Raw genomic sequence first — 57,671 nt, forward strand, 5'->3', positions numbered from 1 at the left:
GTGGTCTGGGTCGGAGAGCGGAAAGGCGCGCGCCACGGTTACCCTCAGGTAGCAGCGGTCGCCTGCCAGCACCAGCCGAGTCTCTCCGGCAAGGCGCAGCAGTTGCACTTCCTGTGGCTGCAGTATCCGCAGATCGATCGCTGACGTGTCTTCATCCTGGTTGTCAAGCGGTCCCACGGCGGCGGACGTTGGTTGCGTTTCCATCACTTGAGGTCCTCTATGCGTATGGACGCACCGATACTCTCAACGCCATTCATGAGCTCGATCGTAGCCAGTGCGCTGCGCACGGCGCCCCATGGCGCCAGATGCGTGAGCCAAACGACTTCGTTATATCCGAAGCTTACCTCCTCCGGTTGCAGCGATAGTACCGATTGGATTGAAATCTGGTGCTCACCCAAAACGCCTGCAACCTCGGCCAGTGTCCGAGGGCGGTCGCGTAGCGTCATTCGGAGATAATGGCGCGTTACGGCCTGGTCTGGGTGCACCTGCTGCAAGGGGAGTGCACACGTGCACGGCACGCGACCCGTCGCGCCGTGCCGGATGTTACGGAAGACATCCATCAGGTCCCCCACTACGGCGCTGGCGGTTGGTCCGGCGCCGGCGCCTCTACCGTAAAACATCACCTCGCCCACGGGTTCGCCGCGGAGCAAGACGGCGTTGTTGACGCCATGCGTAGCGGCCAGCGGGTGATCGGTGCGCACGAGGGCTGGATTGACGCGCACTTCCACGTCGGTATTCGTGACACGGCGAGCCACGCCGAGCAGCTTGATTGCGAAGCCGAGGTCGCGCGCATACTTGATATCGCGCGGGGTTATGTGCGATATGCCCTCTACAGGCACGGCGGCCACGTTGATCCGGCCGGTAAACGCGATTGAGGCCAAAATGGCGATTTTGAACCGGGCGTCGTGCCCTTCAATGTCGCTTTCCGGGTTTGCTTCCGCGTAACCCAGGTCCTGGGCGGAGCGCAGGGCCGTCTCAAAATCGCCGTGCCCGGCCTCCATTTCACTCAGAATGTAGTTGGTGGTGCCATTGATGATGCCCGCAACCAGCCGGATCTCGTTGGCAGCCAACGCGTTCTTCATTGGCTGGATGAGCGGAATGCCGCCGCATACACTGGCTTCAAACTGAAAATCGAGCGCGCCGGCTTCGGCTTCTTCCATCAGGCTGTGCCCGGCGCAGGCCAGCAACTGCTTGTTCGCCGTGACCACATGCTTTCCGGCCGCCAGGGCGCGATGCAGGTAGGTCGCAGCCGGCTCAATGCCGCCGATCAACTCGCAAACCACGTGGATTGCCGGGTCGTCGATCACCTCTTCGACGTTGGCAGTAACAATGTTTTGCGGAACGATGGCGGCGCGCCGCTTGTCCGGGTTGCTCACGGCAATACGGGCAATCTCAAACTGGACGCCGCTCTTGCGCTGGATCGTCTCCCTCTGCTTGAGCAGCAGCTCCACAACGCCGGTACCAACCACGCCCATGCCGAGAAAGCCGATGCGGATCGGCCCGCAGTGCTCAGGTGGCGCGGCTCTGTTGGCTGGATCGGTGCGTTCGGTCACTCGCCATCGTCCGGCAGTATCTCAACCAGCGGCGCGCCGGCCTGAACCAGCGCGCCATCTTCAGCCGGAATCGCCAGGACGGTGCCGCCGCGTTCGGCCGGCACATCCGAAAAGATCTTCATCGCCTCTATGACGCCGATGGATTGGCCGGCCGCGATGTGATGCCCGACCTCGATAAAAGGCGGCGCTCCCGGTTTATCGGCTCTGTAGAAGATGCCGACCATGGGAGATGTGAGCATTACGCCGGCGGAGGATACTTCCGGCTCGTCGTCGGGCACCGTGGGCGCCGCGATCTGCCGCAGAGCGGCGTTGGCCGGAATGGTGGCGGCATGCTCCGGCGGCGCAGTGGTGCCTGCCGCCCTGGGAGCCTTGATACGGATCGATCGATGTCCGTCGCAGTATCGGATTTCCGCCAGGTGCTCGTCTCGGGCAAGCTCCAACAGGCGGCGAATCTCTTCCAGTTCGAATCCAAGGAGGGGCATGGCGGCTGGGTTTCGGCGCGCTGTGGCCGCGGTGCAGAGCAGCACCGCAAAGGGAACAAGAGCCGCCTGAGGCGGCTTCGACACACTCGGCAGTATACCCATGAGGCGGTTCACCGTCAAGCGCGTCCGTTGGGGGCAACGCTACCGGCGGAGGCAGGGACTGGTAAACTACAAGGACCCGTGCAGGTCTCCGGCTGCGACCACGGGCGTTCTGTAATCCCACGCGGAGGTCACTTCATTGTCCTCGTTTGATGTGTTCGGCATGTGCAATCCCTTGTTCGACGTGCAGGCGGAAGTCTCGGACGCACTGCTTGCCGACATCGGACTGCAAAAGGGCACGATGTCGCTTCTTGAAGAAGCCGAGGGGCACACGCTGCTTGCCCGCGTTGCGGAGCATATTGTCAATGCCGAGCCGGGTGGCTCAGGTGCGAACACGATGATCGGAGTTGCGATGCTTGGCGGCTCGGCATGCTATACCGGCAAGCTGGCGGATGACGAGCGCGGTCGCCTTTATATGCAGGGCATGGAAGATCGCGGCGTCACCTTCGCGGCTCCGGTCGGGGCCGGTGCCACGGGGACCTGTGTGGTGCTGTTGACGCCGGATGCGGAGCGCACAATGGGCACGTTCCTGGGAAGCTGCCGCTCGCTCGCGCCGCCGGACGTGGACGTGGAGCGGCTGAAGTCCAGCAGATACCTGTACGCCACCGCTTATCTTTGGGATACGGCGTCGCAGCGCGAAGCGGTTACAAAAGCCATGCTCGAGGCGCGTGCCGGCGGAACCCGGGTGGCCTTCAGCCTTTCCGACACGTTTTGCGTTACGCGGAACAAACCGGAGATTCTCGCGCTCATGAAGGAGCACGTAAACATTGTCATCGGCAACGAGCAAGAGGCCTGCACGCTTACCGGCGAGCACGACGCGCGCCGTGCGGCTGCCCGCCTGGCCGAGCACGCCGATATCGCGGTGGTGACGCAGGGCGCCAACGGATCGGTGATCATTGAGGACGGACACGCTGTAACCGTACCGGCATATCCCGCCACGCCCGTTGATACCACCGGCGCGGGCGACGTATACGCAGCAGGCATCCTTCACGCTGTCACGCACGACCTCGGACTTCAGTGTGGGGCACACATCGGCGGATTGCTGGCTTCGCGTGTGGTCAGTAAGCTGGGCGCGCGCCTCGACGAGATTCCGTGGTCGGATGTAGACCGTATCGTGGAGCGGTACGCGGCCTGACCGAGCCTGGGGCCAATGGATGACGCATCCAGCCGTTATAACACTCACCACCGATTTTGGGCTTGCCGATCCGTTCGTTGGTGTGATGAAGGGCGCCATCCTCAGATGCGCCACAGCGGCACGGATCGTAGACATCACGCACGCGATTCCGCCGCAGGATGTCATGGCTGCCAGCTGGTTGCTCTCCAGCTCCGTCGGCTGGTTTCCTCATGGCACGGTGCATGTGGCTGTTGTCGATCCGGGGGTTGGATCGGCCCGGCACGCACTGGCGATCCGGTGCGGCACGTTCTTCCTCGTCGGTCCCGACAATGGCATCTTCACCGAGACTCTTCTGCAATATCCGCAGCTTGAAGCAGTGGTCATCGAGCCCGAAGCAATACCTGTACCGGCGATGAGCGCCACCTTCCATGGCCGCGATCTGTTTGCTCTCGCCGCGGCGGAGATCGCTCTGGGCCGACCGATTCGGGAGCTGGGGCTATCGGTATCGGCCGCCGATCTGGTTCGGCTGGCGCTGCCACAACGGCATGCCACGGAAAACGCCGTGGCCGGTTTCATCCGATGGATAGACCGGTTCGGCAACCTGATTTCCGATATCGTGCCTGAGTTGCTGGATGCCGCGCTCAGCAGGTCCGGCTCCGGCCCGCTGCCCGCGCCACGCGGCCCCTGGCTGGTCACAGTCGGGTCGTGTACGGTGCGCGGCATTCGGCGTACATACACCGATGTCGACACTCTTGAGCCGATTGCCCTGTTCGGCAGCAGCGGCACGCTGGAGGTCGCCGTGCGAAACGGCTCTGCCGCCGAACTTGCGGGAATCGGAATCGGCGAACCGATCCGGCTGTGTCGCAACCTGGTTTGATTTCACGCCGCGCATGTGATAAACTCAATAGGTAACGCGGCCCGCTGGAACAGCCTTGGCACCAGCACAGGCTACGCGTAGGATCAGGTTGTGGTGCCGGGACGTCGAATCCATGCCCTGCGAACGCACTTTCATCGAGGATCGCGACAAGCCCGCAGCGGGTGTAGCGCATTCGACCGACCCAGCGATATTTCAGGCTCTGTGGGACCGACACTGGCCGGCACAGTATCGCTTCTTCCGGCGCCGTGGCTTGCGGGCTGAAGAGGCGGAGGATCTGGCCGGCGAAACTCTTCTTGCGGCGTTTGCCAACCTGCATCAGTTTGAGGGGCGCGGCCGCGGCCAGTTTGAGGGGCGCTCGTGCTCCGTGGAAACCTGGCTGGGCTCCATTGCACGTCGAAAACTGGCGGCGTACCTCGCCGGGAGATCCCGGCTGGTGACGATCGACTCGGTCGATGGCGCCGGAGTAATCGACGCCGGCCATCGCGGTTCAGGCGCGGGCGACCATGATCGATTGCCGGGGGATTCGGCCAATGAGCCGATCCGCGCGCTGCTCAAGCGCGAGCTGGCGGAAGAGACGTGCGACGCGTTAATATCGGTTGGGATGCGCTCCGAAACGCAATTCGCTGCGCTATTGCTGCACTATTGCTGCGACCTTTCGCACAAGGATATTGCTGAGTTGTGGCACGTAGACAGCAAAACCGTGAACTCACGCCTGCAGGAAGGTCGCAAGAGTTTGAAGCGGGCGATCGCTGCGCCGCTTGATGGATGAACGTGGAAATCGCCACTGGCGACGGATTGGCCATTTTGTGACGCGAGGAGACTCTGCTTGAGGCATCGAGCGCCGACAGCCTGGAGGAGCGACGATAAGAGTGGAGCAGAGGTCACGAATCACGCCACGGGACCCGAAGCCTCTCTGCTCTTCTATACCGGTCTTGTGCGCGCTCCACTGTGGTTGGGTGTGCCTCATGTGGAGGGGATTTCACGCTACAGGTTTTCCATCGACGCGCCGCCGGGCGCCGGTCTGCTGGCGCCGCAGCAGTTGATGCGCACCGACCTGAGAACCAGTTCTGTTCCCGTACGGCATCTCGACCTGCAGCCCGGCGGTTTTTACCAGTGGTGTGTGGAAGGAAGTCGCCGGACGAGTTCGCCGTGGTCTCAACTGGCGTCCGGCCTCTTCTGGATGCTGGATTCCGACGGGCTCGTAGCGTACGACGGTATCCGAACTGCGCTCACGCGGGCGCCGGATCTTGAGTTTGCGGCGCTTGCCGGCAGTATGCTGCTTTCGCGCATTGGATTGTACAACGACTCCGTAGCGCTGATCTGCCGCCGTACCGGCGAACCGGTTCAAGCCGGGCGCGAGCGGTTGCGACATATGGCGCTGGCGTTGGTCTACAAGAACATGACCGCGAACCTGCAAGCCCTGTGCGCCTCGGGAGACCATTCCAGGGTGATACCGCCGGAGTTCGTCGCGTGGAGTATGGCGCGTGCGGACCGCCATAGGGCTCTGGCTGGTGGCGCCACGACGGACTTATGCACCGTTTCTGTACCCGGTGAAAGCGAAATACCGGAGCGCACGATGAGCTCATGATGAAGAATGCTCACCTTGAAAACGGCAGCCGTCCGCAGAGTCCGCAGCGACGCGCGCGCATGGGCGAGCGCATCAAGATGGCCTCAACACATGCCGGGCTCAGCCTGAAAGACCTGGCGAACAGGCTGGGCGTTAAGCCCGACACCGTGTACCAGTATGTGCGAGGCATTACAACAACGCCGGTTCGCACTCTGGAACAGATCGCCAGCATCACCGGTCTGCCGGCCAGCTACTTCGACCCGGATGTTCCGGTTACCGAGGTAGGTACGCCGGATCCGGCGCCCGCGCCCGGCGGCGGAGCGCGAAGTGGGCCGGCGATTGCACTGCCCGATCGCATCCAATTGGAAATGGGGCACCTCCAGAGCCTCGCGCAGGCTCAGAACTTCCCCAAGCGTGACCGTGCGGCCTATATGTCGTCGTTGGAGCAGTTGTTGGCGTTGGCCCGCGCGATTCAGAACAAGGATCAGGAGGCATGGAGCCTCTGGATGCTCGGATGCGCGCAAATGGAAGATAACAACCTGGAGAAGGCGCGGGAGCTGACCGACCATGCCGTCCAGTTGTTCGAGGAAGCCGGCTTATCCAACTACCGCGACCTTGCGTCACTCGACCTGTCGCTGATACTCGTTCATGCCGGTGAACTGGAAATTGCGAAAGAGGTGCTCGGTCCAGCTCGCCAAAACGAGATGGCGAACGTAAGGTGGCGTGCCGAGTGTACGTTGGGCAGCATCTGGTTTCGGGAACAAAACCACGGCGAGGCCATTCGATGCTATGGGCGGGCTGCACAGATCAGCAGCGAACTTGATCCCGAAGTCCGGCAGCGCGATTGCATTCCGCAGCTGATGTCTCACGTTGCGGACGTGGTTCGCGCCACCGGACACGACGATCAAGCGCTGATGCTCTGGGCGCAGTGCCTGCAGCAGGCAGCCGGATCTCGAAATGCCGGTTTGTTCCTCGAGGCTCTGATGGAGGCTGCCCAGTGTTCGTTCAACGTGGGCAATCTGGGCGAAGCAAAACAGCGGCTGGAGATGGCTGTGGTGCTTGCCAGCTTCCTGTTTGAGGACGAGGCGCGGCTAAGCATAGCGCGGTCACTGCTGGCGCAGGTGCAGGTGGCGATTGGAGCGGTGCCTGAGGCGGCCGAAAGCGCGCGCCAGGCTGTACGCGTGGCTTCCCGGACGCGAAACACGCGGAGCGTGATAATTGCCACGATGATGGAGGCTGAGGCCAGCCTGGCGGGTGGCGACTGGCGAGGAGCCATTGTGCGGTCGACGGACGCGCTGGAAACGGCCGCCAGTAGTGGGAGAACGCGAGAGGTCTCAAACATTCGCGAACTGCGGGCGCGAGCGTGGCTGTGCGCGCACGAGGCAGCAGTTGCCTCCGGCGATCGTGCGGCCGCCGTTGAGGCGCGGGCGAGCGCGCTATCCGAAGCCCAGCAGGCGCTGGCTGTTGCCGACAGCACCGACACGGTTCGCGAGGCGGTTGCGGCACACGTCACGCTGGCGCGGATCTATGGGGCGTCCGGAGACTCAGCGATGGCAGAGGAGCATGCGCGTGCGGCGATCGAAACCTCGAATGCCGGCGCAGTTGGACTCCAGCGACTGCTGGGACAGGACGTGGACGAGACGACGCGTCTGCTGCGCCTGGCTGGCATGGAAGCGCCGGAGCTGTTTCGTGGCCGTAAGGTGTCACTGCCGATGTTGGAGTGGCAGGCGCACTATATCGCGGGCGAATCCAGAGCGGCGCAATTGGGTCCCGGTGAAGCGTTTGAGGATATGCGCGCGGCAGCCGAAGCCATCGACCTGATTACATCCAGCCTGACACGGCGGGAGGCACACAAATTCCAGGCCGCGCATCAGGACGCCAGGCAGGTTTTTCAAAAGCTGGCCGCGTTCGCGATTACCGATGGCGAGCAGAAAGAGGCGGCACGCCTCCTCCGCAGGGCGCACTGGGCAAGCGATGACGGCGGGCCGAAAGCAATATCAGGGTCCAGCTGATTGCCGTGGCGGTTCTTCGGACGGACAACCCGACGAGAAAGCAGCCGGCGGAAGGAGAACCTTCAGCCGGCTGCACAGCATATATGCCCAGCCCGGAGTACGCTTCGGCATCGGTCCGCAGCGCGTTCATACCGCTAGGCCATACGCTCGAGGCTCGAGCCCGTCGCGATTCCTAGAGCGGCGGTGGCGGTGCGCCTCCGCTGCCAACGCCACCACCCTCAACCATTGCTGCGAGTTTGGGCGGTGGAGCGCCTCCGCTACCAACGCCGCCACCCTCAACCATTGCCGAGAGCTTGGGCGGTGGAGCGCCTCCGCTGCCAACGCCGCCGCCCTCTGCTTTGGCCGAAGCCGCGCCGCAGAGCAGCATGGCTGCGAAGGCCGCGGCGGCCAAAAGGCAGTTGAGGCGGAGAACAAAACTCTTCATCCTGACTTCCTCCTTCGAGAACGAGCGGCACACCGTGCCGCCCAGCCGAAAGACATGCCATCCGCGGTTGCCTCGACAGGCGCCGACCGGACATGCCATAGTCCCGCCCCGCAGCGCAAAGTCGGCTAGCCGAACTCGCGAGGCCAATGGGCAGAGACATTTGCTGCAATTCTATTAGAGCGAGTACGTGGAGGAATCTAGGGTAGTCTGCGAAAAAGTTTGTGCCGGCGCGCCGAGCAGCGCATGTATTGCATTGGCAAATTGGCCACCAAAAGGCGGTTGAACCATGCTAGAGGAGCAGACCGAGTCCGGGAACAGGCGCGCTGAGCATCTGATCGAACCGGCAGAACTGGCGGAGCGCATCCGCGCAGGCAGTGCCGGCCTACGAATTGCGGACATGCGTGGTGAGGTTCGCCTTACAGAAACTCCGTCCGGCGATCAGAAGGCCGAGTATCTGGGAAACCGGGATGCCTGGCTCAACGGCCACATTCCCGGCGCAATCTACCTGGACTGGACGCGCGATATAGCGGACGAAAACGATCCGATCCCAGCACAGGTCGCATCGCCGGCGAAGCTTCAGGCCGTGTTCGGCGCAGCCGGCGTGGATGACAGCACCGAGGTCGTGGCATACGATGCGCACCCGGCATCCCAGTTCGCCACACGGTTGTGGTGGGTGCTTCGGTACTGCGGCCACAGCCGTGTGCGCGTGCTAAACGGCGGCTGGAATCGCTGGGTCGCCGAGGGGTATCCGGTTGAGCGGTCCATTCCGGCGCCGGACCCGAGGGTTTTTCCGGTTCACCTGCACCCGGAGTGGCGAAGCACGGCGGACGATGTGCGAGCTTCACTGGGCCAAACCGGCGTGGTTCTGGTGGATGCTCGCGACAGCGGCCAGTACGCCGGTACGATCCGCCGCGATGGTCGGGCCGGCCACATCCCCGGCGCCCGGAGCTTGCCGCGTGAAAGGCTTACCGATGATCGTGGTTGTTTCCGATCTGAGGCCGAACTGCGGGAGGCGGTGCGGCATGCCGGCATTGATACGCAGCACCGCATTATCGCGTATTGCAATGGAGGTATCGCGGCAACCGCGGCCCTATTTGCCCTTTCTATGCTCGGCGCCCACAACCTCTCCGACTACGACGGATCCTGGAACGAGTGGGGCGCTCGCGAAGAGTTGCCGGTGGAGGGGCCAGGCTAGCTGCGACTGTAGGACGGAGCGCCTGCCCACAGCCGGAATCAGTCTTCGAGCCACCATTGCCGTTCAGATGCGTGTGCCATAATCGTTGCGGCAGGTTCCGGGCGCGCACCACAGGCCGGGGCGCCGCCAGCCTGCCGGAAAAGTCTTACGCTGGAGCGAAAAACGCTGATGACGCTTGTTATTGATGACGTTTCTGCCCGTGAAATCCTCGATTCTCGCGGAAACCCCACCATTGAGGTGGATGTGTATCTTGAAGACGGAACCATGGGTCGGGCGTCGGTACCCAGTGGCGCATCGACGGGCGCGCACGAAGCCATCGAACTCCGCGACGGCGATACGTCGCGTTATGGCGGCAAGGGGGTGTTAACGGCAGTTGAGATTGTAAATGAGAAGCTGGGACCCGAAATCGTGGATATGTCGGCGATGAACCAGCGTCGCATCGACCAGCGCCTTTTGGATCTGGACGGAACCGACAGTAAGTCGGCGATGGGTGCAAACGCCCTGCTCGGAATATCACTTGCCGTAGCGCGGGCGGCCGCGGCCGCTCTGGGGATGCCGCTGTTCAAGTACCTGGGCGGCGTCAACAGCTGCGCGCTGCCGGTGCCCCTGATGAACATCCTGAACGGTGGCCGACATGCATCCAGCAACGTGGATCTTCAGGAGTTTATGATCGCGCCGGCCGGCGCCGCGAGCTTCTCGGAAGCGCTTCGGATGGGATCTGAGGTGTTCCACGCACTTCGCAAAGTGCTATCTCATCGCGGCCTGTCGACCGGGTATGGCGATGAGGGTGGATTTGCCCCAAACCTCGAGAGCAATGAGGAGGCGCTGCAGTTGATCAGCCAGGCCATAACCGACGCCGGCTACAAAGCAGGCGGCGATATCTACATCGCATTGGATCCGGCCGCCACGGAATTCTACGATGCGGCTGACCAGACGTATCACCTGAAGGGTGAGGGCAAAACGTATACGAGCGCCGAGTTGGTGGACCAGTATGCGCGCTGGATTGACCACTATCCGATCCTGTCGCTGGAGGACGGTCTGGCTGAGGACGACTGGGAGGGCTGGCATCTCCTCACGGAACGGCTTGGCAGCCACGTACAACTGGTTGGTGACGATCTGTTTGTTACAAACCGCACGCGGCTCGCGCGCGGCATCGCAGAACATACGGCCAACAGCATCCTGATCAAAGTCAACCAGATCGGCACTCTCACAGAGACGCTGGACACGATGGAGATGGCGAAGCGGGCGGGCTATACTGCCGTGATCTCACATCGTTCCGGCGAGACAGAGGACACGACAATCGCGGACATCGCCGTCGCGACGAACGCCGGGCAGATCAAGACCGGGGCGCCAAATCGCACCGACCGGGTGGCGAAATACAACCAGCTTCTACGGATTGAAGAGGCATTGGGTGAAACCGCCGAGTATCCGGGTCGATCGGCGTTCTACAGCCTCCGGTAATCAGACGGTGATGGATGCATCGTACGACGACGAGTATCGGCTATACCTCGACGGCTGTCGCCGGTTGGGCGAAAAAGCGATGGATGCGGCGGAATTCGCGCAACAGTGGGAGGAATGGCGCCGCCACGCGGAGAAACTGACGGAGATGGCTGACTCTGCACCCGGCCAGGCGGTTTCAATCGAGCAGCGCGCTGCCATGCTGCGGCGATTCCGCAGTGACCGGTTGGTACGTGTTGTTCTGGCAGGCATGGCAACCGATGACGCAACTGACAGCCGGTAAGCCCGGCGACTACAAAACGGAAATACGACGCGCTATTGGCGCCGTGCTCACCGTGGCGTTTTGCGCGTCGTTCGGAGTGTGGGCCAGAGAGCCGTACCTGGGTTCCGGCTTGCGGCGCCAACAGAACGCGCAAATCGAGCGCCAAGTGTACGCTGTGCAGGCCAAGATTCAAGCCGCAACGCGTCTCATCGACGAAGAGAAATCTGCCCACGGCGCGGCGATCATGCTGCGCATGCAGCATTTCGTGAAACCGGGTGAGCACCTGCTGGTAATATCGCAACATTAGCCACCGCAAGGTTTGGATCGAATGTCTCGCTGCGCGAGACGGTGTGACCCGTTAGCGCCTCCGGCCAACGCCCCCCAACCGTCCAGGTCCGCCCCCGGCATACGCTGCGGACTGTGTGGAAAGGAAGATTGATGCGAGGCCGTTATTTAGCTGGCAGTGCCCTTCTTCTGTTGGGTCTGGCGGCGGTCATGACTTTTTGCGAAGGCTGCGGCGGCGCACTTTCGAAGACCGCAGCCGCGACCAGTGCACGCGTCAAAATCACTCTCAACTGGTCGGCCCGCAGCCGCGCGGTCACCGCGCCGTCCTCCGCACTCTCCGCCAATGTGACGCTGAAGAAGGCGAATTTCGACGGCAGCGACTTCTTCTTCATTATCAATCGCGATGCCAGCCCCTCTGCGTTTACCCGGCTGTACACGTCCGCCAACGAAGCTCAAACCGGCAAGTGGAGACTGGTGGTTACGTTTTATGCGCAGGCGAATGGCACTGGGAGCGTGGTGGGTATCGCCACGGCGGTGGTAACCATCGCCGGAGATGGCAGCGGCATCGGCACCGTTTCGACCCAGAATACAGTCACGGCATGTTCGATCAACACAACACCACCGCCGGTGATTCAGGCGACTCAAGAGGGTGACTTGACGGTGACGGCCTATGACGCCGCCAAAAACATCGTCGCCGTTACACCAGGCTCGATTTTCTATACGGTGACGTCCGGCGCATCGAACCTCGCGGTGGACCCCACCACCGGTAAACTTCACGGCATTGCACCCGGCGCAGCGTCGGTTACCGCCAGCGTAGACGGCGTGACGTCGGCGCCTGTGACGGTAACCGTTGTACCCACCATTGCCATCAACATTTCTCCGACCACGGTTACTGTTCTTCAAAGCGGTACACAGCAGTTCATGTCTACGGTTACGGGCACGAGTAATGCAGCCGTTCAGTGGAGCGTGGAGCAGTCAACCGGCGGCACAATAACGCCGACCGGGTTCTATACCGCGCCTGCAAGCGCCGGCATGTTCACGGTTGTCGCGACTTCGGCCGCAGATCCAACCAAGCATGCCACGGCGCAAGTGACGGTACCGGCCGTTCAGGCCAGTTCAATCTTCGTTGCCGACAACATTCGTGACGACATCACGCGAACTGTGGATATGGCGGGTGACGCAGCGCAGGTATATGGCAGTACCAGCGGCGCCGCGTCCCTTCCGGGCGCGTCGAGTGTTGCTCTGGACGCCAGTGGGCGGATCTACATCACGGAGTCAACCAGTAACGGCTCCGACGGTAACCACATCGTGAGGATCGATAGTATCACCGGTGGTGAGCGCCTTGAGTTTGGCGCTAGCCACGGCAGCGGTGTGGGTCAGTTCGAGGGTCCGACATGTGTCGCCATTGGTCCCATCGATGGCCGGGTATATGTGGCCGATAAGGGTAACAACCGCATCGTGTCGTTTGACCCGACATTCGACAATATCACGGGATGGCAGTCGATCTCCGGGCCGCCGGCCGGCGTCTCTGGGCCAGGCTTTAGCAACCCAACCGGCGTGTACGTAGACAGCCAGGGCAAGATCTGGGTTGCAGATAGCGGCAACAATCGCATCGTTCGGATGGACGACATCACCGGCACGAACTGGGTGGCATACGGCAAGCTCGGTGATCTGAATTCAACCGGGTTCCATAATCCAACCGGCGTGTGCGCGATTGGGGGATTCGTGTATGTGGCCGACCAGGAAAACTCACGAGTGTGCCGAATGGCGGATGACGCAACCTTGTCGGGAGCGGGCTTTACGTGGTATACTGGGTCGGGTTCGCTTCTGCTGGCCGGGCCCTCCGGCGTTTGGTCCACGTCGGACGGTTACATCTACATCGCCGATACCGGCAATCAGCGGATCGAGCGAATACGCGATATCCAGGGTGATAACGCATCGGTCTACGGTACCAACGGCGCCCAGCTGCCGGGTGAGTTCAAGTCGCCGGTGTTTGTTCTGGCCCGGTAGTGAGGATCAGGTCCGCCAGCCACTCTCAACATCGTGATTCATTTTGTTTGAATGGATCGCGTCGGCAGCACGCAGGAAGCGAACTCGCACCGAACGACCTGTTCTCGTTCTGTCAGATTGGCCGCCGGCGACGGTGGCTCCGACGAATTGGCGCAGTAACCAGCATCTCCCGCAGCGGATTGGATTGAACGCTCAGGTGAGGAGTTACGATGATGCATAAGTCGCAATGCACCGCAGCCAGAATTGCCTTAGCCTGCGCATTTCTGGCAGCTGGGCTTGCGGGATGTGGTGGAGGTGGTAGTTCCGCCGGCCCCGCGATAAACCCCAGCATTCCAAGAAGCAGCAACGTGGTGGTGCTGCCCGCAGGAACAGTAGTGACGCCGTCCGGCAATGGTGGGCTCAACAATGTTGGGCTCGCCGGCGGTAACCTGCCGACACTGGCCGCCGGCGTTGTCGTAGCTTCAGGACCGCTCGCCGGCGCGCCGAACGGTATGCTTCGGCAGGTCGATTCAGTGAGTGGCTCCTCCTTCACCTCACACCCGGTTTCGCTTGAGGACGTGTTTTTGCGGGCGCAGCTCCAGGTTCATCAGCAGTTGGACAGCAGTAATCTCACGTCCCGCAGCGTTCGACCCGGCGTGCGCGTGGCCGTTGGCGCAAATTCACGTGGCGGCGGCGGGCCCGTGGTAGTCTCACTCGATACGGTACTTTCCGGCACCGGCGCCACCGCGGTTACGCTCAGTGGCACCGCCAGCATCACCGCCTCGATGGACGTGAGCATCAACATCGACGCGAACGGCGTGGCAAGCCTCAGTGTGGTACCTACGGTCACGTCACAGGTGCAGGCGAAGCTCAACAGCACAGAGTCTGCAAGCGGCCTCAATGCCAGTGTGCTTATCGCGCAGCTTACAACCATCAAGCCAATTGTTGAGTACCTTGGCCCGGTTCCCGTGGTGTTTACACCAATCATTGATGTGTACGCCAAGCTGAACGGCGCGGCGAAACCGGGGCTCGCGTTTACTTACAGCGGCAATTCCAGCGTTGGAGCCGGTGTGCAGTACGTACGTGGTGGCGGCTGGACAGCAGTACCCTCCTTCTCGCACTCCGCGGACAAGCTCGTACAGACCAACAATCCGTACGCTGCGTTTACCGGTTCTGCAACACCGTACCAGCCGGATATGACGATAGAGTTGTATGGCGTTCCGATCGCTACGGCAAACTACAGCGCCGCGGCGCTCAACTATACGTTCACTCGTCCAACGCCCCCGCCCGGCACCAACCTGGTGGTCGATGCGGCTTTTATGGGGTCTATCGCTGCCACGGGGTCGCCAATTGGTGTCGAGGTACCGGCGATCTCGTTCAACAGCACGATCAACACCAGCTTCCACCTGTTCAACCAATTCTTGCCGGACAACGGTCAGGTGCTGGTCGGAATCCAGTAGAGGAGCCGAACCATGAAGAAAATCTCTCTCTGCCTCCTTTTGCTTGCCGTTGTTGTGCTGATGGCCGCTTCAGGCTGCGGTGGTGGCTCAAGCGCCGTCTCGCGCAGCGCGCGGCGCTCGGTGGTGATTACCATCCACTGGCCGGCAAACACGCGCGTTATACCGGCCGCGGCGCAGAGCATCACCGTCGCCATATCGCAGACCGGGCAGCAAACGCAAACCAAGACTGCCATCCGGCCCACCGGCAGCAACTCATCGTCGTTGAGCTTTAACAATCTGGCGGTCGGCGCGGCTACGATCACTGCCACGGCCTATCCCAATTCCAACGGAACCGGGGTGGCGCAGGGCGTTGGTACCGGCATCGTGCAGGTGCAGCCAAACACCTCCGTCACCGCGTCGCTCACCATGGCCAGCACAATCACGCAGTTGAAGCTGGTAGGCGCCGCGCCAAGTGGATCGGTGGGTTTGCCGATCGCGCTCGCCGTGTCGGCGCTGGATGCCTCGAACAACGTGGTTATCACGGGCCTTAGCGACTGGAAGTGGCAGGCGCCCGCCACGGGAGCGCTCACACCCACCGGCAGCACCGCACAGTTTGAGGCTTTTGCCGGCGGAAACGTCAGCATAACCGCTACAGAGACCGATTCGGGCAAGAGTGTTTTGATTCCGGTAACCGTTTCGCCGGGCACTCCCGCCCTTGCGGCCACGGGTTGGCCGAAGTTCCACGGCGACGTGCTCAATTCGGGCCGATCCGCCGGCGTAGGTGGCTCGGGATCGGTATCGTGGCAGTTCCACGCGGGCGGATCCATTCAATCTCCGCCGGCCGTAAGTTTCAATGGTGACATAGTCTTCGCGTGCGAAGACGGCTACTTCTACGACCTGAACCGGGATGGCACGCTTCACTGGAAGACGCTGCTTGGTGGCGTGAGCCAGAGTGGGCCTGCTGTCGCCGGTACCGGGGTGGTATACGTTGGCGCCAACGATGGCAAACTCTATGCTCTCAACGCCTTCACCGGCGCGATCCGGTGGACGTTCCAGGCGAACGACAAGATCATCGGCCCGGTGAACGTTGGTCCGGATGGCACGATCTACTTCGGCGCCGGCACGGCAGACAGGCACCTGTACGCGCTTACACCGGCGGGCGTCAAGAAGTGGGCGGCGCCTGTGGGCAATAGCGTTCGCGGTGGCGCTCTCATCGACGCAAACGGGAATCTCTACTTTGGAAGTGATGATGGCTCGCTCTACGCTCTGAACTCCTCTGGGGTGCAGTTGTGGGCATTCAAGACCGGTGGCGCCGTAGAGGATACACCGGCCTGGAACAGCACCACGGGCGACGTGGTATTTGGCAGCGATGACGGCTTCCTGTATTCGGTGACGCCGGGCGGCACGCTGGCATGGAAGTTCCAGACGGGCGACGCCAACTCGGCAAGCCCGGCAATAGGCCCGCATGGCGATGTGTATGCCGGCTCAGCCGATCACAATATCTACGCGGTTTCTGCCACGGGCGCTTCCGAGTGGCAAACGCTCACCGGAGATGTGGTCACCTGCTCACCGGCCGTCGATGGCGCCGGCAACATCTACGTTGCCAGTGACGACCACATTCTCTACGCTCTCAATCCCTCGGGCGTGGTGATGTGGAAGGTGGTCTGCGGCGATCTGGATACCTCATCGCCGGCGATCGGCGCGGACGGCACCGTCTACGTTGGCACCGATTCGCCCGACCTGGGTGAGCCCAATACCACCGGCGTATCGAATACGCTGTTCGCCATCCACTGAACTTGCAAAGTGGCGGCGCTGCAGCGCGGCCCAAATCGCGACCTCCGGCTGCGCGTCAGACGGGGGTCGCTTCTGTGTTCGGCTGCGCATGACACCCCTCGACTATCTGCTGCTATTTGCCGCCGCATTCGCGGGCGGAGCGGTCAACGCCGTCGCGGGTGGCGGAACGCTGCTTACGTTTCCGTCACTGTTATGGGCCGGTCTGCCTGCCCGAGTGGCCAATGCAGTGAGCACGGCCGCGTTGTGGCCGGGTCAGCTAAGTTCGCTGTGGGGCTACCGAAAGCAGCTTCGGGGCGCCGGGCTGGCCGTCGCGGTGATGTTTCTGCCCTCCATGATCGGTGGGGCGGCCGGCGCGCTGCTGCTCATCAAGACATCAAATGGCGCGTTCGAGCGGATTGTGCCGTGGTTGATCTTGCTGGCAACATGTCTGTTCCTGGCGCAGGAGCCGATAAGCCGGGCCGTATTGCGACGGCGCGCTACCAACGCTGCCGACGGTTCTGAACCATCGGATGCGCCGCGCCCGTCAGTGCGGTGGCTGATGGTCGCGGTTTTTCAGGTGTTTGTAGCAACCTATGGCGGCTATTTCGGCGCCGGCATCGGCATCGTGATGCTGGCGGTTCTGGCGCTCATGGGGCTTCAGAATATTCATCAGATGAACGGCGTCAAGGCCGTGAACGCGCTAACGATCAACGCCGTGGCAACGTGCCTGTTTATCAGTCAGGGCCTGATTAACTGGAGGCTGGCGGCCTGGATGGCGGTGGGCAGCATACTTGGCGGCTATCTGGGCGCTGGGCTGGCGCAGCGCGCCGGGCAGCGAGCTGTACGGCGCACAATTATCGTCATTGGGTTAGGTTTGGCGGTGGCGCTTTTTGTACAGAGCGCTTATAATGGTGCCCATGGCGTCGACAGAAAGCAGCACACGTCAAAACCGTCCGGTCGGGGCTGACTTCTCGCCGGCGACAGAGGGTCAAATCGCCTCGTCGGCACGCCAGGATGGGTTTCGCGACTACGCGGCTGAGGCGCGTGCCTCAGTCCGTGAGTTCTACCGTGCCAATCACCAGTTCCAAACGCTGGAGTTTGTGCTCCGGAAGAAGGCGGCGTTTTTGCCACCACGCCGCAGACGAATGAGCGTTTGGGAGGCGATGGAGTTTTTAGATACGCTGGTGGACGACAGCGATCCCGACACCGAACTGAGTCAGATCGCCCACCTGATGCAGACGGCCGAGGCAATACGCAATGACGGGCATCCGCGCTGGTTTGTGCTCACCGGTCTGATTCACGACCTCGGCAAGGTTTTGTGCCTGTTTGGTGAGCCGCAGTGGGCGGTGGTTGGCGATACATTTCCTGTCGGCTGCGCATTCTCGCCCGCGGTGATCTACCACGAGTTCTTCGCAGATAATCCCGACGCGACGGATGAGCGGTACAACACGGAACTCGGCATCTACCAGGCTGGATGCGGTCTGGATCAGGTCCATCTGTCGTGGGGTCACGACGAGTACCTCTATCAGGTGGTCAAGGGTCACCTACCGGAGCCTGCGCTGGCAATGATCCGGTACCACTCCTTCTACGCGGCCCATAAAGAGGGAGCCTACACAGCTTTGATGTCGCCGCACGATTTGCGAAACATGGACTGCGTACGGGCCTTCAACAGCTATGACCTGTACAGCAAAAGCGCCGAGCCTCCGGACGTGGAGCGGCTGCGACCGTGGTACCAGCAGTTGATCGCAGAGTACTTTCCGGAGCCGATCGATTGGTAGAGGCGGGCGCGCGAGGCGTTGGCGCAACGCCGTTTGAACAGTTGGTGGATTGGTATCGCGGCGCGTTCATCAGCAGCCTGCGCGCGGTGGAGCGAAGCGTGCTGCGCGATGAATACCGCAAGGAGCTGGCATCCACGCCGGCGGTTGCGCTGAACGCGGTATGGATCGCCCTCGACGGCGGCACGACGGCCGAGCAGATGGCCGCGCGCGATGCTGTGATGGTTCTATGCAAATGCCACGCCTACGCCGCACTTCTGCGAGGCCTGCAGGAATGTCGGACACATGAGGCGCGCATGCACCTGATGCGCCTTCTTCCCCAGACGGGCGCCGCGAACGCTCTCCGTGCCCTGGCGGTGCTTGAGCAGCGATTCGCCATTGAGGATTGGGAGCTGGCCCGTGAGACGCGGCGTGCACGTCTGGTGATTGAACGGCTCAGCCGCGCATCCGACAGCCGTACACTGCCTCGCGCCGTCACCACCATAGGCGACGAGGACCTGGTCCGTTTTACAGAGAGTGCAGATCGGGACCGGCTGGAATCGCTGCGAGCCGTTTAGCAGTTAAACGCCTGGCCCGGTCCGAGGCGGCGACGGTAACCCAGCCTACTCCAGCATCCGAAACCGTTCGGCAATCCCGTCATCCGCCGTATCTTCCATAAACCGCTCTGCAAACTGCAGGCGCTTTGCTGCTTCGGCGTTCCCGGGGTCCGCCGCCAATACCTTTTTGAACTGAAACACCGCTTGCGGGTATTCGCGGGCATCATAGGCTTGCATTCCGGCGGCAAGCTCGCGGGCAATGACGGCTCGAAGCAGCCGTTGCGCGCGACCCTCCGTATACACCACGCTCTGTGCCCGGTTCAGCGCGTCCACCTCAGCGGCGTGGTCGCCGGACGCCGTGGCCGCATCGGCCTCGGCTTCGGCTGCATCCGCAGCCTCCTGGCGTACTGTGGCGAGGCGGATGCGCCACTCCGGATTGAGCGGCTCTGCCGATACAGCCAGCAGCAGCAGGGCATCGGCAGTCGCAGGGCTTACGGCGGCACACTCGGCAAGGCGCAGAGCCAGCTCCTTCCGAAGTTGCGCGATCTGCTCAGACAGCGCGGTCGGGGCGAGAGCCTCGCGCTCCAGCACCGCCAGCTTACCTACGCAGAGCTGGAGAGCATCGGGCTCGGTTGCAGCACGGCACTCTGCCCGCACCGAATCCAGCCAACGCTCCTGCACATCCTCAATCTGACGGCATAGCGGCGCCTGGGTGGGGTGCTGACCCAGGGCTGCCGATAGAATCGCGAGAGCCCCACGATAGTCCTGTTTTGCCGCGGCCGATCGCGCGCTTTCGGCGGCCTCTTGCGGCGAGGTGGCGCCGGCAGGGGTTCCCGCGGCAGACTGGATGCGCAGAAGGGAGACCGCGCTGCTGCGCAGCGAGAAGGCTGCCCATCCACCGCCTGGAGCCAGCGAGATACCCGTCACAGCAGAATCCACGGGATGATCCCACAGGGAACGGCCGGAGGAATCGAGACACACAAGCCGATGCGCTCCGTCGGAAGAAACGCATGCGGCAAGGCACATGCCGCCGTCATCGGTCAGACACAATGCTACCGGCTGTGCAGAGAGCTCCGCGGTCCATCGGCGTGATCCCTCGCCATCGATGAGGCCAAGTGATCCCGTGAGCGTCATGTAGGCTGTAAATGCCCCGCCTGCAGCTACGGCCAGCGCTCCAACCGGCAGTGCGCACTCGAAGCGCCAAATCTCGTCGCGAGAAGCCGTGTAGAGGTTCACACAGCCCGACTCCGCGCCGGATGCGGCGTGGCTGCCGTCGGGTGAAATGGCGACCGCGGTCAGGTGCTCCTCCACGTCGTCTACCCACATCGGCTCGGCGTCGGACCCGGCCATTGCCGTGGCGTAGCTGGCGCCGGAGAAGTCGGAGAAACAGACGACAAGCTGCCCACCCTCGCGCGCGAGCGCCATATCTCTGAATTCGGCTCGTCGGTCCGGCAGAAAACGCTGCTTCACGCCGCTGCGCACGGTATAGAGGTCGGTAGCGGTCATGCCGGCCACGACCTGGGCGTTGGCGGAGATCTCCACTTTAACCAGTGTCTGGCTGGAAAACGACCCGTTCACCGTCACGCCGCCGTCGCACGTCAACAACGCCTGGTTCCACGTTCGCGCCTGCAGTGGCTTGGGAATGGCGGCGGCAAGGGACCCGTCGTCGGAGAGTGCGAATCGCGAAACGGGATACGCGCCCCGGAACTTCTGCTGCCATATCAGTGTGGTCTGGAGCATCGGTGGTGGTCCGCGATGCGCCCGCAGGCCAAAGGCATCGCAAGCGCCAGTTTACCGCAATCGTTCGCCGTGCGACTGCGGCTCCGGCTTGGCGCAATCCGCCCGCCTTCCGCTCCGCAATCAACGCCACGCCGTTCTCATTTACAACACGAAGCCAGGCTTAGGTTCCGGCTCCGGCATAAGCCTCATTGGCCGCATTTCAGCAAGCGCCCCACAGTGGGGTACGCGCTAACCAGATGGGACCAATGCGACATATAGTTTCAAACACCCGCTTTCGGCCCCGGCTAAAATGTGAACCTGTGTGCGGTCGAATTCCGACAAAGTTGCTGTACCTTTTTTGTCCAATAGCCTCCACTGCATGCAAAAGGCGTTGTAAAATGATTAACGTCATCAGGGCTAACAGGGTGTGTTGGCAATCCGCCAAGCGAACTATGGGCAACCATTGACAGTACCCACTGTACTGACGGCTGACAGGTGCAGTTTGTCGTGACCGCAACGGAAACGCACGGCAGGCGATCCTTCGGCCAAGCTGCAGGGAGTGTACGGCGGTGAAGGGCTAGCGTGGTACCAATGAGGGCTGAACAGCCGGTAGTGGCAGGCGCGGGGTGTCAACTGCTTTTAGCGCTTGTTATCGTCATAACCGCGTTGGCATGCCGCGGGCAGGCCGTCCCGAAGAACGTACTCACTCGCGCGTCGGAGGCCCTGCGTGAAGTGGCTGCTGCGAGCGGCCGGGCGCGCCGGCACGTGTCTGGCACAAAGCTTATTCTGGCACCTGCGATACTGGCTTTCGGGAAGCCTGGCTGGTCCGTCTCGGACGCGGGAACAGGGACCAGGATGCTCATTGACGCTGAAACCGGCATTGTGCGGCAATTCAACGCCGGGCCGGCATCCGACACGCTCAGGAGCCAGCCGCCACACGCTAAGGGTTATTTGTCTCCCGCCGCTTCCTCCCAGCTTGCATGGCGCTATCTGCGCGCGCTAACCGGCCGCGCCGGCTCGTTCGGACTGGTACTGAACCAGCTCCACGGCACGGCGCACCGGGGCGGAGCCGACGCTCCCGTCTGGGATGCGCTGTACCGGCGGGTCAGCGGAGGCGTGCCCTGGTACGATGCCGATTTTGCTAACATCGTAATTGATGGCGTGTCTGGGCGCCTCCTCCGCGCTACGTGCCTTTTCGAGCCATTTCACCCTGCGGCAGGTGGCGTTTGGGTATCACAGCTGCGAGCTGTCGCCGTGGCACGCAGGATCCTCGCCGAGCACAAGCCCGGCTGCGTGCTTACCGGGCCGCCATGGGCGGAGCTCTATTTCGTCCTTGCTCGCGAACGGGATGCGCGTGGCAGGCTGTCCGGATACAGGCCGCCACGGCTCGCCTGGGTTGTGAAATATCCTGCCAGCTTCGGCGATGGCCCGGACCGGCAGTCCGGGTATGTGGAGGTTTGGGTGGCGGCTGGGAGTGCGCAGATTATCGAGCGGACAGAGGGACGCCTCATGGGAGCCCCCGTGTGTCCGCCGTCGGGTGGGGACATCGGAGCACTCATTCGCGCGGCGGCGAGTGTCATCGTTTCACCGGCTGGCGGGCGGCCGAGCATTATGCTGGCGGCGGGCCGAGAGCCTCCGTACCGCTTCTTCGGATTTCTGGCCGGCGTTCGAACGGCGTCGCGGCCGAGCCATCCGTTTGCTGCGGATTTTGCGGTCACGCTGACTTCGCGTGGCGGTCAGGTGAACCACCTCTCGTACGATAGCGCAACCGGTCTGGTGAGCGGGGACCGGGAGGGATCCGGCGCCCTGGCGCACGCTGGGCCTGCATTCGAGCTGTTGTTGCGCGGCGCCGGTCGCCGAGCCGTGGATCGCCGGAAAGGCAACACGGGATGAATCTGCGCGCCCATGCGTCGAATAACGTTCGCCCACCACGTGCAGTATCTCTGTGTACCGGCGCAACTCGGAGTGGTACCTGTGCGCCCGCGGAACGGCCGGCGTGATTACCGGTGACTCCGCCAATGTGGTGAGCGACAACCTCTAAGACGCGGTTGGCGTGCCGTCGGCCATGAACCACGTGTCGGGTGGTTGTGGCTCGGGAGCACGCGGACTACGGCGCTGAAATTGTAGCGGTTACTACAAAACGACCGCCGGCAAATGTGCCGTCGACGGTGAGCGGTACCCGCTGCCCGGAATCTGCCGAGCCGCCATCCACGGTTCCGCTGCAGCGGATGGATGTGGGACCAACCGAAGTAGTTTGACCGGGTTCCGCGTGAGTGGCGTTCAGCCGTATACCCGTGAGATGCAGGCTTTGGGCGACGCGAGTACCGGTGCACCGCAGCACGATCTGGAGGAGTATCCGGCCGGTGCGTGCATCGCGCGAACCGGCGGCGCCGGCAATGGCTACCGGGTCACCGGGGCCGGCACGGTGTACCGTGGCGGCTCCGCCGTGTTCAGCGGGCGGTGGCGCACTTGTGTCGTCGTAGACAAGCAGCAGGTTTGTCAGGCTCCTGCCCGGTGAAATGATGGTTCTGCCACGGTAGTACATCGCCAGCGAGGCGCCGGCATCCAGGTTGAATGCGCTGCGGCAGCCGAGGGAGAGCATTACCTGCGCCCACTGCTGGAACGTAACCGGCCGGCGCGTGTTTACCAGGAGCATCGTTCCATCCGGGAGCAGGCCAACACCCATGCGATCTGCCGAACCCATGATGTGCGGGTCGCCAAATCCTTCGCTGCGTGGGTGAACATCGATGCGCCCGTTAAGCACCAGCGCTGGGCCACAGGCCAGTACGGTCCGGAAGCCGGTCCAATCTTCCGCATGCGCGGGTGTGACGCGCCGGATCAATGCCCGGTTTCCAGCCCCTATCGCAAGTGCGGTGCCCATCATGCCCTGGCATCGAACCACGCCATCCTCCACAACATCCCCGATTGGCGCCATGGTGGACCTGGAGAAGTAGGCCCCGTTGATTGCCGCTATGGGATGCATTCGAGCCACCATGGAGGAAAATGGCTCTGCGCCGCGCGGAAAGCCGTGTGCAAGCCCAACTTCGACGCGCACTCCCGGTGCGCGCAAATCGACCCGGATGATTCGCACCGGCACTCCTGCCGCCTCGGTCACCTCGAAGCTGGTCGGCGGCGTAGCGGCACAGACCATCGCTGCGGAGGTCATGGCAAATATGCCTGTCGCCGCACAGATACCGGCCGACGCAGCCGCAAACGAGCGTTTCACCCGCCGGTGACCCATTCGAGGCGCAGAACACGGTTGCTGCGCGTATCGCTGACGTAGATTTCGCCCTGGGGCGATAATGCAACGCCGCAAGGCGAGTTCAGAGGGCCGAGCTTTGTTGAGGGCGTGTCGAAGACAGCGAACGAGTCGCCCTCGGGCCCGAAGACATGCAGCCGATTGGCGCCGCTTTCGGCCAGATAGATTCGCCCAGCCCCGTCAATGGCGGTTTGGCGGGGCTCATACAGGCGCCGGATCTCACCGAGCGCGTGACCGCGAAGACCAAAGTAGGAGTAGCGCGTCACATCGTTCGTCGCTCCGTCCGTTACGTACAGGTTCCGTGACCCGTCGCACGAGAGTCCGACGGGTTGCGCAATGCCGGCGGCCGCATCGATTCCACCGACTACCTCCTGCGTCTTCGGGTTGATCCGCAGCACGCGACGCTGTCCGGTATCGGCTACCCACAGCATCCCATCGACATCCACGCAAACGGCCGAGGGCTGCCGGAAGCCGGTAAAAACTCCCGCGCTCTGGCCGCTGAACCGGAAGCACTGCACGCGGTCGTTGCCGGCCTCGGCCACGTAGAAGAACTGGCCGGAGAGATCAACGGCAACTGCTACGGGCATAAACAGGTCGCCTTGAGCGCGCCCCGGTTTGCCGTAGCACCATACATCGCCCTGGGTTATGCGCTGAATGCGGTGGTTTCCGCTGTCGGCTACGTAGAGTACGCCGTCGCGATCCACGGCAATACCGGCTGGACCGACGAACTGGCCCGCGCCAACACCGGCTTCGCCGATCAACTCCACGGCGCGCAGGTGCATATTAGCGGAATCGATTGGCGGCGCGGGGTTCCAGCCGGTGATCGGCGCCGACTCCTCGCCGGCAAGCGGCTGCGGATACGACGCTCCGCCGGGAGACGGCTCCGGCGTGACGGGCTGCGGCGGCACGACGCCGGCAATCGGCCGCTGCTTCACCGGAGCGTCATCAATCTCCAGAAAGTCGAATCGATCACTCATGTTGGCTGATACGGCCGCGCCGAACTCCGGGGTGGCTACAGCTTGGGAAGGGCGGAGATGTCAACGTTTTTCAAATCCACGGGACGCGACGCGGGATCTGCCGCCTTGGCAACCACCAGCTTTTCCATAATTGTGCCCATATCTTCAGCTGCCACGCTGGATGCCTGCCGTGCGCGGGTGTTCGCCCACTCGCGCAGATCCTCAATACGCTCTCGCATGGTTACGGAGAGCGGTACCGATTGGTGTGCCGCAAGAATGAGTGACTCGGTAGAGAGCGCTTTGTCTGGATCGTCAAATGCTTCGTACAGGCCGTCGAGCACCACCGCTTCAATCTCGGCGCCGGAGAAGCCCGGCGTTGCATCGGCGAGCAGGTCCAGGTCAAACTCATCCGGGTTCCGCTTGCGTTTGGCCAGATGGATGCGAAATATCTCCTTGCGCTCATCATGGGCGGGCAGGTCGATAAAAAAGATCTCATCGAATCGGCCCTTGCGCAATAGCTCGGGCGGGAGCGCCGTCACGTCGTTGGAGGTTGCCACCACAAACGCCGCCGCGCGTTTATCCTGCATCCAGGTAAGAAACGTACCGAATACGCGCGACGTGGTGCCGCCGTCGGATATCCCTGAGCTTTGCGTACCGGCGAACCCCTTCTCGAGCTCATCCAGCCACAAGATGCATGGCGCCACCGACTCGGCGACCCGAATCGCTTTGCGGATATTCTCCTCGGATGAGCCGACTAACCCGGCAAAGATGCGCCCTACGTCCAGCCTCAGCAGTGGCAGACGCCATAGTGAGCCGATCGCTTTTGCCGATAGGCTCTTTCCGCAGCCCTGCACGCCCAGCAGCAGCACGCCACGAGGCGAGGGCAAGCCAAACTCCCGTGCCTTTTCGGTGAAAGCTACCGTCCGCTTCTGCATCCAATCCTTCAGCAGATCCAGCCCGCCCACGTCCTCAATGTTCTCGTTGAACGGGTAGTACTCCAGAATGCCCGATTTGCGGACGATCTGCTCCTTCTCGGTGAGGATGACGTCCACATCGAACTTGTGCTTCTCAACCAGGGATTTTGCGAAGACGTTTTCGGCCTCGAACGCGGTAAGGCCCATCGCGGCCTTCAGCACCTGGTCACGCTCGGTGTCGGAAAGCTTTGTATCCACCTGCGCGTTGTCCTTCACAGACTGGATGATGTTTTCCAGCAGCACATCCAGGTCTTCCACGCCGGGCATTCCAAAATCTACAACCGTGATCTCCTTCTCCAATTCGGCCGGCAGCTTCAGGATAGGCGCCAGGATGATCAGCGTTTTATAGCTCATCTTCAGAGCGCTGGTAAGGTCCCGAAGGCGGCGCGTTACGGTGACGTCGCTGATAAATGCGTGGTAATCCTTGAGAACAAAGAGCGCCTGCTCTTTGGAATCCATCACGAAGTCCAGCGCGGCAATGGGGTCACGCGTGGCGCTGTCACGGTGGTTTGCGTTAAGGACCATACCCTGCGTGATGGTCCAGAAGAAGATCCTCTTGCCTCGATCACGCGCAATCTCGCGCAGCGCGTCTTCCACGCGCTTCTCCTCCCACGATACAATATAGATAATGGGATACCGCGACCGGATCAGGGTTTCCAGCTCGGTAATAATGCCCGATGAACTCACCAGGCGACCTCCGGAGTGGGAATGAGCGCGGTCAAAGCGCGCGCAAGGGGTGATTCTACGGGGCCATTATAGGGGAAAACGGTTCGTGCCGTCAATGGCGGGGTTGCGGGAAAGCGTGACCGGGTGGCCTATGTCGCAACATATCGTAATGGCGCCGACCCGGACTGGCCGTCGCACGACGTACGGCAAGCTTCGTGGTGTGATACGCCGGTTCCGACGCCGGCGCCGCATACCGGGTTCACCGCGAATGTGTTAGAATCGCTCGATCATTTGGCGTCACGGGTGCACTATCATGGATCTGGAACCGGCTCTTGAAGTTGCGGCGAGGGGCTTTGCTGAGCTGCGGAGCGTCACCCATCCCTATCTCGTCGACCGGGTTCGCGGCGTCTTGCGGCTTCACGACGCGCCGCGCAAGGGCTACATGCGCTGCGAAGAGTACTTTGCTACATGCAAGACGGCGCTGGAGTTGGACGGCATTGCGCGCGAGTACTCCGAAGCCCACTACCGGCTTTGCCTCGCGCATGGTCCGGAGGAGTCGGATGCCGGTATCCGCAGCGACTTCCGTAACCTGAAGTACCGCCTGAGGGGCACGGAGGCTGTGTTTGCCCACGGGTTGACGCGTATCGAACCGGCGGAAGGCCCGCTGCCGATTCTGCGCGTCACCACCCCGGAACTGGAAGCCGCGCAGCGGAAGGCTGCCGGAAGCCGGATGATGCGGCCGGAGTATATAACCGACGGTCCCGCGCCGGTTCGCATGTGGGCTGCCTTCGACGGCGACATGCCGGTCGGTTGGGTACTGAGCGTGGAAGCGGCTGGGGCAGCATCATGCCTCAGCATGTTTGTTCAAGAGGCGTATCGGCGCCGCGGCATAGCGCGGGCGCTGCTCGGGCGAATGCTCGCCTTTGATCGGGATGCCGGGGCCGTGGCCAACGTGCTGCTGGCCAGTCGCGAGGGCGCCAAACTCTACCCAACGGTCGGCTATCGGCACCTCGGCGACTTGATGGTGTACACACCGCCGCGTGGTTGAGGCCGGGATGTTGCTCTGAAGCGAAGTCGGAGCAAAGCTCGATCCAACCGGTGGCTTTCTGCAGGCTGGAGACGTGCTTTCGCTCACCCCGGTTCACGGTCGATGCGGACGTACAGTCGCTTACCACTAATAGTGGCCGGAATCGTCGCTCGTCGCAACGCGGCCGCGAAACTGGCGGAAGAGATTGGCGAAGTAGATCGTCACCAGTACGAACGAAGCCGGCCACCACCACAGCCCGGAAAGCAGACTAATCGAGCCGGCGGCCGCTGCGCCGGCATTGATGTCCCAGACGGGTGACACGCGGGAGATCAGCAGATGCGGATACAGGCCAGCGCATCCCGCCGCCAGCATGCAGGCAAGAAACGCACAGGATGCGAGAAACGCCCATAGATCGTGCCGGCGGCGGGCCTGCGCGTAAGCGTAGGCTGGTGCCGCGATTGCAATAAATTCCAGTGGCCACGCCAGCGGCCGGCGCAGCATTGCGCCAAACAGAACAGGCTGAACGCGTATCGTGGCCGCCGTTACCAGCACGGCCAAAAGCGCTTGCCAGGGAAGCAGCCTCACCGCGGCCTCGCGGGATCGGCTAGCCACGGGCTCAGCGGTTTTGCATGCCAGAAACAGCCCGCCATGTACCGCCAGGGCGATAGCCGTGAAGATGCCGACGAGAACGGTATACCAATCCAGGACGCCCGGCCGGCGGCTTACCAGAAAGTTTGTAAACAGGGGCGTCGAGAACCAGCGGCCGGCCAGGCCAACGCCCCGAATGACGTTGGCGAATGCCGCGCCGAGCAGGATCGCAAGACCGACGGAGGCCAGAGCCAGGACGGCATCCCAAAAGCTGCGCCACAGCGGGCTGGTATCCCGAGACCGCACCTCCATGGCCATGCCACGTGCAATGAGGATCCATAGCACCAGCATCAGCGGCAGGTAGAAACCGGCGAATGCGGCCGCGTAGGCTCTCGGGAAGGCGAACACCAGCACACCGCCTGCCGCCAGTAACCATACCTCGTTGCCATCCCAATAGGGCCCTATGGCCTGCAGCACGCTGCGACGCTCGGGGTCGGACCTGGCCACAAACAGATGCAGGATCGCGGCGCCGATATCGAAGCCATCCAGGACCACGTAGATCGCCAGCATCAGCGATAGCGCGCCGAACCAGAACGCCGTCATTGTGCCTCCTCACGCCCTGTTGCGCGCTCTACCGGCCCGTGCCGCAGCTCGCGCCCGAGTAAAAACAGGAACAGCACGAAAAGCACACTATACAGGCCCAGGAAGCCGAGTGACGTGAAGGCGGCATCTCCGCTGCTGACAGCCGGCGACGCGGAATTGGCGGTGCGCTGAACACCCCATACCACCCACGGCTGCCGGCCGAGTTCCGCCGAAAGCCACCCGGCGGTTGTGGCGATAAAGGGAAATGGAAATGCCAGCATCAACAGCCACAGCATCGGCTGGCACGATTCCAGCCGTCTGCGCAGCAGCAGCCAGGCGGCCGCGCCCATAATCGCGATGAAGAGCGTTCCAAGGCCCACCATGATATGGTAAGCGTAGTAGAGTAGCACCACATTGTCCGGTTGATCCGCACCCGGAACGTCGTCCAGGCCGGTCACTTTATGTCCAAATGATCCATACGCCAGATAGCTGAGAACTCGAGGAACGGCAATTGGGTTCTCCAGTCGGCGCCGCGATGGATCGGGCTGGCCGATAATGATGAGGTCGGCGTTGGACTCGGTCTTGAACCGACCCTCCATGCCGGCCAGTGCCCCAGGCTGGTACCGCGCCACCAGTTTTCCCTGCCGGTCGCCGGTTGGGAAAAGCTGCAGCAGGCATGCTGCAAAAGCAAGCGGGATGACGACTTTGAGGCAGGATATACCGTGCTTCGGGAATGACGCGGAGAGGATCCACCATGCGGCAACGGACGAAACCGCAAACGCGCCGGTGATAACGGCCGCCGACATGGTGTGTGCGTACTCCCAAAATGCCCACCGGTTGAACAGATAGATGAGCGGATGAGCCAGGCGGAGCCGCCCGTCGGCCATCATTGCGTACCCAACCGGATGCTGCATAAAGGCGTTGGTAGCCACGATAAAGTATCCCGACAGCCAGGACCCGGCGAAAACCATCACGGCGCTCATCAAATGTTTCCGCTGGCCCAGTCGCTCCTCACCAAACAGGAACAGGCCGAGGAAGGCGGACTCTGCAAAGAAGGCAAACATTCCCTCCATGGCGAGAGTCATGCCGACCACGCCACCGCTTCGATCGGCAAAACCGGCCCAATTGGTGCCGAACTGAAACTCGAGCGGGATGCCGGTAACCACGCCCATTACAAAGTTGAGTCCAAACAGGCGTGCAAAAAACCGCGCGGCGTCGTTCAACTTTGGATCGCCATGGCGGAGCGCCAGCCACTTGAACAGCACAATGATGAGCGCCAGGCCCATCGTCAACTGCGGAAAGAGGTAGTGGAAGGTTACGGTAAAGCCGAACTGAAATCGATCCCACATCACGGCACTCATCGGCTCAGCCTCCAGTTCGGCAGCCGGTCGTCACCAGAATGTAGAGTACCTTCAGTGGCCTTGAAGGTCGCGGCGGATCCCTTGAATGAAGGGGCGCCGGCGAATGCATTAGTGCTCTATAGTAATGGCAGCAATTTTAATGCCCGGCGCGCGCGGCAGCTTGATCGCCACCAGCCTGCGTGGGTCGTGGATGGTGATCACGTAGTGGTACAAGTGCAGGGCCCCGGTATGCACGCCCGTGCGGCTGTGATAAACAGGGCAGCTGTAACCAATCTCCTCGCCGTTCAGCGGGGCGCCATCCCACGGGCTCACGGTAAACGCGTACAGATCTTCCGATTGCTCCGTAGGCTCTTGAAAGACCAGCTCCAGGTTGTTCAGCGCCGCGGTATCGGTTCCTGCGGCCAGGATGTGCAGCCGCGAGCACTTTGCGGCTGACTTGCCCAGGAGAATCTCCTGACCGACGCAGACCACAAAGTCCTTTGTCTTCGGTCCCTTCTGGCCCCAGCGGAAGCTGATGCGGCGCGGTGAGTCGGGGCCGGTCGGCACTCCCGACATAAAGACACCGGAGGGTGTGACGTCGGCGTTGGCGTACGGCGGTATGAGGCTGGTGGGAAAGCTGCGACCCGAGCCATCGAAATCGCCTGAGGCAAAGTTATCGTCGGCCGTGGCGCCCTTCAGGTTGTAACTGGTGGTCAAATCCACAAAGGTCAACCGCCCATCCACGACGTGAACAAGATGCACCGTCTCATCAAAGACCCGGGTGGATGAGCTGGTTGACGCCCAGTCGCTGCCGAACTTCACATCCCAGACCAGATAGTAGTACCCGTCACACGGCGGCGCGGTAATCCACGCGAGCAGGTCGTTGACGCTGCCTCCGGGCGCAACGTTCTGCTCGATCGGCGTGGTTTCGTCCTCCCACAGAAACTCCGATCCATCCAGGTAGTACCAGTGGTATCCAACGCGCACCTGGCCCTGCTTCCACGTTTGCGGCCCCACATTGCGAATGCTCAACTGGATGGGCAGGCGGTGATCGGCGGGCAGACTGTTTGGCGTGCCGTCGGCGATGAACTGGACGCCGAAATCAAAATCGACCATGGTAAAGGGCACCGGCGCGGAGATAGCGCCTTGCGGCATCTCGGGCGACGTCAACTGCCATCGCATTGCCCATGCCCGGGTACCCGCCGGGTTTGCAGGGCGCAGCGCGTCGCCGGCGGGATCGGCAAACGGAACTAAAACGCGCTCGTCCACTTCCTGCCCAGGCGCCACGGCGGCTCCCAGCGCAGCTGTGGCCCCGGCCGTGGGCACGGCGCGTTCCGCCACGAAGGGCGGACGGGTGCTGTAGCGCGACATCACTGCTGCCAGTTGTGCGCCGGCGGGCCACGCCGCAGCGCCATCGTTGCGCACCACTACATTCACGGAATAGAGGCCGCCGGCTTCGGGCATAAGGTGCATGTCGGTAGATACCAGCGTAACGCCGGTCTGGGAAGGCTCGGCGGCTGCAACAACCACGCTGGTATGCGCGGTTGCGCCGGAGTTTGTTTCATCGATCCACTGTTCCGGACCACCCGGGCGTGCCTGCCAGACAACGCCGATCTCCAGCTGGTAACTGCCCGGAGGCAAAGAGCCGCCACTGCCACCGGAGGCCGTAATGGTTAGCGTGGATTCCGAGCGCATACCAGGCGCTATCGCACCGCGGAATGGTATGACAGGTCCGGTTGCCACCAACTGACCATTCTGAAGCCAGCGATACGAGAGCCCGGCGGTGATCGCGTCCGGGCCGGTTGCGAGGCTCCAGACTACGGAGCCTGTGTTGACACATCGAACGTGGACCGTGGCTGCCTCACCAGGAATCATGGTTGATGGAGCGTTCTGCCACAAGATGCGGTCACTGGCTTTGGCGGCGCCATCAAACATTCGTGTGAATACGCGCGTCAGGTCGTCGGACGTGTATCCGTTCTCGATGGTGGGCGCAACTTCGCTGCCGTTGGAGTAATCGTTCCAACTGTCGATAATTGCCCAGTCGGGCTGCGCCGCGATGGCAGACGCCCAGTTTGCCCGGTAGGTGTCGCCTTCGCGGCGGGCAAGGATTGCGGGATGCGCCGGATCTTCAAGCGAGGTATCGGTACCCGGTTTAATAGTAGCAACAGATACCATTCCATCGTGATTCACAGCGAATCCGGCTGGTCCTTCGCCTGGTAGATAGCCGTTCAACGCCGCGCGGCCTTTGAAGGTTGCGGCGCCAAGGATCACCAGGTCACGCCCGGCGAAATCCCCGGCGAACCTCTGTCGCAGCTGCGAAGCCAGGTCTGCCGGAATCCGCGTGAAGGGCGTTGAGTCGGAAAGGATGACCACGCAGGCCGGGTGGCCGCCGGAAGCATCCGGCATGGTTGTCAGATAGCGGAACGGATCGGGGACCCTGAAGTAGAAATCGCGGATCATGCCATAAAGTGCGTCGATCCCGGCGGGTGAGCCGAGGTCTGCAGCGTCCGGCTGGCCGGCGACGGCGGAACGCGTATCGAGATACATCGCAACCTGCGGATAGTCATGGCCCGCGCTACGCAGCCATTGCAGCGCTTCGGTCATTACCGTGAGGCCCTTGTCTGCCGCGCCGCCGCCATCCAGCGGCTCACCAAGATACTGAACCAGGGCCACGTCCACACCGGCATGCGCCATCTCCTGCAGCTGCAGGCGGGCGTCATCGGCGCGATCGTAGCTGAACCACGGTCCCGAGCCTCCGTACGGGTGGTGCACCAGCAGGCTGCCTCCTGAAGGCGTGATTACGCCAGCCAACGGAGCTCTACGCCTGGGGTCGGCCTGGTAGTGATAGTCGTACAGAGCCATCACAGCGCGGCCGGCCTTGCCGGATGTGGGCGGGACCAATGCAGAGGCCGCCGAATGCGGAACCGGCACCGGCGCGGCCGGTGGCAGCGGCTTCCACGCCGGCTCCGATCGGGAGCCGATCGTCAGGGCCAGCGCTCCGGCGCCACCACCCGCCCCGGCCGCCTCAGCGCCAAATGCGTAAGAAGAGAGCACATCCCACTCTCCAGACGATAGCACACCGTCGATGACGGGCTTGCTGGTTACAACGCGCGGCGCAGCGATCAGCGTTGGTGTTGGCGCCAGCGGTGAGTCGCTCATCACCATCTCCCCCCACTTCGAGGGATCATCGGTGTCGGCTAGCGAACGGACCTGGGGCGAAAGGCTCTGCAGTGCGGGACTATCCGGCGTGATACTGCGGGCGGCCACATTGAAGCCGATGTGGGTGCCCGCGGCCGGTTTGCCGCCCAGATCGCTCCATGGAATCGCGGCCTCAACCGTATAGCCTGGCGCCGGAGACCCGTCAACGCGGGGTGATCCGCCACTGTGGACCTGAAACTTTACGATGGAAGCCAGCAGCGCTGTACGTTTCAACTCCTGCTGGGCAGGATCGCTGATCTTTGCGATATCGTTCAACTGCGTATCGATATCGCTGAGTCCTTTGAACAGTGGCGTTCCGGTGGCGCCACGGTATAACTGCGCTCCCCCAACGGCGCTGGCTGCGAAGAGCGCCGAGCTGACCGTACGCTGCGTGCTGCGGTGGTCGTTATCCATCTGCAGCGAAACGATCACGCAATCGTCCTGGAGTGGATCGCTGAATCCGGCGGTGTTCTTGCCGGAGAGCGTTGGTTTGTTGATCTGAAAAGCGAGGTATAGGTAGTCGCTGTCCCAGGCGGTGTAGCCCACAATACGATTGGCCGCGGTTGGCGCGGATGGGGCCGCGCCGGCAGTCTGCGCGGTTGAGTGTGGCGCGGCCGTCATGAGCGCCGCCAACAGGAGGAGGGGGATGCCGATGCGCATTACGCGCTCCTTGTCAATCCGGGCTGCGGCCACATTGCCGGCGCACGGTTGGGAGGCGCCTTGCCGGAGGGAAGTGATGGCAGCGGTTACGAAAAAGGTCTGCCCGGAACGATTGGTAAACGGTATGATGATTTCCGCGCAGTCAGGTTACACCACAGCCGCGGCGGAGGCGCGCGAGGCGCAACCAAGCGGGAGATAGTAGCACAGCCGAATCGGGCAAGTCAATCGCGGGGTCCACGTCGCTGCGCCTGCGCAGCCGGGCGCGAGCCGCCAGCGACGAAGCCCGTGCGGTATAATTGCCGTAATATTGGTACGCTGCGGCGGCGCGGCAAGCACGGGGCGCAAGGTGCCCTGGGAGAAGTGATAATGAGACGATGGATCGCGCAGTTCGCGGCGGCAGGCCTGTGCGCGTTTGCGCTGAGTTCGGCCGGTGCTCAGACGCTCAAATTAACCTGGGTCGGATCCGGCGCCATGAAGCTCCGCGGCTACTATATGCCCAACCCGTTGGCGCTTGGTCCAGACAAGCCGGTTGGCCTATCGGTTGAGCCTGCCGGGCTGCTCCAACCGCTCTACGGAACGCTTCAGTTTGGCGGAAAGAGCTATGCGGTGCTGGTAGACGCTCCGACGGCCGGTCCGGACCGAATCTGGATCGACGCAAATCGCGACGGCAATCTGCTGAACGACCCGCCGGTGAAGTGGGAGTCGCACACGTTCAGCGCGCAGGGCAAGTCGTGGAAGGTCTATGAAGGCAGCGTGGTTTTGAATCTGGGTAGTGAATCAAGGCCCCAGCCGGCTACCGTAGCGTTTTACATTTTCGGTGCGGGCTATCCGGGCGAGGCACAGGTTAAAGACAAGCTCTTTTTCTACTCCGACTACGCCTGGACAGGAACTGCGACGCTGCACGGCAAGGCGTACCACGTGCTGATCTCGGACGAAAGCTGTTCCGGCTCGTTCAAGGCGAAAGATAGTGGCGGCCGGCCCGCCGTGCAGTTTCTGATCGATCGCAACGGTAACGGCCGTTTCGATGCGCCAAGCGAGGTGTATGACGCTTCCAAGCCATTCAACATCGGCGGCACTTCCTGGCGGCTCGCAATGGCCAAACCTGGCGGCGCCGGAATGCGCATCGTGAAGTCGGCGATCGCCGTGGCCGAAGTTCCAATGGCGCCGAACCTGACCGCAGGTGCGCGAATCCTGCCATTCACAGCGGCGACACTCGATGGCGCCACCGTCCATTTTCCTCAGGATTACCGCGGCAAACTGGTGCTGCTGGACTTCTGGGCAACCTGGTGCGGACCGTGTCGCGGCGAAATCCCCAACGTGGTCAAGGCCTATGACCAGTATCATGGTCGCGGTTTCGACGTACTCGGCGTAAGCCTGGATCAGAAGGACCAGGCGGCCCAGGTAAAGCAGTTCACGGCCCAGAACAGCATGCCGTGGCCGCAGGTGTACGACGGCGGCTTCTGGAAGGCGCGCATTCCCGTAATGTACGGAATCAATGCTATTCCTCAGGCTTACCTGGTGGATGGTAGTACGGGGCGCATTATCGCTGAGGGTGACGCGCTTCGTGGCGCCGGCTTCCCCGCACTGGTAGGAAAGGCTCTGGCAAAGAGCGGCTCTACGCGGTAAAGCACACTACGGTTCCCGTAGAGGGCCGTGCGGCGCCACCATTTGACGGCGCGGCACGGCCCTCCGTTTTTGTCTATACCTGGCGCGGCCATCCGTAGTTGTGGCGATTGATGCGCACAGTCCGGTTCTGGATGCACGCGTATGAACACGCATGCACTTTGAGTTTGAACGCAGGGCGCTTCCCACTGGTGACACAGCGAGGCATCGCGTAGCATGTTTCATCGGCTGTAGTCCAACGACGGCGTACAGCGGATCGAGGTGAGTTTAGCTTGATTGGTTTCGGAGCCAGATCAGCGCACGGTGCGCCGGACGTTGCCGGTGGCGCCAAATCCAGCAGTCCGGCCAGAAAGCATGCGTTCGAGCGCTGCTTCCGCGCTATCGGCTCCTACGCGGCCGCTGCTCTATTGACGCTGGTCGCAGTCGCCATCTCTCTGATTGAACAGCGGTGGACACAGGGGCACCTCGCCTATCTGTGGTTTCTACCGGCCGTGCTGGTAAGTTCGCTCTATTGTGGCTTTGGCGCGGGATTCGCCGCGGCCCTCGGCGGCGGCCTTGCGGGACTGCTGATTGAGACGCGCGGATTGGCGCTTCTGCAGCACCGGCTGAGTATGGTTCTGGAATTTGTGTTTTACATGGGCGCGGCGCTTATTGTGGCGGCAATAGCCGATCTGCAGCGCCGCACCGCGATGGATGTGGCTGCCAGCGAAGCGGCCGCGCGCCAACAGGAGGATCTGGCACAGGCAGGCGCACGACGCCTGCAGTTAATGCTCGAGTCGATCGGCGATGGCGTGGTTGAGGTGGATGCACACGGGGTCGTCACCTATCTCAATCCGGCTGCCGAGCGGCTTACCGGATGGACGAGTTCAGCCGCGCTCGGCAAGCCTTTTGCGGTTATCTGCCCACTGGAGCCCGATCCTCGCACCGGCGGTCTTGATAATCTCGCCGACGAGGTTCTGCAGAAGCACGAGCCGCAGTTCAGTAGTGGGCGCAAGCTCTTGGCGGCTTCGGAGATCCGTTGGGTGGATTGCTCCGCATGGCCCATGGAGAGCGACACCGCAAGCGCGCCCGGCTGCCTGACCGTCTTGCGTGATGTTTCGCACGAGCGCGATGCGGCCGCCTCTCATGCACGATTGCGGGCGATGGCGGATGCGACGGATGACGCCATCCTCGCGCTCGCGCCGGATGGCGTCATTACGGCGTGGAACCGCGGCGCGGAGATACTGTTCGGCTATTCCGCCGCACAGGTTTTGGGTCAATCGGTCGACCTGCTGATACCCGAGTCGCACCGCATCGAGGCGGAGCGCATGCGAAGCACGGTAGCCGACGGAGGGCGCATCCACCAGCACGAAACCGTACGGATCACGCGGGCCGGTGATCGGCTTGACGTTTGGGCATCACTGTATCCGATTGTGGAGATTGATGGCAGTGTGAGCGGCATCTCAGTGATTGAGCGCAACGTGACGGCGTGGAAGAGCGCTCAGGCCGAGCTCAAGACTATGAATGCCACATTGGAGAGCCGGGTTCATGAACGCACCCTTGCGCTAGAGAATGCCAACCGCGATCTGGAGATCTACGCCGATTCCATCTCGCACGACCTGCGGGCGCCACTACGCCGAACAGGCGCCTTCGCGCAGCTGCTCCGGGATGACTTCGGTGCTCATTTGCCGCCGGAAGGGCAGCGCTACGTTGACCGGATCATGGTCAACAGCGCCGAGATGATGCAGATGGTCGATGGCCTGCTGGAAATCTCGCGGACGACCAGGCACGAGATGGAGCGCCAGGAGGTGGATTTGGCGTCGCTAGCCACCTCAATCGTGGAGGCCATACGCAGCGCCAACCCCGACCGGGTGATCGAGTGGGCCATAGAGCCGGAGATGAAGGTATGGGCGGACCGGCGGCTGATGACCCTGGTGATGGAGAACCTGCTTCAAAACGCCGCAAAGTTTTCGCGAGGGCGCAATCCGGCAACGATTGCAGTTGGCACGCAGCGAGATGACTCCGGTGAAATCCGGTACTTCGTGCGCGATAATGGCGCGGGATTCAACCCCAAGTATAGCGGCAAGCTATTCTCAGCCTTCCAGCGCCTGCACCTCCCGTCCGAGTTTGAGGGCACCGGCATCGGCCTGGCTACGGCGCGCCGCATCATCGACCGGCATGGCGGCCGTATCTGGGCCGAATCTCAGCCGGATTGTGGCGCGACCTTCTCGTTTACGCTGGGTTCCGGTACAGACTGACACCGACTGCGAATAGCAGAACTCGTGTTAGCGACCGATTGCCACGGTGATCCGCGTGTCGGTCGGATCGGTATCTCGCCCGCACGAAGCCGGCAGCGGCGCGGACCGTTCGCGGGTCAAATCGGCGGTTTCCGAGCATTGGCTGCCACCGTCCCGACCGGAATGCATTTTTTGATCCTATTGCATTTAAACTGAAGGAATCGGACCCGGATCGGCGGAATTGAACCGATGCCGAAGGCGTAGGTCACAATACGGCCATCACCTCGCTATCCAGTCGACCCTAAAGCTCTCAACCTGAAGTGGTTCGTGATGTTCGGCGAAACACCCCGGCCTGTGCTTGGCATTACAACGTGCGATCCGAGAATGTGCTCGGCATTTGGGGCCGTTGGCCCCACTAGGAGAAACAACGTGAATCCAATCAAGATGAACCGTTGCGGATGGGCTGCGTTCGCTGCCGTGTCTTTAGGCATGATATCAGCGCGGTCTACAGCTCAGACGCGGCTGTCCGTAATCAACCTCGGGCCCAGCGACCCCACTATAACCGCGACAGCAGTCAACGACGACTATCAAGTGACGGGCAACTATGTGGATAACTCCTTCGTTCAGCACGGGTTTTTCTGGCAGCCGGGTCTGGTTGCCGAGAATATCACGAATGCTGTCGAGCTCAACGCTATAAACAACCTCGGCATGTTGGCCGGCGCTATAAGCAGTTCGGGCGCTGACGCTGATATCTGGTATCCGTCGACGCCTTACTCAGGCACGTTTACAGCCGTTGCACCGTTCGTTACCACACCCTCCAGCTTTAACGGCGCAGGTGACGACCAGGTGTTTTGTGGTTGGGACGGATCCGGCGGTGTACCATTCTGGGACACGTTAGATCCTACGCGCACTGCACAGGGCTATGATTACGGGTCGGCCGCAGGAACCGCGCTTGGAATCGTACAGGGATTGGATGATATGGTTGGGTATTCCGATTCCGGCGCTACGCGCGCGGCGGCAATGTGGCAATATGGCGCCTCCAGTGTGCCGGCCCAACTGCTCGCCGTCGTCAGCGGTTTCGGCAACCCGTCGGCGGTCACCGCCAGCGACGAAGGGCTCGATATGGTTGGATATGCCACCAGCACGGCATTTCCAACGCCGCTTCAGCCAATGGCCTTCACCTACACAGGCGCGGCTTCCACGGCACTAGCCCTGCTGCCGCGCACCATCACGGGCGAGGCGCTGGCAATAAACGGGGCCGCGATCCTCATCGGTGGTTACTGTAATACGGAGGCGACCGTCTGGTTTCCAAGCGGCGGGAATTATGGCTACAACAATCCCGTCGACTTGAACTCTCTGACCGGGCCAACCAGCCAGTGGCATCTGCAGACAGTCACGGGCATCAACGACTACGGCGCCTTCGTCGGCGCGGGTCTGTTCGGGCAGAAGCATGTGGCATATCTGGCGATTCCCGTCACGTTGTCTGGCTTGACGCTCAGCAGTAACCAGGTCGTTGGAGCCACGTCGGTTATCGGTACTGTAACCATCGGCAGCCCGGCGCCGTTCGACATGACGGTATCGCTGAGCAGCTTCCTCGCCAACGCTACCTTCACAAATGGGTCGCACAGTTCATCCGTGGTCATCGCGCAGGGGACAACGGATGCGGACTTTCAGCTGAATGTCGCAAATCCAAGCATCAGAAGCCAGGCGTATATCCGCGCCAACTACGGCGGATGGGACGTCTATTCGAAGCTGGTGTCGGTGCCGTAGGCGTCGCCACCCGCACTCGGATGCGTGGCGTCCGGATGGCGCGCAGGCGCCAGAGGTCCCGCCGCATTCGCGCTTATCGTGGCGCACCGGGGCTGCCGACATTCCGCGGCAGCCCCGGTGGAGCACTCATTAACTAACCCCTCGTGCGGGCGATGGTTTCGCGCCGCTCATCGAGACAGGTTCGACCCCTCGGTTTCCGTGACTCGATCGAGTTGACACGCGGGGACCGACTGCGCGGGAGCCCCGCGGGTAACTGCAAAGCCGGGTCAGCCTTCTGGCTAAGTACGTACCTTGGGGCTGCAGGTAGTTCGGCTGGTTTGCGGTGGTGGCTGTGGCAGAACCTTGCTCTTGACGCTCACTGCCGGGCGCTCCGTCTGATCACCGGCACTAGCTCATGCCACGGGCGGCGACGCGCCCGTAAATCGCCCTTATTGCTTCGTTAACCGCAGTCATGAAGGACTCTGCCCGCGATCCGAAGAATGTAACGGACGGAGGTAGCACGGGCCATGATGCGGTCACCGCCTTACCTCTCAGTCTGCAGGAACGCATGCCGCCAACGGGTGTTTGCGTTGAAGTAACGGTGTGGACGGTGCCCGGCTTGTACTCCCGCTCTGTGGCACGATGTGCTGCTATTCAATCGGAGCCATAATTGGTCCAATCAGGAGGAATCAGGTGAGTTCCATGAAATCTACTATCTGTGCATTGGCTGTTGTCGCCGTTATCGCTTTGGCCACGATGTCCGTTTCGTCGACAGCCCAGACAAGGCTCTCGGTGATCAACCTCGGGCCAACCGGCCCAGCCGCCACGGCGACCGCTGTGAACGACGACTATCAGGTGACCGGCACCTGGCTCGATAGCTCTTATGCTTCGCACGGATTCTTCTGGCAGCCCGGTTTGACCGCTCAGAATCTTACGAATGCTCTCGAACTCAACGGGATTAACAACCTCGGCATTCTGGCAGGGCAGTTAAGCAGCTCGGGTTCGAAGGCCCAATTCTGGTATCCCACTTCGCCGTACTCCGGTGTGTTTACAGCGGGTACGCCGTTCGCGTCACCCTCTAACCTTACCGGCGTGGGAGACGACCTGGTCTTCTGCGGTTGGGAGGGCGCCACGCAAACACCTTTCTGGTCGGCTACAAATGCTACGTTCACGATCGTCGATTACTCTTACGGGTCGAGCCCCGGAACCGCACTCGCAATCATGCCGGCTTTCGATGCGATGGTAGGGTATTCGGGCTCCGGCAACGCCAGTGCCGCCGCGTGGTGGCCGTATGGCAACGGAACGACGGAGGCGCTTTCCGTGGTAACCGGTTTCGGCAGTCCGTCGGCCGTTACCGCAGTCGACGCGGGGTTTGATATGGTGGGTTACGCAACCTCAACCACATTTCCGAACCCGGTACGGCCGATGGCATTCAGCGTGAATTCTACATCCACGAACATGGGCCTACTGCCCCATACCTACACGGGCGAGGCGCTGGCAATCAACGGACCGACGGGCATGATCGGAGGATACTGCGGCACAGAGGCGACCGTTTGGTATCCGAGCGGCGGGAATTATGCTTACTTCAATCCCACTGACCTGAACACTCTGACCGGGCCAACCAGCCAATGGCATCTCCAGTCGGTCACCGGCATCAACGACTACGGCGCCTTCGTCGGCGCAGGTCTGTTCGGGCAGAAGCATGTGGCATATCTGGCGATTCCCGTCACGTTGTCTGGACTGACGCTCAGCAGTAACCAGGTCGTTGGAACCACGTCGGTTACCGGTACTGTAACCATCGGCAGCCCGGCGCCGTTCGACATGACAGTATCGCTGAGCAGCTTCCTCGCCAATGCTACCTTCACAAACGGGTCACACAGTTCATCCGTGGTGATCGCGCAGGGGACGACGGATGCGGACTTTCAGCTGAATGTCGCAAATCCCAGCGTCAGAAGCGAGGCGTATATCCGCGCTAACTACGGCGGATGGGACGTGTATTCGAAGCTGGTGTCGCTTCCGTAGACAGCACGATCAAGTGGCACCGGGCTGCAGATGCCGCCGCATTTGCGCGGCGGCATCTGCAGTCATCTAATTGCCTTTGGGGGCGCCGCGACGGGGAACTGCCTATACGCCGAGTCGATCGCGCATATAGCGGCGAGAGATCGTGACCGATTCGCGGTGAGGTAGGTCGGTCGAATCCTGTTCGGCAACAATCCACTCTGCGCCGGCCTCGCGCGCGGCGGCCATCGCAGAATCAAGGTCCACCTCACCGCGTCCCAGCTCCAGAAAGCGCGGGTGAACCTTTCCCTCTGCGTCCCTTTGCCGATTGCCATCCTTGAAGTGATAGTAGTGCGCGCGCGCGTGGTTGGCGGCGATGAACGCGGCGGGATCGCGGTTGGCATAGTAGAGCCAGTAGACATCGAGGTTCAGACCGACGAGGTCCGGGTCCGTTTCGGCCAGCAGCACGTCCATGCCGCAGCCGCCGTCCTGTGGCGTGAACTCCCAGGCGTGATTGTGGTAGCAGAACTGAGCGCCGGCGGCGCGCGCCATTCGACCGATGTCATTGAAGCGTGCGGCCGACGCTTTATATCCAGCGAGTGAGCCGGAGTCCGCCACGCCGGAGCACATCAGGTACCGGATGCCCAGCGCGTTCATGTAAGCAAGGTGATGTTCGATGCGCGCGTCGTCGGCAAACTCGCCATAGCCAAAATGCGCGCCACTTACGCCAAGGCCGTTCTCCGCCAGCAGATCGCGGGCAACGGGCTCCGTAAGCTGATCGAACAGGTTTCCCGCTTCGATAGCGGGAAAGCCGGCGGCTGCAATATCCTGGAGCACACCGGGAAAGTCGCTGCGGTTTCGCGAGCCAAACACGATAAGCTGAACAGCGGCTCGTGGATTCGTCATTGTCGCCTTTCGGTTCGAGAGATCATCGAGACAGCGCGCCACGGCGGTGCGTTGGAACGGTGGAGTGGAAACTCCAGCTTCCAGAGGGCACGGTGACGACCAGCGCACCGTGGGCCATGCCGATCACGTGGATCCCGGGTGCGCGCGCGATGCTGCGACGCCCCTCGGTAACTCCGGCTATCGTCTGCGCGGGAATGTGCGCTTCCGCCCACGTGTTGGCCGGAATTGTAACCTTCCAGATGAACCGGTCCTTCTCCTGCCTCCAGGCGCTGGCTACCTCGCCGTGAATCGTCTCGATTCGGCTGCTCGCGCTCCGGACACCGCCCCTTGCCAGGGGGTTCAGGATAATCTCGGCATAGCCGGGGTGGGCTGCGTCGCTCTGTATTCCGGCAACATCCTCGATGAGCCACCGGCCCACTGCGCCGAACGCGTAGTGGTTGAACGAGTTCATGCCGGGGTCTTCAAAAGTGCCGTTCGGGCGGATGCCGTCCCAGCGCTCCCAGATGGTGGTGGCGCCGCGGGCGATTTCGTAACCCCAGGACGGGTAGGTGGTGTTCTTCACCAGGCGCCAGGCGACGTCGGCGTAACCGGCGTCGGTAAGCACCTGGCAGATCGATCCGGTGCCGATGAATCCCGTTGAAAGGTGCCAGCCACGCTTACGGATGGCGGCCACAAGATCTGCCGCTGCTTGCCGCCGAGCGGCCGGCGGCAGCAGGTGAAACTGCAGCGCTATCACGTACGAGGTCTGTGTTCCGCCCGAGATCGCACCATCTGGGAGGAGCCACTTGCGGTCGAAGGCGGCGGCTATCTGTTGGAACAGGGCATGGTACATGGCGGCATCCCGCACCTTGCCGATCGCGCGCGCCATACGCGCCATCAAGTCGGCATCGCGCGCGAAGAAAGCTGTCGCTATCAGCGCCCGGTCTGTATCGTCGCCAACGTTCAACCAGTCGCCAAAGTTGTTGTTGGAGCGGTTTACCCACAACAGGTCTGGGTTGGCACTGCGGATGTAGTTGAGCCACCGCACCATCGCCGGGTAGTGGTCAGCCACCACACGCTTGTCGCCGTATGCCCGATAGAGTGTCCACGGCACAATCACGCCGGCGTCGCCCCACGCCGGCGCTCCGTCTGCTGGATCGACGAGCCGTGGCGAAACGTCGGAGAATCCGCCAGCTGCGGATTGCGCGTCGTCCACGTCATCCATCCATTTGCCGAGGAACGCGGCCACGTTGGCGTTGTCGCATGCGGTTGGCGCAAAGACCTCGGCATCGCCCATCCAGCCCAGGCGTTCGTCGCGCTGCGGGCAATCGGTAGGCACCTCCAGATAGTTGCCACGCATTCCCCATTGAATGTTATGCTGCAGTTGGTTGACCAGGTGGTTCGTGCATTCAAACGCGCTTGCATCAGGGCGCGCTGAGCTCAGCACAATGCCGGTTATATTGGCGCTGGTGAGCGCGCCGGGCCAGCCGGTGATTTGGGCGTAGCGGAACCCGTGGAAGGTGAATTGCGGTTCCCACTGCTGCATGGGTGCGCCGTTCAGGATCCAGACATCGGTTGCGCGCGCCCCACGCAGGTTGGTCGTGTATACCGATCCGTCCGGGTTGAGCACCTCACCAAACCGCATCGTGACACGCTCGCCCGAGTGCCCGCCGAACGCGCGAACGTGCACCACGCCAACCATGTTCTGGCCGAAATCCACCACCCAGCCGGCGGCAGTCTCGCGTATCACTTTTGGCGAAATCGCAGCCACGCGCTCAACCGGCCGGTCGCTTTCTGCAGTCAAAGGAATATTGCCGGGCCAATCGCAAGCCGGCGCCGGACGTGTGCCCGGCGGCTGCTTTACCGATGGTGTTGCATCAACCTGCACCGCGCCAAAATGGCGATTCCATCGCTCCATCATCACCGGCACGCACCAACCAGGCATCTCCCGCCGCGAGTCGCGCAGATCGCCCATCAAGAGGTCGGCGCCCAGCGTGGGACCGTACGCGCCGGCCCAGCCAGGGCCGGTACTTACGGTCGTCTTTGTACCGTCACGATAGCGGACGACCAGCTGGCCATAAGCGCGTGGTGCGTTTCCATAATGAAAGCGCCGATGACCAAAGCCAACGTAGCCGGCATACCAGCCGGCGGCCAGACGGATGCCGACGGCATTCACGCCTGGTCGAAGCAGGCGGGTCACGTCCAGCGTCTGGTACGGAATGCGAAGGTGGTAGTCGGTCCACCCCGGTCGCAGCCGGCCGTTCGTCGCCGGCATGCCGTTCACTTGCAGTTGGTACAGCCCAAGGGCTGTGCCGTACCAGCGCGCAGAACGGATCCTTCCACGGAGGATGAACGAGGTTCGCAGCAGCGCAACGGGTTCGTTTGGCGCCGCTGGATCCAGCGCCGGCATGCCGATCCATTTTGCATGCCAGTCGGACGGCCGAAGAAGGCCCATCTCAAACCTTGCCGCAGGACTGAAGGCGGATGGCTGTCCGGCGCGGTTCCATACGCGCACTTTCCACCAGGCACGGCGCTCTGAGGTGAGTGCACGTCCGGAGTACGTGATCAGCGAGGCAGTTCCGGACGCGACGCGCCCACTGTTCCAAAGATCACCGCGATTGTGGGAGAGCAGCAGCGGCGAGGAGGCGACCAGCACCTGCCAGGCACCCTGGAACTGGTCGCGGCGCGGTGAACTGTCTATCCAACTGAAGCGCGGGTGCGTGTCGTCGATACCGATCGGATTGTGCCGGTAATCGCACGTGAGATTAACCGGATGCAAAGCTGCAGCGGGCGGAATCAGCATGGCCGGAGTGTCACTCCTTGAAGTAGTGCGGCGTCAGTCCTTGATCCACGATCCGGTCTTAGCCTTGAGTGGGAAAGGCGGATGGTGTGGTCGCGGTACAGGATGGGCCCTGATTTCCGCCATGATGATGCCTACGGCTTTGTCCAACTGCGGATCATCGCCTGCCATCATCTTCGCGGGGTCCTCAGCGATTTGATAATCCGGGATGACCCCGTGCCCCTCGATATCCCAGTGGCCATCCGGCGTCCATTCGCCGTAGTTGGGCACGTTAATCACCCCGCCGTCGATCAGATGCCAGCCGCCACCGCTGCCCACCTCGCCGCCCCATGTGCGCTCACCCACCACGGGCCCAACCTTCAGCCTCTGGAATGCATCGCTGAACTCCTCGGCATTCGAGGCGCTGTTCTCATTGCACATCGCCACACTGTAACCCGGAAAGCCCCAGTCCTGCCTGGTCCACGAGACACCATATCGCGGTTTGAAATACGAGTAGGGCTTGTTCGCCATCTGAAGCAGCAGCATCGACGACACAAAGCCACCGCCGTTGTAACGGACGTCATAGATAATGCCGTCGCGGTTGAGGTAGCCGTAGTAGCGGCGCGCAAAGTCGGTAATTCCCTGGTTCTCCATGTCTCGGATGTGGAGGTAGCCGATTTTCCCGCCGGAGAGCTTGTTGACGTACGCGCGCTGATGCATCTCCCAATCGTCGTAGCGTGCTCCGAATTCGGATCCAAGCGGGCGAATTCGAATGACGCGCGCACCGGAGGATCCCGGGGCAGTGTTGACGGTGATGGCAGTCACTTGCCCAGCTGTGCCTGCCAGCAGCGCCTGTATATCCTGATCCGGCGAGACGGCAACTCCGTTGACGGCCACGATGTAGTCGCCGTTGTGCACGTTCAGGCCGGGTTGAAGGAGTGGCGAGGCGTTACCGGGGTCAAATTCGTCTGGGGTAAGGATGCGGTCGATCTTCCACGCGGCGTGCCCGGGCACCGGAGACATGTCGGCAGCCAGCCAACCGTCCTGCTCGTTCGGTGGGCTTTGCCCACCATCGCTGCCGCCGAATACAAAGCAGTGTCCTGTATTCAGTTCCGCGAGCATGTCGGCGAGGATTTCCGTCAAATCACTCCGGTCAGCCACCGCCGGCAGCTCAGCGAGATACTTCCGGTGTACGGCGTTCCAGTCGATTCCATACAGGTTCGGGTCGTAGAAGAGGTCTCGGATAATTCGCCACGATTCATTCAGGATTTGCTTCCACTCAGCGACAGGGTCTACGTGGAGAAGGGCTCCGGCCACGCTGATCGCGCCGGCGCCGGCCGTGAATGCGCCGGTATCGGCCGCGACAAACTGCCAGCTCCTTCCCCGCTGTACAAGAAGCTTCTTGCCATCGGCGGTTACCGTGAAGTCGTCCAGCCCGGTCGTCAGTGTGGTGGTGGTCTTCTTCTTGATATCGTAGGCAACCAGCCTGTTGGGTTGGCCGTCGTCGGCGCCAACCATCATCAGCAGGCGCGAGCCATTCATCACCACCTTGCCGTAGTGATCGGCGCCGATGGGCACGTCGATAATCCGGTTCTGTATTCCGGTCAGATCTACTTTCACGACTACCGGCTCAGTGGTTTTTGGCTTGACGGCAGCGGGCTTGGCGTCCGACGCGGGTTTGCCCACAGGCTCTTCATCATCCTTGGGCAGGAATGGTGACGCGGTATCGGCCGCGAGCGGCAGCATGGATATCCGCGTGGTTTTGTCGAAATCAAAGAAGTGGCTGGCTCCGGAGAACATGGTGTCGAACTGGCGGTCGGCTAGAAAAAGCAGGTACTTGCCGTCCGGCGAAAAGCGCGGCCCGTAACAGTTCATCACCGGATCGGTAACGCGGACTTTCTGGCCGGAGGCGATGTTGTAGAGGTAGACGCCCTGGTTCCAGTTCGCTTCAAACCGGTTGAAAGTCAGCCACTTGCTGTCGGGACTGAACCGGTACGAGGTGTCGGTTGTATCGTACGAGCCGCTGCGGTCCGCCTGGTCAACCACGGTTGTAGCGCCGCTGGAGACGTTGACGAGCATGATCCGCATCTCGCGATCGCCGGCCGCCAGCCACTTCGAATCGGGCGACCAGACGATCTGGCTCAGCGGACCCTTATGACTCGTAGTCAGCTGTTTCGGTGATCCTGTGCCGTCGGCATTTGTCACCCATATCTCCTCTTCGCCCGAGCGGTCTGAGTCAAATGCCACCAATTTGCCATCCGGCGACCATACGGGAAACTGTGAGCGGGATCCCGGCAGTGGGGCAAGGAGGCGTATGTCCCCGGATTTCGCCGGCGCCGATAGGAGCTGGCCACGCGCTTCAATCACCACGCGCTTGCCCGTCGGTCCTGGAGCGACGCTATCGATCGCGCCCGCGACCGGCACGGTAAATGGCCTTGCGTGGATCCGGTCGTCACCGATATGCATCGTGAGATCGTACGCGTTTCCGGTGGCTGGATTGAACACGGCCAGTCCGTCGCCATGCTCGTAAATAATGTGCTTGCCATCGGTGGATGGGTAGCGAACCGGATAGTCTTTGTAGAACGTAACCTGCTTTTGGTGCCTGCCGTCGCTGCTCATCCGAAACAGGTTGGCGGAGCCGCTGCGCTCCGATACGAAATAGATGGTGTTACCAACCCAGATCGGCTCGGTGTCGATACTCAGATCGTTGGTGAGCTGGGTGAAGGCGTGGCTCTGCAGATTACAGAGCCAGATCTTGTCGGCCTGGCCACCCTGGTATCGGAACCAGTGCTGCCACTCTGCGCTGATTGGCACGTATGCCAGCAGCGTGCCATCTGCATTGAGGGCGCCAAAATGACCTCGGGGCAGCGGAAACCGGACCGCGGGGCCGCCCGCGGCAGGTACGCGGTAGAGCGTATCCTCCGGCATCGGCAGAAAGCGTCGGCGCGCGTGGAAGATCACCGATTTGCCATCCGGTGTCCAGCCGAGCACGGTGCATGGGCCGGGGAACCATGTGAGCCGCTTTGGGACGCCGCCGGCCGTCGGCATCGTGTAAACACTTTGCGGGCCGTCGTATTGCGCTGTGAAGGCGATCGTCATTCCATCCGGCGAAAACTTGGCGTCCGACTCCAGGCCGGGAGCCGAAGTGACTCGCCTGGCAGTATGCCGGCTGATGGAACCGAGCCACAGGTCGCCTTCGGCGGTGAAGACAACGGCGTCGCCGTGGATGTCGGGCTTCCGGAGAAAATGGCGATGGACCGCCTGCGCGCTACCGTTCCTGGCGCTGATGGCGGTGAGCAGTACAAGGCAAGCAGTGGCGCGTTTGGCTGACGCAAAGATCACGTTAGATACTCTCCGGGTTCAATACGCTGACCGGCCGTGCTATTCACGAAGCGGCCGAACAACGTGAATGCCGTCCGGCTCGATAAGCGGGCGGTTGTAGATGTATGGTGGCTCCAGCACGGCGAGCTGCGCTTCGGTAAGCTCCGACGCCCATTCCGGCAGCTCGCTGCGGTGATAACCTCCGGCAAAGTGCAGGTACTTCGGCGAGTAGCGGTACAGGAGTGCGCGCCGCTCGTGTTTTGCACGCCACGGCAGCGTGCCATGCGTGGTGGCCTCGTTGAAAATGATGAGATCACCAGCGCGTACCGAAGGATTGACCACAGCCTGCTGTTCTTCCTCCCACCGGCGGATCGCGGGTGGACAGCGGTAGTTTGCTTTGTGGCTTCCGGCGATGCAGCAGAAGCCGCCATCGCCTGGGTTCACATCTGCAAGCGTGTACTGAAACACCACCATTCCACAGCGCATGGCGCCGTTTTTGACCACGTAGTACTGCGCGCCGTCGAAGTTTTCACCCGGCCCGTGCAGCACCAGCCCTTCGGAACCCGCTCCGCCGCAAAGAACGAACGGCTCATGATCCAACCGCCATCCCCGGCCATGCATCGCATTCAGATAGGGAATTGCCTTGGGGTGTGCCAGCAAATGACGGAACGGCTCGCACCACGGGTGGGGCCACGTGAGCATGCCGCTGAAGAATCCGCGCTTCTTGTCACCGGCCAGCGTTGATGAGCCATCGGTATTCGAGTTTGCATCCTCACCGCGCCGCTCCGCATTCGCGTCGATTGCTGCATTCAGCCGCTCGACTTCATCCCGACTGAGGAAGCCACGGACGACGAGATACCCTTGAATATCGAACAGGTAGGTCTCTGATTCGTTCACGTTATGCGCTCCTGGCAGGTGCCACGCTGCGCCACTCTATTTCGCCAAACCGGCTATTACAGCCTGCACGAGCGCAACGGTCGGTGTTTGCGACAGCAGCACGGTGCTACCAGTTGATCGGATAGACGTTGATGCCCGTAAAGCATCCTATAAGCGTTGTAGCGCCTCCCGCAACAAAGTCACCCAGGATCAGACCGTAAAAGAAGGGCAGTGAGGCGCGGTAACCGCGCATGCCGCCGAACTTCAGGATGAGAGCCTTGGACAGCCAGGCCAGGAAGAACGGGAGCCACACCTGGTTCATCGTCGGTGTGTTCGCCATCGCATAGCCGACGGGACTGAGCATCCAGCCATCGATTCGCATCCGCGCCACCATGAGCGCCGACGTGATGAGGAAGCCGGCGGCCACAGCATAGTTCCCGCGAATGTCGGGCCGAATGGGTGACGATAGAACGGAGGACAGCTGGTCGAAGGGCAAGCGGCCCATCGAGGTGCGCCACTGCTCCGTCTTGGCTCCCGCGCCAAACCGGTACCAGATGACGAGCGCGATTGCGAAGGAGACCGCGATACCGATGCCGATGGCCAGGCTCAGCGCCACGGTGAGGCGCCGCTTGTTGACACGCATGTCATCGGCCATTTTGTAGGCGTCGAACTGGTTGGGCATCGTAAGGCACCGCAAGTCGAAACTGGCGACTGCGTTCCGTACATAAGCCATGGCCGTAAGCTCGGCCGGCGTGTAGACCAACGAACCAGAGAAGGATGTGAGCGCGTGGTAGGCATCCACTTGTGGCCCAAACAGCCATGCATTGCCGGTTTCGGCACGGATTCTCGCGGCCGCCACGATGTACATGAATGCCAGCCCGATGAGCGTGGCAGCCACCCAGCCTCTCATCCCAGCGGCCATGCACCAGGCGACGAGAAGCACGAGGCATAGGCCCAGGCCAAGAAATGCCGCGCGATACGACACGGGCTCGTTCCGGTCCGGCGCCGGGGCTCCCCTGACGCGGCGATGGAACGCCATGCGCCACACCTCGCGCAGATACCCACGGGCGAGCCACATTCCGGCGACAGTGAGCGCAAGGAATGCTCCCGCGCCCTGATGGCCGGTGTAGGGCCACTGGCTCAGGCCGCCCGAAGTGGCGCCGGCGGAGATGCCGCTTGCTGCGCCATAGACTAACTCCAGCTTCTGCACCAGCCAGAAGAACCAGCAGCTGAAGGTGGTCTCAAGTGAAAGCAGGTACGCGATACCGAGGACGAAAGGATAGAACGAGATGGGCGTGAAGCCGATAGCGTTCCATGGTGGCCCGGCAAACAGATTCTGGATATCCGGCTGGTCGGCCGTCCGCGTCGGAAAGTACGGCACCGTCGGCATGTTGAGATGGATCGTATTCATTACATCAACACCGCACGCGATGGCGAATCCCAGCCACATCAGGCGACTGCGCATCAGGTCACCGTTATCCTTCATCACGGCAACCGGCACGCAGGCGGTAGGAAAAGCCAGCCTTTCGCGGTCGATCCAGTGCCGGCGCAGTATCACCACAATACAGAGTGATGCAAACGCGAGAACGACCAGAAAGCCAACCCAGGCGGTCATCTGCATGCGCCATTGCATCCACGGCACGCTTGCATTGCCGCTATAGAAGCCGCGTAGTGCAGCGTGATCCTTGAGCGCTATCCAGTTCGGAACGTATTGCCCGAACTGGTGCAGCCAGTTATTACTCGAATCGGCGTAGTAGAAAGCGGCGGTTATCGTTGGCACCACGAAATGAATGCCGCCGGAGGAGGAGATGACCGTGGAGACCGCGAGCATGGCGTAGATGACCAGAATCTCGGCCGGCGAAAACGCAAAGCGGCGCAGGAAGCGCGTCAGCAGAACATTTACGGCCACCAGCAGCAGCATCACATCGAATGCGCCGACGGGAATGCTGGTATTGGCAAGCGCCGTGTGACCGCGGTCGCCAAGCACAAGCTCTGCCCAGTGGATCCAGAGGTCGGTAAGCGCCGTGAGAATGAGGCCGAGCGTCAGAGAGCGGAAGGTAAGCCCGCTGAGCTTGCCGCGGACCGGCGGGGCTTCCCCGGGGGACGCTCGTGCGGTCGCCGGCTCAACAGCGGGTTGCGAGGCAGTCAACGACATACAGCGTCTTCAACATTCCGGGTTGCAATTCAAGCGCACCCGCGACAAAAGGCGATCCACGTGCGTATTGCAGCCGGCCGGGTCGTTTTCCTGCCTGCGTTGCAGAGATCGACCGCACAGCACACGTTTGAGCGGCAGCCGCGAGTCCGGCAGGTTGACGCGAGTGCCGGGTCCGGCCAACACGTCAAGCGCGGTGCGTTCCGGGACGAAAGCCCCAGTACGCACCGCGCTCGACATTCAAACGCCGAGTTCGACCCGACTTACCGCGCGATAGGCTCCATATTCGTGGGCTGCGACGTGGTTATGAAGCCGGTCGGAGCGGCCAGCAGGCCGTTGACGCTGTAGTACACAACCGCTCCGGTGGTCTTGTTGTGGAAGATTATGGCTGGCTGGAAGGTGTGGCTGATATCCAGGAAACCGACCAACTCCCACGGGTTGATGTTGATGCCGCCAACGAGCGTGCCCTGGCCAACGACCGAGGTACCGTTCATCAGCCAGTACACAACGCCGTTCGCCACCGTATCCTGGAAGATCAGGTCCGGATGGCCATCGCCATTCAGATCCTCGGCGGCAACCAGGTGCTTGGTGGTGGGGATGGTCTCGGGCAGCACGGTGGTTGCGCCGGGCGTGAAGCCGGTCATGGCCGTGTACTCCACCTGACCGGTGGACTGGTTCTGCCACAGCAGATCGAGGAAGCCATCGCCATTCACGTCGGCAAACGTTATTGGCTTCCATGCAGTGTTGCTGGAAGCGAATATCGTGCCGGTAGTGGTGGTGGTGATGCCGTTCATCTGCGCGTATTCGATGGCGCCGGTGGATGAGTTCCAGTAGATCAGGTCAGGCAACCCATCGCCATTGAGATCGACAGCCGAAAAGAGGTGGAATCCCGCCGGCAGTGTGGTCACAGCAGATGTCGAGAGTGTGGCCGCACCGTTCAGGAACCAGCAGGAAACTGCGCCGGTGCTGGTGTTCTCCCAGATCAGATCGGGATGGGTGTCGTGGTTGAAGTCATGGTCCCAGAACTGGGTCCGGAGCCGGAAGAGTGTGCCGGCTGAGGTGGAGTTCGGTCCGCCGGTGCGGGTTGTCCCATAGAAGTCGCCGTTTGCCGCCAGGGTCAGTGGACCGGCCGGCGCGCTGCCGTCGACGGCCGAACTGAAGTTATGAGAAACGGTAAGGCCGCCGGCGCTGTCGAGCCGGTAGATGGTCCCGCCGCCTGCCGAGCCACCGGCCGGCGTTGTGCCGTACAGGTAACCGTCCGGCGCCTGCGACAGGCCCATGTCGGGATTCATACCTTCCAGCCCTGATGACGCGAAGTCGTGGAAATCGCCGAAGAACAGCGTCGTCGTTACGCGGAACACAGTGCCGTTGCCGCCGCTGCCGCCCGCGGAGGTGGCGCCGTAGAGGTAGTGGTCGGCTGCTGCAAACAGCCCGGTAACCGGGTACTCACCATCCGTACCGGCGAACGAATGCACCAGGGTGAAGCTTCCACCGGAGGTGTTGATCCGGTAGACCGTTCCCAGGTTGTTTGTGCCGCCGAATTCGGTAGTCCCATACAACCTGCCATCGGACGCCAGCAGCAGATTGCCCTCCGGAAGACCTCCATCCGTGGTGGCGCCGGTAAAGCTGTGCAGTATCGTGATTCCACCTGCCACGGGTATCTCAAATATCGTGCCGTCGCCACTCGCTCCGCCTTCGGAAGTGGTGCCAAACAGGTTGCCGGTACCATCGGTGATGAGACCCGTTGGCGCTGCGCCTTTGGTGAAGTTGAATACGCCTGGTGTGGTGAACCCGCCGGCCGGTGTGAGCGCCCAGATTCCGCCGGCGCCGCTCAGGCCAAGTTCGCCCATTCCGAACTTGGTGCCGCTTGAGTTCAGCGCGATCCGACCAACCGGGTTGTAGAGAGCTCCGCCGGCGCTTGCGAAGGAGTACGGATACGTAAGAGCGCCCTGCTCCGACGTGTCGTAGAGAACACCTGAGTTCTGCAGGCCGCCGCCGGTCGTAAGCCCAATCAGGGTGCCATCGCTCAACAGGCTTAGCGCGCCGCTGGGTGCGCTGCCATCGGTGGAGTTATAAGCGAACTGCGCGACAACGGTCACAGCTCCGTTCACGTCACTGTTGAATACGCCACCCAGGTTGCCCGTACCACCGTTAATGGCCACCCCGTACATAAGGCCGCCGGTGGCGACACACAACCCGACGTCGGAGTTGGGGGCGCCGAAACCGCTCGAGGCCTCGTTGAATTGAACCGCGGGCAGCTCCACTCCGGCGGTGGTCACCGAGAAGAGCGTACCGACGCCGTTTGTGCCGCCAAAACCACACACGCCGTAGAGCTTGCCATTGGTCCCAAGCACGAGACCGCTGGGCTCAAAGCCGTCGTTGGCGACCGTGCCGAACGAATAGAGAAGCGTGAATGTGTGGCCGGTGGTTACCGAGAAGAACGAGCCGTCGCCCAATGCTCCGCCGAATGCCGCAGTGCCGTACATCACGCCACCATCAATCAGCAGAGTGCCGCCCGGGTTGGAGCCATCGGCCCCCGTGAAGGAGTGGACGAGCGTTTCGGTGCCTGCGGAGCTTACGCTGTAGATCGATCCATCGCCGTTTGCGCCGCCCGAATAGGTGACGCCGTACAGATTCAGGTCGTTGGCCAGCACCACACCTCCCGAGGGATTCTGGCCATCCGTTGCGCCGGTCTTGAACGAGTAGATAACCCGGTAAGAACCGGTGGGACTCATACTGAAGACCACGCCCTGACCGTTGGCGCCGCCGGTGGCGGCTGTGCCAACGATATTGCCTCCCGTCAGTTGGAGCAGCGCACCTTGCGGGCCCGTTCCATCTCCGCCTGTGAAGTTGTGCAGAACCTGAAATGTGCCGGAGAGACTGATCCGGAAGATGACGCCGTCGTTGTCGGAGCCGCCCGTTTGAGTTGTACCGTAGAGATAGCCGTTCCGGGCCTGGAGCAATTGGCCATCCGGCGAGCTCCCATCGAAGCCGCCGAAGGTGTGCAGAACGTTCACCGTGCCACCGGTGACCTGAAACACCGTACCCAGCCCGCCCGGTCCGCCCGCGGTGGATACGCCGTAGAAGTTGCCATCGGTCGCCTGGGTTAGGGCTACGGGAACCGATGCGGTGGGAAACGTCTGCGTAAAGCTGTGAAGCGTGGATAGCGTCTGGCCGAGTGCAATGGTTGGCAAAACGGCTAGCGCCACTGCAGCCACGGTTGTGAGTGCCAATCCCGCCCTTCGGTAGCCGGTCACGGCTGATCGCTTAGAATCCATCATTATTCTCCAAGAACTCGCGGCGCTGACCGCGGAGATAGTAATACGCCGATTGCAGCCGGCCGTCGGCGGGCCGGGAAATGCACGGCGAAAATGGGTCCTTTGGTCTTCCGGAGTGGCAAGACCATCCTGCCAGCAGGTTCAACGGCGTGCCGAATAATCGACGCCTGGTAAACCGTGCGCCGGGGTATTTCCATGCGCTGAGGATCGATTCCTTCTTAGGTGAAACAATCTGAGTTTTGGTCCGTTCGTATCGCCACCGAGCTGCTCTTAAGTGGATAGGAGCTGCGCGCACCGATCCGGGTCTCCGCGACCCGCGCAGCGTCGGCCCGGACTATTTGGAGGAAGCAGCCGGTAATTGGCAGGACTTTCGTAGAGACCGAGAGAACCGTTGCAGTGCGATCCGGTTTGACCGTTCGGCAACAGTTTCAGTTCAGGAATCCACGATAGGAGTTGGACCATGAAGTCGCAACCTCTCGCCGCGGACAGCATGTCGCGCGCAGGTAGGCTGTGCTCCGGTATGCGCGCATTCGGCGGCATAACGATCGCCTCGCTGGCGTTGGTTGCTTTTGCAACCGTAGCGGCCGGCCAGGCATTCGGCACCTATTATGACCGTCACGACTTCGGCGGCACTATTACCAATGCCAATGGCATCAGCGGTCCCGACGGCGTTCGTCCGTCGAGCCACGTGACCTTTGACGCGGCCGGAAATATGTACGGCACCGCCGCAAGCGGCGGCGCCGCGAGTGCCGGCCTTGTTTGGGAGATAACGGCGTCTGATGCCTATAAGGACCTGCACGATTTCGGCGGTACCGTCACCAATTCGAACGGTAAAAGCGGGCCGGATGGCTCTTCGCCCTCGGCGGGAATTACGTTTGACGCGGCTGGAAATATGTACGGAACCACATCCTTCGGCGGGGCTATGAGCGACGGAGTGGTCTGGGAGATAACCTCTGCCGGTACCTACCGGGACCGGCACGATTTCGGCGGTACCATTACGAACGCCGACGGCACGAGCGGGCCGGACGGCCACTCGCCACACGCGGGTGTTACGCTCGATGCTGCTGGAAACATGTACGGGGTCACGTTGTCCGGCGGAGCCAATAACGCGACAGGTGTTTCCGGCATGGTCTGGGAGATAACCGCCGGTGGCGCGTACCGGGACCTGCACGATTTCGGAGGTTATATCACCGAAACCAATGGAAGCCGGGGACCGGACGGCTCGAGCCCACGCGACGACGTCACCTTTGACCCGTCTGGAAACATGTACGGCGTCGCCCCTTACGGAGGCGGTCTGAACGAGGGTCTGGTCTGGAAGATAACAACTGCCGGGGCATATTCGGATCTTCACGACTTCGGCGGTACGGCTAACTATCCCGCGGGTGGCACCGGCCCCGATGGCTACCTCCCGGAGAGCCGCGTCACATTCGACTCAGCCGGAGATATGTATGGATCCGCGGCGTGGGGCGGCGCGAACAGCTCCGGCACACCGGGCGGAATTGTATGGGAATTGAGTGCCGGTGGCGTATACCAGGACCTTCACGATTTCGGTGGCACCGTTCTGAATGCCGATGGAAGCAGCGGTCCAGACGGATTTGACCCGTACGGTCCCGTAGGGTTTGATGGCGCCGGAAACCTGTACGGCGCTGCCTATTCAGGTGGGGCGCAAAACGCGAACCAGTACTCCGGCATGGCGTGGGAAATAACGGCTTCCGGCGCTTACAAGGACCTGCACGATTTCGACGGCTCCGTCACCAACGCGAACGGTACCAGCGGTCCAGACGGCGCGACGCCGTACGGCGGTGTCACGCTGGATGCCACAGGCAACCTATACGGCTCTGCCTACGAAGGCGGAGGCAATGGCGGCGGAATAGTGTGGGAGTTGGCGCTGGTAGTTAACAACCCGGTACCAACGCTCTCCGCCATCTCGCCGGCATCGGCGCTGGTTGGCGGTCGGTCCACTGCAGTAACCGTTACCGGTACGGGCTTCATTGCGACCAGTACCGTCAAGTGGAATGGCGCAGCTCTGAGCACCACCTATGCGAGCGCCACCTCGCTGACGGCCGTGGTGCCGGCCTCCGATCTCCTGACGCCGGGTTCGTATCCCATAACGGTGGAAAACGGCACACCGGGCGGCGGGACATCCAATGCCGTCTCGTTTGCCGTTCGGGCGTATCCCGTACATCTGGCAGGTCTGTTTATCAATCCTGCCGCAGTAACGGGCGGCTCAACCGCAACCGGCGTGATATTCCTCTCCGGCCTGGCTCCGGCGGGTGGAATCACCGTGCAGTTGACATCGTCGCGCCCCGGAGTGACATCGGTACCGCGATTTGTGGTGGTAAAGCAGGGCTCCAGTACGGCGACGTTCCGGTTGAACACACTTCCGCCAACGGCCGCGACGACCTGCCGGATCACGGCTACCTACCTGACGATCGCCCGGGCCGGATACCTGACTGTGAATCCGTAGGATCGCGAGCCATGCGGCGCCGCGGCGCGTTGCACGCCGGCCGTGGTTTGGCTCCGCCCGCTACGTTACAGTACCGGCGTGGACGCGACTTCCGGCTCGGGTCACGGCCGGCCGGGCCGATCCTTCTGCCACACCCGCACATAGTCGATCTGAAACTTCTGCGGGTAGGCGGCCGGATCCAGCCCATGCTGCCCGCCCCAGTCTCCACCGATGGCCAGATTGATGATGAGGTACATCGGTTTGTCAAACACCCAGCTTTGTGGGCCACTGTAGGGGTAGCGGAAGTAAGGCTTGCCATCCAGGGAGAAGCTGATCGCCTGCGGTGACCAGTTCATGCCGTAAACGTGCCATGCGGTGGTGCAATCCGGCGCCTGCACGGTCCCACCCGCGCTTGCTTGCCCCTGTCCGTCCGGGTGCGGCAGATGCACCGTGCCGTGTATGCCGGCGGCGTCGAACGCCACATGCTCCATCACATCGAGTTCGCCACAACGCGGCCATCCCGTTTGACCTACATCCTC

General features: G+C 62.1%; 40 protein-coding genes (2 of these 40 cut by a window edge). 22 read left to right on the forward strand and 18 right to left on the reverse strand.

Going from position 1 to position 57,671, the window contains the following annotated elements; genetic code table 11:
- The 3 genes in view from KGJ62_08610 to KGJ62_08620 are tightly spaced (each overlapping or abutting the next) and all read right to left on the reverse strand, a layout consistent with a single transcriptional unit that may run on beyond the window.
- A protein-coding gene (locus KGJ62_08610; protein MDE2126637.1) for a DUF1854 domain-containing protein crosses the window boundary here: on the reverse strand, positions 1-204 show its beginning. The gene continues 348 nt to the left of window position 1, outside the view; only the first 204 of its 552 coding nucleotides appear in the window; its start codon is at positions 202-204; its stop codon lies off the left edge, out of view.
- A complete protein-coding gene (locus tag KGJ62_08615) occupies positions 204-1,553 on the reverse strand; it encodes a homoserine dehydrogenase (protein MDE2126638.1) in 1,350 nt (449 codons plus the stop codon). The genes KGJ62_08610 and KGJ62_08615 overlap by 1 nt, the downstream gene beginning before the upstream one ends.
- Positions 1,550-2,137: an acetyl-CoA carboxylase biotin carboxyl carrier protein gene (locus tag KGJ62_08620; protein MDE2126639.1), complete on the reverse strand. Its 588-nt coding sequence runs from the start codon at positions 2,135-2,137 to the stop codon at positions 1,550-1,552. The genes KGJ62_08615 and KGJ62_08620 overlap by 4 nt, the downstream gene beginning before the upstream one ends.
- A gap of 136 nt (positions 2,138-2,273) precedes the next feature.
- Here KGJ62_08620 and KGJ62_08625 point away from each other — a divergent pair, with 136 nt between their 5' ends.
- The 5 genes from KGJ62_08625 to KGJ62_08645 all read left to right on the forward strand — a co-directional run bounded on the left by KGJ62_08625 (position 2,274) and on the right by KGJ62_08645 (position 7,704).
- Positions 2,274-3,269: an adenosine kinase gene (locus KGJ62_08625; GenBank protein MDE2126640.1), complete on the forward strand. Its 996-nt coding sequence runs from the start codon at positions 2,274-2,276 to the stop codon at positions 3,267-3,269.
- 19 nt (positions 3,270-3,288) lie between these two features.
- Positions 3,289-4,125, forward strand: a complete 837-nt coding sequence (locus KGJ62_08630) for an SAM-dependent chlorinase/fluorinase (GenBank protein MDE2126641.1) — start codon at positions 3,289-3,291, stop codon at positions 4,123-4,125.
- Positions 4,126-4,237: 112 nt separating this feature from the next.
- Positions 4,238-4,894, forward strand: a complete 657-nt coding sequence (locus KGJ62_08635) for a sigma-70 family RNA polymerase sigma factor (GenBank protein ID MDE2126642.1) — start codon at positions 4,238-4,240, stop codon at positions 4,892-4,894.
- Positions 4,895-4,951: 57 nt separating this feature from the next.
- Positions 4,952-5,713: a hypothetical protein gene (locus KGJ62_08640; protein ID MDE2126643.1), complete on the forward strand. Its 762-nt coding sequence runs from the start codon at positions 4,952-4,954 to the stop codon at positions 5,711-5,713.
- Positions 5,710-7,704 (forward strand): helix-turn-helix transcriptional regulator, encoded by a 1,995-nt coding sequence (locus tag KGJ62_08645; GenBank protein ID MDE2126644.1) that lies wholly within the window; start codon positions 5,710-5,712, stop codon positions 7,702-7,704. Before KGJ62_08640 ends, KGJ62_08645 begins: the two co-directional genes overlap by 4 nt.
- Positions 7,705-7,876: 172 nt before the next feature.
- On the opposite strand, the gene KGJ62_08650 is transcribed toward KGJ62_08645, so the two are convergent.
- Entirely contained in the window at positions 7,877-8,128 is a 252-nt protein-coding gene (locus KGJ62_08650; GenBank protein ID MDE2126645.1) for a hypothetical protein, read from the reverse strand.
- Positions 8,129-8,414: 286 nt separating this feature from the next.
- Between KGJ62_08650 and KGJ62_08655 the strand changes: the two genes are divergently transcribed.
- From KGJ62_08655 to KGJ62_08700, 10 genes are all read left to right on the forward strand, one after another.
- A complete protein-coding gene (locus KGJ62_08655; GenBank protein MDE2126646.1) occupies positions 8,415-9,323 on the forward strand; it encodes a sulfurtransferase in 909 nt (302 codons plus the stop codon).
- 168 nt (positions 9,324-9,491) lie between these two features.
- Positions 9,492-10,784: a phosphopyruvate hydratase gene (gene eno, locus KGJ62_08660; GenBank protein ID MDE2126647.1), complete on the forward strand. Its 1,293-nt coding sequence runs from the start codon at positions 9,492-9,494 to the stop codon at positions 10,782-10,784.
- A gap of 10 nt (positions 10,785-10,794) precedes the next feature.
- Positions 10,795-11,064 (forward strand): hypothetical protein, encoded by a 270-nt coding sequence (locus tag KGJ62_08665; GenBank protein MDE2126648.1) that lies wholly within the window; start codon positions 10,795-10,797, stop codon positions 11,062-11,064.
- On the forward strand, positions 11,042-11,350 hold the full coding sequence (locus KGJ62_08670; protein MDE2126649.1) for a hypothetical protein: 309 nt from the start codon (positions 11,042-11,044) through the stop codon (positions 11,348-11,350). Before KGJ62_08665 ends, KGJ62_08670 begins: the two co-directional genes overlap by 23 nt.
- 188 nt (positions 11,351-11,538) lie before the next feature.
- On the forward strand, positions 11,539-13,338 hold the full coding sequence (locus KGJ62_08675; GenBank protein ID MDE2126650.1) for a hypothetical protein: 1,800 nt from the start codon (positions 11,539-11,541) through the stop codon (positions 13,336-13,338).
- 209 nt (positions 13,339-13,547) lie between these two features.
- A complete protein-coding gene (locus KGJ62_08680; GenBank protein ID MDE2126651.1) occupies positions 13,548-14,777 on the forward strand; it encodes a hypothetical protein in 1,230 nt (409 codons plus the stop codon).
- A 12-nt stretch (positions 14,778-14,789) separates the two neighbouring features.
- The gene (locus KGJ62_08685) at positions 14,790-16,550 is read left to right on the forward strand and encodes a PQQ-binding-like beta-propeller repeat protein (protein MDE2126652.1); all 1,761 of its coding nucleotides are present in this window, start codon (positions 14,790-14,792) and stop codon (positions 16,548-16,550) included.
- An 88-nt stretch (positions 16,551-16,638) separates the two neighbouring features.
- Positions 16,639-17,496: a sulfite exporter TauE/SafE family protein gene (locus KGJ62_08690; protein MDE2126653.1), complete on the forward strand. Its 858-nt coding sequence runs from the start codon at positions 16,639-16,641 to the stop codon at positions 17,494-17,496.
- Positions 17,447-18,307: an inositol oxygenase gene (locus KGJ62_08695; GenBank protein MDE2126654.1), complete on the forward strand. Its 861-nt coding sequence runs from the start codon at positions 17,447-17,449 to the stop codon at positions 18,305-18,307. Before KGJ62_08690 ends, KGJ62_08695 begins: the two co-directional genes overlap by 50 nt.
- Entirely contained in the window at positions 18,301-18,861 is a 561-nt protein-coding gene (locus KGJ62_08700) for a hypothetical protein (protein MDE2126655.1), read from the forward strand. The genes KGJ62_08695 and KGJ62_08700 overlap by 7 nt, the downstream gene beginning before the upstream one ends.
- Before the next feature lie 45 nt (positions 18,862-18,906).
- Here KGJ62_08700 and KGJ62_08705 read toward each other — a convergent pair whose 3' ends face one another.
- Positions 18,907-20,580, reverse strand: coding sequence for a hypothetical protein (locus KGJ62_08705; protein MDE2126656.1), 1,674 nt, complete (start codon positions 20,578-20,580; stop codon positions 18,907-18,909).
- An 834-nt stretch (positions 20,581-21,414) separates the two neighbouring features.
- Between KGJ62_08705 and KGJ62_08710 the strand changes: the two genes are divergently transcribed.
- Complete coding sequence (locus tag KGJ62_08710) at positions 21,415-22,452, forward strand: hypothetical protein (GenBank protein ID MDE2126657.1); 1,038 nt, start codon at positions 21,415-21,417, stop codon at positions 22,450-22,452.
- 214 nt (positions 22,453-22,666) lie between these two features.
- Here the strand turns inward: KGJ62_08710 and KGJ62_08715 are convergent, their stop codons facing one another.
- The 3 genes from KGJ62_08715 to KGJ62_08725 are packed head-to-tail and all read right to left on the reverse strand — an operon-like array spanning position 22,667 to position 26,435.
- Positions 22,667-23,725 (reverse strand): phosphodiester glycosidase family protein, encoded by a 1,059-nt coding sequence (locus tag KGJ62_08715; GenBank protein ID MDE2126658.1) that lies wholly within the window; start codon positions 23,723-23,725, stop codon positions 22,667-22,669.
- Positions 23,726-23,781: 56 nt separating this feature from the next.
- Positions 23,782-24,795, reverse strand: a complete 1,014-nt coding sequence (locus KGJ62_08720; protein ID MDE2126659.1) for an NHL repeat-containing protein — start codon at positions 24,793-24,795, stop codon at positions 23,782-23,784.
- A gap of 35 nt (positions 24,796-24,830) precedes the next feature.
- Positions 24,831-26,435 carry an AAA family ATPase gene (locus KGJ62_08725; GenBank protein ID MDE2126660.1) on the reverse strand — a complete coding sequence of 535 codons (1,605 nt, stop codon included), beginning with the start codon at positions 26,433-26,435 and terminating at the stop codon, positions 24,831-24,833.
- A gap of 292 nt (positions 26,436-26,727) precedes the next feature.
- Here KGJ62_08725 and KGJ62_08730 point away from each other — a divergent pair, with 292 nt between their 5' ends.
- Positions 26,728-27,462, forward strand: a complete 735-nt coding sequence (locus KGJ62_08730; GenBank protein MDE2126661.1) for a GNAT family N-acetyltransferase — start codon at positions 26,728-26,730, stop codon at positions 27,460-27,462.
- A gap of 126 nt (positions 27,463-27,588) precedes the next feature.
- Here the strand turns inward: KGJ62_08730 and cydB are convergent, their stop codons facing one another.
- The 3 genes from cydB to KGJ62_08745 all read right to left on the reverse strand — a co-directional run bounded on the left by cydB (position 27,589) and on the right by KGJ62_08745 (position 33,809).
- On the reverse strand, positions 27,589-28,632 hold the full coding sequence (cydB, locus tag KGJ62_08735; GenBank protein ID MDE2126662.1) for a cytochrome d ubiquinol oxidase subunit II: 1,044 nt from the start codon (positions 28,630-28,632) through the stop codon (positions 27,589-27,591).
- Positions 28,629-29,972, reverse strand: coding sequence for a cytochrome ubiquinol oxidase subunit I (locus tag KGJ62_08740; protein MDE2126663.1), 1,344 nt, complete (start codon positions 29,970-29,972; stop codon positions 28,629-28,631). The genes cydB and KGJ62_08740 overlap by 4 nt, the downstream gene beginning before the upstream one ends.
- Positions 29,973-30,080: 108 nt before the next feature.
- Positions 30,081-33,809 carry a hypothetical protein gene (locus KGJ62_08745; protein MDE2126664.1) on the reverse strand — a complete coding sequence of 1,243 codons (3,729 nt, stop codon included), beginning with the start codon at positions 33,807-33,809 and terminating at the stop codon, positions 30,081-30,083.
- A gap of 366 nt (positions 33,810-34,175) precedes the next feature.
- Between KGJ62_08745 and KGJ62_08750 the strand changes: the two genes are divergently transcribed.
- The 4 genes from KGJ62_08750 to KGJ62_08765 all read left to right on the forward strand — a co-directional run bounded on the left by KGJ62_08750 (position 34,176) and on the right by KGJ62_08765 (position 41,419).
- A complete protein-coding gene (locus KGJ62_08750; protein ID MDE2126665.1) occupies positions 34,176-35,435 on the forward strand; it encodes a TlpA family protein disulfide reductase in 1,260 nt (419 codons plus the stop codon).
- A gap of 269 nt (positions 35,436-35,704) precedes the next feature.
- Positions 35,705-37,669, forward strand: coding sequence for a PAS domain S-box protein (locus KGJ62_08755; GenBank protein ID MDE2126666.1), 1,965 nt, complete (start codon positions 35,705-35,707; stop codon positions 37,667-37,669).
- Positions 37,670-38,077: 408 nt separating this feature from the next.
- On the forward strand, positions 38,078-39,418 hold the full coding sequence (locus KGJ62_08760; GenBank protein MDE2126667.1) for a hypothetical protein: 1,341 nt from the start codon (positions 38,078-38,080) through the stop codon (positions 39,416-39,418).
- Between the two features lie 681 nt (positions 39,419-40,099).
- Positions 40,100-41,419, forward strand: coding sequence for a hypothetical protein (locus tag KGJ62_08765; protein ID MDE2126668.1), 1,320 nt, complete (start codon positions 40,100-40,102; stop codon positions 41,417-41,419).
- Between the two features lie 102 nt (positions 41,420-41,521).
- Here the strand turns inward: KGJ62_08765 and KGJ62_08770 are convergent, their stop codons facing one another.
- The 6 genes from KGJ62_08770 to KGJ62_08795 all read right to left on the reverse strand — a co-directional run bounded on the left by KGJ62_08770 (position 41,522) and on the right by KGJ62_08795 (position 54,689).
- Positions 41,522-42,301, reverse strand: a complete 780-nt coding sequence (locus tag KGJ62_08770; protein MDE2126669.1) for a sugar phosphate isomerase/epimerase — start codon at positions 42,299-42,301, stop codon at positions 41,522-41,524.
- Positions 42,302-42,323: 22 nt separating this feature from the next.
- Complete coding sequence (locus tag KGJ62_08775) at positions 42,324-45,083, reverse strand: family 78 glycoside hydrolase catalytic domain (GenBank protein ID MDE2126670.1); 2,760 nt, start codon at positions 45,081-45,083, stop codon at positions 42,324-42,326.
- Positions 45,084-45,116: 33 nt separating this feature from the next.
- Positions 45,117-48,401: a PD40 domain-containing protein gene (locus tag KGJ62_08780; protein ID MDE2126671.1), complete on the reverse strand. Its 3,285-nt coding sequence runs from the start codon at positions 48,399-48,401 to the stop codon at positions 45,117-45,119.
- Between the two features lie 39 nt (positions 48,402-48,440).
- Complete coding sequence (locus tag KGJ62_08785; GenBank protein ID MDE2126672.1) at positions 48,441-49,277, reverse strand: phytanoyl-CoA dioxygenase family protein; 837 nt, start codon at positions 49,275-49,277, stop codon at positions 48,441-48,443.
- Between the two features lie 106 nt (positions 49,278-49,383).
- Positions 49,384-51,411, reverse strand: coding sequence for a hypothetical protein (locus KGJ62_08790; GenBank protein MDE2126673.1), 2,028 nt, complete (start codon positions 51,409-51,411; stop codon positions 49,384-49,386).
- Between the two features lie 260 nt (positions 51,412-51,671).
- The gene (locus KGJ62_08795) at positions 51,672-54,689 is read right to left on the reverse strand and encodes a VCBS repeat-containing protein (GenBank protein MDE2126674.1); all 3,018 of its coding nucleotides are present in this window, start codon (positions 54,687-54,689) and stop codon (positions 51,672-51,674) included.
- Between the two features lie 457 nt (positions 54,690-55,146).
- On the opposite strand from KGJ62_08795, the gene KGJ62_08800 reads away from it, so the two are divergent.
- Positions 55,147-57,153: an IPT/TIG domain-containing protein gene (locus tag KGJ62_08800; protein ID MDE2126675.1), complete on the forward strand. Its 2,007-nt coding sequence runs from the start codon at positions 55,147-55,149 to the stop codon at positions 57,151-57,153.
- Between the two features lie 101 nt (positions 57,154-57,254).
- Here KGJ62_08800 and KGJ62_08805 read toward each other — a convergent pair whose 3' ends face one another.
- Positions 57,255-57,671 carry the 3' portion of a glycoside hydrolase family 16 protein gene (locus tag KGJ62_08805; protein ID MDE2126676.1) on the reverse strand. Its footprint extends 384 nt past the window's final position, so only the last 417 of its 801 coding nucleotides appear in the window; its start codon lies beyond the right edge, outside the window; it ends in the stop codon at positions 57,255-57,257.

Source organism: Armatimonadota bacterium (assembly GCA_028871815.1).
In the GTDB taxonomy this organism is placed as follows: Bacteria; Armatimonadota; Chthonomonadetes; order Chthonomonadales; family Chthonomonadaceae; genus REEB205.

Excerpts from the sequence above, each read along its gene's own strand:
- KGJ62_08620 (MDE2126639.1), bottom strand. The coding sequence starts at position 2,137 with ATGGGTATACTGCCGAGTGTGTCGAAGCCGCCTCAGGCGGCTCTTGTT.
- KGJ62_08630 (MDE2126641.1), top strand. The coding sequence starts at position 3,289 with ATGACGCATCCAGCCGTTATAACACTCACCACCGATTTTGGGCTTGCC.
- KGJ62_08635 (MDE2126642.1), top strand. The coding sequence starts at position 4,238 with ATGCCCTGCGAACGCACTTTCATCGAGGATCGCGACAAGCCCGCAGCG.
- KGJ62_08645 (MDE2126644.1), top strand. The coding sequence starts at position 5,710 with ATGATGAAGAATGCTCACCTTGAAAACGGCAGCCGTCCGCAGAGTCCG.
- KGJ62_08650 (MDE2126645.1), bottom strand. The coding sequence starts at position 8,128 with ATGAAGAGTTTTGTTCTCCGCCTCAACTGCCTTTTGGCCGCCGCGGCC.
- KGJ62_08655 (MDE2126646.1), top strand. The coding sequence starts at position 8,415 with ATGCTAGAGGAGCAGACCGAGTCCGGGAACAGGCGCGCTGAGCATCTG.
- eno (MDE2126647.1), top strand. The coding sequence starts at position 9,492 with ATGACGCTTGTTATTGATGACGTTTCTGCCCGTGAAATCCTCGATTCT.
- KGJ62_08665 (MDE2126648.1), top strand. The coding sequence starts at position 10,795 with ATGGATGCATCGTACGACGACGAGTATCGGCTATACCTCGACGGCTGT.
- KGJ62_08670 (MDE2126649.1), top strand. The coding sequence starts at position 11,042 with ATGACGCAACTGACAGCCGGTAAGCCCGGCGACTACAAAACGGAAATA.
- KGJ62_08675 (MDE2126650.1), top strand. The coding sequence starts at position 11,539 with ATGACTTTTTGCGAAGGCTGCGGCGGCGCACTTTCGAAGACCGCAGCC.
- KGJ62_08680 (MDE2126651.1), top strand. The coding sequence starts at position 13,548 with ATGATGCATAAGTCGCAATGCACCGCAGCCAGAATTGCCTTAGCCTGC.
- KGJ62_08685 (MDE2126652.1), top strand. The coding sequence starts at position 14,790 with ATGAAGAAAATCTCTCTCTGCCTCCTTTTGCTTGCCGTTGTTGTGCTG.
- KGJ62_08690 (MDE2126653.1), top strand. The coding sequence starts at position 16,639 with ATGACACCCCTCGACTATCTGCTGCTATTTGCCGCCGCATTCGCGGGC.
- KGJ62_08695 (MDE2126654.1), top strand. The coding sequence starts at position 17,447 with ATGGCGTCGACAGAAAGCAGCACACGTCAAAACCGTCCGGTCGGGGCT.
- KGJ62_08705 (MDE2126656.1), bottom strand. The coding sequence starts at position 20,580 with ATGCTCCAGACCACACTGATATGGCAGCAGAAGTTCCGGGGCGCGTAT.
- KGJ62_08710 (MDE2126657.1), top strand. The coding sequence starts at position 21,415 with ATGCTCATTGACGCTGAAACCGGCATTGTGCGGCAATTCAACGCCGGG.
- KGJ62_08715 (MDE2126658.1), bottom strand. The coding sequence starts at position 23,725 with ATGACCTCCGCAGCGATGGTCTGTGCCGCTACGCCGCCGACCAGCTTC.
- KGJ62_08720 (MDE2126659.1), bottom strand. The coding sequence starts at position 24,795 with ATGAGTGATCGATTCGACTTTCTGGAGATTGATGACGCTCCGGTGAAG.
- KGJ62_08730 (MDE2126661.1), top strand. The coding sequence starts at position 26,728 with ATGGATCTGGAACCGGCTCTTGAAGTTGCGGCGAGGGGCTTTGCTGAG.
- cydB (MDE2126662.1), bottom strand. The coding sequence starts at position 28,632 with ATGACGGCGTTCTGGTTCGGCGCGCTATCGCTGATGCTGGCGATCTAC.
- KGJ62_08740 (MDE2126663.1), bottom strand. The coding sequence starts at position 29,972 with ATGAGTGCCGTGATGTGGGATCGATTTCAGTTCGGCTTTACCGTAACC.
- KGJ62_08745 (MDE2126664.1), bottom strand. The coding sequence starts at position 33,809 with ATGCGCATCGGCATCCCCCTCCTCCTGTTGGCGGCGCTCATGACGGCC.
- KGJ62_08750 (MDE2126665.1), top strand. The coding sequence starts at position 34,176 with ATGAGACGATGGATCGCGCAGTTCGCGGCGGCAGGCCTGTGCGCGTTT.
- KGJ62_08765 (MDE2126668.1), top strand. The coding sequence starts at position 40,100 with ATGAAATCTACTATCTGTGCATTGGCTGTTGTCGCCGTTATCGCTTTG.
- KGJ62_08770 (MDE2126669.1), bottom strand. The coding sequence starts at position 42,301 with ATGACGAATCCACGAGCCGCTGTTCAGCTTATCGTGTTTGGCTCGCGA.
- KGJ62_08775 (MDE2126670.1), bottom strand. The coding sequence starts at position 45,083 with ATGCTGATTCCGCCCGCTGCAGCTTTGCATCCGGTTAATCTCACGTGC.
- KGJ62_08790 (MDE2126673.1), bottom strand. The coding sequence starts at position 51,411 with ATGTCGTTGACTGCCTCGCAACCCGCTGTTGAGCCGGCGACCGCACGA.
- KGJ62_08795 (MDE2126674.1), bottom strand. The coding sequence starts at position 54,689 with ATGATGGATTCTAAGCGATCAGCCGTGACCGGCTACCGAAGGGCGGGA.
- KGJ62_08800 (MDE2126675.1), top strand. The coding sequence starts at position 55,147 with ATGAAGTCGCAACCTCTCGCCGCGGACAGCATGTCGCGCGCAGGTAGG.